General features: G+C 59.8%; 46 protein-coding genes and 1 tRNA gene (2 of these 47 running past the window's edge). 26 read left to right on the forward strand and 21 right to left on the reverse strand.

The genetic code is table 11. From position 1 onward, the window contains the following. Positions 1-609, forward strand: the 3' portion of a protein-coding gene (locus NCHU2750_RS10290) for an amino acid ABC transporter ATP-binding protein (RefSeq protein WP_119940349.1). The gene continues 165 nt to the left of window position 1, outside the view; only the last 609 of its 774 coding nucleotides appear in the window; its start codon lies off the left edge, out of view; its stop codon occupies positions 607-609. Between the two features lie 137 nt (positions 610-746). Here the strand turns inward: NCHU2750_RS10290 and NCHU2750_RS10295 are convergent, their stop codons facing one another. Next, entirely contained in the window at positions 747-1,403 is a 657-nt protein-coding gene (locus NCHU2750_RS10295) for a hypothetical protein (protein ID WP_119940350.1), read from the reverse strand. A gap of 331 nt (positions 1,404-1,734) precedes the next feature. Between NCHU2750_RS10295 and NCHU2750_RS10300 the strand changes: the two genes are divergently transcribed. Next, a complete protein-coding gene (locus NCHU2750_RS10300; protein WP_119940351.1) occupies positions 1,735-2,055 on the forward strand; it encodes a hypothetical protein in 321 nt (106 codons plus the stop codon). Positions 2,056-2,795: 740 nt separating this feature from the next. Here NCHU2750_RS10300 and NCHU2750_RS10305 read toward each other — a convergent pair. The 3 genes from NCHU2750_RS10305 to NCHU2750_RS10315 form a co-directional block, all read right to left on the reverse strand. Next, positions 2,796-2,872: transfer RNA gene (locus NCHU2750_RS10305), tRNA-Arg, on the reverse strand. A gap of 40 nt (positions 2,873-2,912) precedes the next feature. Beyond that, entirely contained in the window at positions 2,913-3,218 is a 306-nt protein-coding gene (locus tag NCHU2750_RS10310; RefSeq protein ID WP_119940352.1) for an ETC complex I subunit, read from the reverse strand. A 152-nt stretch (positions 3,219-3,370) separates the two neighbouring features. Next, on the reverse strand, positions 3,371-4,495 hold the full coding sequence (locus NCHU2750_RS10315; protein WP_119940353.1) for an ATP-dependent DNA helicase: 1,125 nt from the start codon (positions 4,493-4,495) through the stop codon (positions 3,371-3,373). Positions 4,496-4,697: 202 nt separating this feature from the next. Between NCHU2750_RS10315 and NCHU2750_RS10320 the strand changes: the two genes are divergently transcribed. The 4 genes from NCHU2750_RS10320 (at position 4,698) to NCHU2750_RS10335 (ending at position 7,329) form a co-directional block, all read left to right on the forward strand. Beyond that, complete coding sequence (locus NCHU2750_RS10320; protein ID WP_119940354.1) at positions 4,698-5,072, forward strand: COG4315 family predicted lipoprotein; 375 nt, start codon at positions 4,698-4,700, stop codon at positions 5,070-5,072. Further along, positions 5,056-5,625 carry an RNA polymerase sigma factor gene (locus NCHU2750_RS10325; RefSeq protein ID WP_119940355.1) on the forward strand — a complete coding sequence of 190 codons (570 nt, stop codon included), beginning with the start codon at positions 5,056-5,058 and terminating at the stop codon, positions 5,623-5,625. Before NCHU2750_RS10320 ends, NCHU2750_RS10325 begins: the two co-directional genes overlap by 17 nt. Continuing rightward, a complete protein-coding gene (locus NCHU2750_RS10330) occupies positions 5,622-6,419 on the forward strand; it encodes an anti-sigma factor family protein (protein WP_119940356.1) in 798 nt (265 codons plus the stop codon). Before NCHU2750_RS10325 ends, NCHU2750_RS10330 begins: the two co-directional genes overlap by 4 nt. A 67-nt stretch (positions 6,420-6,486) precedes the next feature. After that, complete coding sequence (locus tag NCHU2750_RS10335) at positions 6,487-7,329, forward strand: aldo/keto reductase (protein WP_119940357.1); 843 nt, start codon at positions 6,487-6,489, stop codon at positions 7,327-7,329. Here the strand turns inward: NCHU2750_RS10335 and NCHU2750_RS10340 are convergent. From NCHU2750_RS10340 to NCHU2750_RS10350, 3 genes are all read right to left on the reverse strand, one after another. Further along, complete coding sequence (locus NCHU2750_RS10340) at positions 7,324-8,349, reverse strand: capsular polysaccharide export protein, LipB/KpsS family (protein WP_245480379.1); 1,026 nt, start codon at positions 8,347-8,349, stop codon at positions 7,324-7,326. The two genes, NCHU2750_RS10335 and NCHU2750_RS10340, sit on opposite strands and share 6 nt — an antisense overlap. A gap of 84 nt (positions 8,350-8,433) precedes the next feature. After that, entirely contained in the window at positions 8,434-9,006 is a 573-nt protein-coding gene (gene ilvN, locus NCHU2750_RS10345; RefSeq protein ID WP_119940359.1) for an acetolactate synthase small subunit, read from the reverse strand. 50 nt (positions 9,007-9,056) lie between these two features. After that, positions 9,057-10,850 (reverse strand): acetolactate synthase 3 large subunit, encoded by a 1,794-nt coding sequence (locus NCHU2750_RS10350; RefSeq protein ID WP_119940360.1) that lies wholly within the window; start codon positions 10,848-10,850, stop codon positions 9,057-9,059. A gap of 379 nt (positions 10,851-11,229) precedes the next feature. On the opposite strand from NCHU2750_RS10350, the gene NCHU2750_RS10355 reads away from it, so the two are divergent. Then, complete coding sequence (locus tag NCHU2750_RS10355) at positions 11,230-13,293, forward strand: ATP-binding protein (RefSeq protein WP_119940361.1); 2,064 nt, start codon at positions 11,230-11,232, stop codon at positions 13,291-13,293. On the opposite strand, the gene miaA is transcribed toward NCHU2750_RS10355, so the two are convergent. Next, positions 13,278-14,198 (reverse strand): tRNA (adenosine(37)-N6)-dimethylallyltransferase MiaA, encoded by a 921-nt coding sequence (gene miaA, locus NCHU2750_RS10360; protein ID WP_119940362.1) that lies wholly within the window; start codon positions 14,196-14,198, stop codon positions 13,278-13,280. The two genes, NCHU2750_RS10355 and miaA, sit on opposite strands and share 16 nt — an antisense overlap. Here miaA and serB point away from each other — a divergent pair, their 5' ends adjacent. After that, positions 14,199-15,092, forward strand: coding sequence for a phosphoserine phosphatase SerB (gene serB / locus NCHU2750_RS10365; protein ID WP_119940363.1), 894 nt, complete (start codon positions 14,199-14,201; stop codon positions 15,090-15,092). Between the two features lie 6 nt (positions 15,093-15,098). Continuing rightward, positions 15,099-15,728: a GNAT family N-acetyltransferase gene (locus tag NCHU2750_RS10370; protein WP_502703836.1), complete on the forward strand. Its 630-nt coding sequence runs from the start codon at positions 15,099-15,101 to the stop codon at positions 15,726-15,728. A gap of 58 nt (positions 15,729-15,786) precedes the next feature. Here the strand turns inward: NCHU2750_RS10370 and NCHU2750_RS10375 are convergent, their stop codons facing one another. The 6 genes from NCHU2750_RS10375 to NCHU2750_RS10400 all read right to left on the reverse strand — a co-directional run bounded on the left by NCHU2750_RS10375 (position 15,787) and on the right by NCHU2750_RS10400 (position 22,231). Then, positions 15,787-17,439: a Do family serine endopeptidase gene (locus NCHU2750_RS10375; RefSeq protein ID WP_119940364.1), complete on the reverse strand. Its 1,653-nt coding sequence runs from the start codon at positions 17,437-17,439 to the stop codon at positions 15,787-15,789. Between the two features lie 217 nt (positions 17,440-17,656). Then, positions 17,657-18,604, reverse strand: coding sequence for a protease modulator HflC (gene hflC / locus NCHU2750_RS10380; protein WP_119940365.1), 948 nt, complete (start codon positions 18,602-18,604; stop codon positions 17,657-17,659). Further along, complete coding sequence (hflK, locus tag NCHU2750_RS10385) at positions 18,601-19,713, reverse strand: FtsH protease activity modulator HflK (RefSeq protein WP_119940366.1); 1,113 nt, start codon at positions 19,711-19,713, stop codon at positions 18,601-18,603. The genes hflC and hflK overlap by 4 nt, the downstream gene beginning before the upstream one ends. Positions 19,714-19,853: 140 nt before the next feature. Then, on the reverse strand, positions 19,854-20,399 hold the full coding sequence (locus NCHU2750_RS10390; RefSeq protein ID WP_119940367.1) for a dihydrofolate reductase: 546 nt from the start codon (positions 20,397-20,399) through the stop codon (positions 19,854-19,856). Further along, positions 20,399-21,193, reverse strand: coding sequence for a thymidylate synthase (locus NCHU2750_RS10395; protein ID WP_119940368.1), 795 nt, complete (start codon positions 21,191-21,193; stop codon positions 20,399-20,401). The genes NCHU2750_RS10390 and NCHU2750_RS10395 overlap by 1 nt, the downstream gene beginning before the upstream one ends. Before the next feature lie 132 nt (positions 21,194-21,325). Continuing rightward, positions 21,326-22,231 carry a LysR family transcriptional regulator gene (locus NCHU2750_RS10400; RefSeq protein WP_119940369.1) on the reverse strand — a complete coding sequence of 302 codons (906 nt, stop codon included), beginning with the start codon at positions 22,229-22,231 and terminating at the stop codon, positions 21,326-21,328. An 80-nt stretch (positions 22,232-22,311) separates the two neighbouring features. On the opposite strand from NCHU2750_RS10400, the gene NCHU2750_RS10405 reads away from it, so the two are divergent. The 3 genes from NCHU2750_RS10405 to NCHU2750_RS10415 all read left to right on the forward strand — a co-directional run bounded on the left by NCHU2750_RS10405 (position 22,312) and on the right by NCHU2750_RS10415 (position 27,479). Continuing rightward, on the forward strand, positions 22,312-24,384 hold the full coding sequence (locus NCHU2750_RS10405; protein ID WP_119940370.1) for an FUSC family protein: 2,073 nt from the start codon (positions 22,312-22,314) through the stop codon (positions 24,382-24,384). Between the two features lie 931 nt (positions 24,385-25,315). Beyond that, complete coding sequence (locus tag NCHU2750_RS31215) at positions 25,316-25,615, forward strand: DUF6634 family protein (protein ID WP_349509027.1); 300 nt, start codon at positions 25,316-25,318, stop codon at positions 25,613-25,615. Between the two features lie 13 nt (positions 25,616-25,628). Beyond that, the gene (locus NCHU2750_RS10415; protein ID WP_162939572.1) at positions 25,629-27,479 is read left to right on the forward strand and encodes an AAA family ATPase; all 1,851 of its coding nucleotides are present in this window, start codon (positions 25,629-25,631) and stop codon (positions 27,477-27,479) included. Between the two features lie 360 nt (positions 27,480-27,839). Here NCHU2750_RS10415 and NCHU2750_RS10420 read toward each other — a convergent pair whose 3' ends face one another. From NCHU2750_RS10420 to NCHU2750_RS10435, 4 genes are read right to left on the reverse strand one after another with little or no spacing between them, the layout of a single operon-like run. Further along, positions 27,840-33,701, reverse strand: coding sequence for a DEAD/DEAH box helicase (locus tag NCHU2750_RS10420; protein WP_119940373.1), 5,862 nt, complete (start codon positions 33,699-33,701; stop codon positions 27,840-27,842). 2 nt (positions 33,702-33,703) lie between these two features. Beyond that, a complete protein-coding gene (locus tag NCHU2750_RS10425; protein WP_119940374.1) occupies positions 33,704-35,746 on the reverse strand; it encodes a hypothetical protein in 2,043 nt (680 codons plus the stop codon). Between the two features lie 3 nt (positions 35,747-35,749). Continuing rightward, positions 35,750-38,194 carry a hypothetical protein gene (locus NCHU2750_RS10430; RefSeq protein WP_119940375.1) on the reverse strand — a complete coding sequence of 815 codons (2,445 nt, stop codon included), beginning with the start codon at positions 38,192-38,194 and terminating at the stop codon, positions 35,750-35,752. Between the two features lie 42 nt (positions 38,195-38,236). Continuing rightward, a complete protein-coding gene (locus NCHU2750_RS10435; protein ID WP_119940376.1) occupies positions 38,237-40,054 on the reverse strand; it encodes a DNA cytosine methyltransferase in 1,818 nt (605 codons plus the stop codon). A gap of 613 nt (positions 40,055-40,667) precedes the next feature. Here NCHU2750_RS10435 and NCHU2750_RS10445 point away from each other — a divergent pair. From NCHU2750_RS10445 to NCHU2750_RS10455, 3 genes are all read left to right on the forward strand, one after another. Then, positions 40,668-41,846, forward strand: a complete 1,179-nt coding sequence (locus NCHU2750_RS10445) for an efflux RND transporter periplasmic adaptor subunit (RefSeq protein WP_245480395.1) — start codon at positions 40,668-40,670, stop codon at positions 41,844-41,846. Between the two features lie 10 nt (positions 41,847-41,856). After that, the gene (locus tag NCHU2750_RS10450; protein WP_119940379.1) at positions 41,857-45,003 is read left to right on the forward strand and encodes a multidrug efflux RND transporter permease subunit; all 3,147 of its coding nucleotides are present in this window, start codon (positions 41,857-41,859) and stop codon (positions 45,001-45,003) included. Between the two features lie 189 nt (positions 45,004-45,192). Beyond that, on the forward strand, positions 45,193-46,650 hold the full coding sequence (locus NCHU2750_RS10455; protein WP_162939574.1) for a caspase family protein: 1,458 nt from the start codon (positions 45,193-45,195) through the stop codon (positions 46,648-46,650). Between the two features lie 111 nt (positions 46,651-46,761). Here NCHU2750_RS10455 and soxR read toward each other — a convergent pair whose 3' ends face one another. Beyond that, complete coding sequence (gene soxR, locus NCHU2750_RS10460; RefSeq protein WP_119943200.1) at positions 46,762-47,214, reverse strand: redox-sensitive transcriptional activator SoxR; 453 nt, start codon at positions 47,212-47,214, stop codon at positions 46,762-46,764. 106 nt (positions 47,215-47,320) lie between these two features. Between soxR and NCHU2750_RS10465 the strand changes: the two genes are divergently transcribed. From NCHU2750_RS10465 to NCHU2750_RS10490, 6 genes are all read left to right on the forward strand, one after another. After that, positions 47,321-47,923 (forward strand): superoxide dismutase, encoded by a 603-nt coding sequence (locus NCHU2750_RS10465; RefSeq protein ID WP_119940381.1) that lies wholly within the window; start codon positions 47,321-47,323, stop codon positions 47,921-47,923. A gap of 108 nt (positions 47,924-48,031) precedes the next feature. After that, positions 48,032-48,367, forward strand: a complete 336-nt coding sequence (gene fdxA / locus NCHU2750_RS10470) for a ferredoxin FdxA (RefSeq protein ID WP_119940382.1) — start codon at positions 48,032-48,034, stop codon at positions 48,365-48,367. Between the two features lie 117 nt (positions 48,368-48,484). Then, the gene (locus tag NCHU2750_RS10475) at positions 48,485-48,967 is read left to right on the forward strand and encodes a flavin reductase family protein (RefSeq protein ID WP_245480380.1); all 483 of its coding nucleotides are present in this window, start codon (positions 48,485-48,487) and stop codon (positions 48,965-48,967) included. Further along, positions 48,964-49,326, forward strand: a complete 363-nt coding sequence (locus NCHU2750_RS10480) for a DoxX family protein (protein WP_119940384.1) — start codon at positions 48,964-48,966, stop codon at positions 49,324-49,326. The genes NCHU2750_RS10475 and NCHU2750_RS10480 overlap by 4 nt, the downstream gene beginning before the upstream one ends. After that, on the forward strand, positions 49,326-49,709 hold the full coding sequence (locus tag NCHU2750_RS10485; protein ID WP_119940385.1) for a hypothetical protein: 384 nt from the start codon (positions 49,326-49,328) through the stop codon (positions 49,707-49,709). Before NCHU2750_RS10480 ends, NCHU2750_RS10485 begins: the two co-directional genes overlap by 1 nt. After that, positions 49,706-50,032, forward strand: a complete 327-nt coding sequence (locus tag NCHU2750_RS10490) for a tetratricopeptide repeat protein (RefSeq protein WP_119940386.1) — start codon at positions 49,706-49,708, stop codon at positions 50,030-50,032. The genes NCHU2750_RS10485 and NCHU2750_RS10490 overlap by 4 nt, the downstream gene beginning before the upstream one ends. Before the next feature lie 323 nt (positions 50,033-50,355). Here NCHU2750_RS10490 and NCHU2750_RS30450 read toward each other — a convergent pair whose 3' ends face one another. Together NCHU2750_RS30450 and NCHU2750_RS10495 are read right to left on the reverse strand one after the other, a co-directional pair. After that, a complete protein-coding gene (locus tag NCHU2750_RS30450; protein ID WP_162939575.1) occupies positions 50,356-50,520 on the reverse strand; it encodes a hypothetical protein in 165 nt (54 codons plus the stop codon). 72 nt (positions 50,521-50,592) lie between these two features. Further along, entirely contained in the window at positions 50,593-51,162 is a 570-nt protein-coding gene (locus tag NCHU2750_RS10495) for a hypothetical protein (RefSeq protein WP_119940387.1), read from the reverse strand. A gap of 486 nt (positions 51,163-51,648) precedes the next feature. Between NCHU2750_RS10495 and NCHU2750_RS10500 the strand changes: the two genes are divergently transcribed. From NCHU2750_RS10500 to NCHU2750_RS30455, 5 genes are all read left to right on the forward strand, one after another. Further along, positions 51,649-52,713, forward strand: coding sequence for a ComEC/Rec2 family competence protein (locus tag NCHU2750_RS10500; protein WP_119940388.1), 1,065 nt, complete (start codon positions 51,649-51,651; stop codon positions 52,711-52,713). Continuing rightward, positions 52,714-53,436, forward strand: a complete 723-nt coding sequence (locus tag NCHU2750_RS10505) for a hypothetical protein (RefSeq protein ID WP_119940389.1) — start codon at positions 52,714-52,716, stop codon at positions 53,434-53,436. A 704-nt stretch (positions 53,437-54,140) separates the two neighbouring features. Continuing rightward, the gene (locus NCHU2750_RS10510; RefSeq protein WP_119940390.1) at positions 54,141-54,848 is read left to right on the forward strand and encodes an SDR family NAD(P)-dependent oxidoreductase; all 708 of its coding nucleotides are present in this window, start codon (positions 54,141-54,143) and stop codon (positions 54,846-54,848) included. A 447-nt stretch (positions 54,849-55,295) separates the two neighbouring features. After that, positions 55,296-56,717, forward strand: coding sequence for a site-specific integrase (locus tag NCHU2750_RS10515; protein ID WP_119940391.1), 1,422 nt, complete (start codon positions 55,296-55,298; stop codon positions 56,715-56,717). Between the two features lie 697 nt (positions 56,718-57,414). Next, on the forward strand, positions 57,415-57,671 hold the 5' portion of the coding sequence (locus tag NCHU2750_RS30455) for a hypothetical protein (RefSeq protein WP_162939576.1). Its footprint extends 958 nt past the window's final position; the window shows 257 of its 1,215 coding nt (coding positions 1-257); the start codon lies at positions 57,415-57,417; its stop codon lies off the right edge, out of view.

Here is a 57,671-nt window from a genome sequence, read left to right on the forward strand (position 1 = left end):
AAGTCGACGATGATCCGTTGCATCAACCGGCTGGAAGAACACCAGTCGGGCAACATCATCGTCGATAATATCGAGCTCACCAACGACCTGAAGAAGATCGACGAAGTGCGCCGCGAAGTCGGCATGGTGTTCCAGCACTTCAACCTCTTCCCGCACCTGACCATTCTGGAAAACTGCACGCTTGCCCCGATCTGGGTGCGCAAGATGCCGAAGAAGGAAGCCGAAGAGATCGCGATGCACTATCTGAAGCGCGTCAAGATCCCCGAACAGGCGAACAAGTATCCGGGCCAGCTTTCCGGCGGCCAGCAGCAGCGTGTGGCCATCGCCCGCTCGCTCTGCATGAAGCCGAAGATCATGCTGTTCGACGAGCCGACCTCGGCTCTCGACCCGGAAATGGTCAAGGAAGTCCTCGACACCATGGTCTCGCTTGCCGAAGAAGGCATGACGATGATGTGCGTCACCCATGAAATGGGCTTTGCCCGTCAGGTCGCCAACCGCGTCATCTTCATGGACCAGGGCCAGATCGTCGAGCAGAATTCGCCGGCCGAATTCTTCGACAATCCGCAGCACGAGCGCACCAGGCTCTTCCTCAGCCAGATCCTGCACTGATATCGCGCCCGGAAGTTCCTCTCGGACTTTCTCCGGCACTAAAAGACAAAGGGCGTCCCGCTGATTTCGGCACGCCCTTTTTGATTTGGATATCTGAAGGACGGCCCGGTCACCTTGCCATCCACCACCCGGCAGTCTCACCACCTGTAGGAATAATTGGCATTCACGCTGGCAATCGTATCGGCATCGGAAAAGCTGCGATTGAGATTGCCCGTCAGCGTGATGTTCTTGCCGAGCTGTTGCTCGATACCGACCGACGCACCGAAACTGTCGAAGCTGTTGACACTGTTGGCCGACGCGATGAAGGCCGTGCCCGTATCCGCGCGGCCGAGCCTGATGGACTGGCTCGCGTCGATGCCGGCCCAGTCGCCCTGCACGCCATCATAGCGGAGCGTATAGCTGCTCTGCCGCTCGACATTGTAAGTCGGGGTGGCGATCTGCTTCTCGTAATAGTTCATAGAGATCGACGCCGTGTCGGCGAGGCTGTCGAGATCGAGGCCGATGTCGCGTGACATCTGATAGGCCGGCCGATTGGTATCCGCCGTCTTGATCTTGCTCCAGAATTTGAGCGGCGTATCGACGACCTCGCCGGTCTTGGAAGCATCGACGCCGAGATCGAAACCGGCCTCCGGCTCCAGCCGCATGGGCAGCCGCATGCCGAGTTTCACCGCATAGCTCGTGTCGGAATTCTTGATGGGTTGCCAGATCAGCGGCAGGTCGTCGGCATGGGCAGCCCCCGAACCGGCGGCGATCAGCACCACCATGCCGGCCGCGGCAAGAATATGCCTGTTCATACGTATCCCCACTCGAAGGCTCAAAGACAATGCAAAGGCCCGGGCCGCACCATGCGGCCCGCCAACAAACCGTTTTCAATGTATTGAAGGCGCCAAAGCGGGAGCCCCTGCTCCCGACGCCGATCTACCTTCCCCTGCGCGACGCAACGGAACCGATGCCTGCGATTATACTGCAATTTGCAGTGCACAGAAATCACAAAAGGTTTTTCGCATATGCGAACAAGCACAGGTAAAATGTCTTAGCCCGGCTCCCGCGGGCACCAGTCGGAGACCGACACGGGAACAAATGTCAACTCTGGCCGTTGCAGGTCTCAATTCCAGGGAGACGGCGATGAAATCCATCCTAGCATCCGCCATTTTGGCTGCAGCGCTGGCCAGCAGCCTCACATCCGCCGCATCCGCGGCCACCATAACCTATGGCAGCGTGGGCATTACCCGCGGGTCTGATGTCGATGCCCGCTATATGGCCGCCCGCGATTTCTGCAGCCGTGAGGCTGAAACGCCACCGCGCGGCACCTATCACATCGGCGATTTCTATTATCGCACGGCGCTGCGGGCCTGCCTCTATCGCCAGGGATTTTCGGCTGAAGGCGAATACGCCTACCCGGTGCCGCTCTTCGGCAGCCCGTCCCGCCATCATCGCCATAAGTGATCCACAAGTCGGACTGCCGCCCGCATGACAGCGGTCCGGACAGAATGCTACAGCCTCGGAAAACGGTCTGAACCGACCGCCTCAGCGATGTGGCTTGCCGCCATGCTCTCTATTCGTTCGCGCGCAGAAAATTCTCGCGCTCAGGATGGCTGGCTATATTTCCACGACCTTCGGATAAAATGCCCGAACCACGAAACTGGACGGGCGTACATGTCGTTATGACCTTGAACTCAAAGGGTTGAGCGGTATTTGTCATCGCGGGCCGTGAATTACATTTCACGGCCGAATAATTTACTCAGCATAATCCATTTGAGGAACCTCATGAAAAAGACCGGCATTATCGCAACCGCCGTTTCGGTTATCCTGTTCTCCACCTCCGCAGCATTCGCGCAGAACTCCCCCTCCACGCATGATCGCATGTCGGGCCCGGCACATGGGCATCACCATGTATATAAGCCCCGCCATCATCAGCGGTGCCACTACGTGACCAAGCGCGTTCGCCATCACGGCCATTGGGTCAATCAGAAGGTTCGCGTTTGCCGCTAACCACACGGCGAAGCCTGGTCCATGCCGACCGGGCTTCGCCAGCCAGCGCTGAACACTTGCCCGGCTTGCTGATACGCGAAGGAGTGGCGGCGAAAGACTTCGCAAGACCGCCGGCAACCCGATCGCACGGGGTTGTCACTCATGTCTTAGGTACAGAATGCTACCTATGTCTTCGGTATGGACAAGGAAAGTGGTGGCGACCCCTGCAGGACTCGAACCTGCGACCTGCTGCTTAGAAGGCAGCTGCTCTATCCAGTTGAGCTAAGGGGCCTTGACTGGCACGCGTTACGAAAAACGGCGCGCCATGAAATTCAGTGTGTCCAGGGCGTCTGCCGGTTGAACCGGAAATTGTCCGTATAGGAAATCGCCTGGCGAGTGGGTTCCTTCGGCTGGATGACCCTGTATTCGATGCCTTCGCGCTTGGCATAGGCTTCGGCCAGTTCCTGCGTTTCGAAAGTCAGCCGCAGTTGCTGTTTCATGTCCGAAGACGAGGTATAGCCGAACACGGGATCGATGCTGCGCGGCACTTCCGGATCGAATTCCAGAACCCAAAGATGCGTCTTTGCCTTGCCCGACTGCATGGCAGTCTTTGCCGGACGATAGATCTTTGCAGCCATGAGCCTCAATACCCCGTAAATCGATCGGCCAGTCTTGCCACTTCGCCCTTTCAAAAGCGTGAAGGCGGCTGACTCGCGCATGCTGCACATTCGCAGCCATAACGCTTTTGCCGCGTCGATGATCCATTGTCAACGACGACGGCGTAGGCAAATCATCGAACGATTGTCAGTGTCTCGGCCGCGCGGGTGATCGCCGTATAGAGCCAGCGTTCGCGCGTGTCGCGGAACGCGAAACTCTCGTCGAACAGCACGACATTGTTCCACTGCGAGCCCTGCGCCTTGTGGCAGGTCAGTGCATAGCCGTAATCGAACTCGTCATAGCGCTTGCGCGTAGACCACGGGATTTCCTCCTCGCTCTCGAACGCAGCCTTGAGCAGCTTGATCTTGGCCGCACCGCGATCCATGTCGTCGTCTTCCGGCCGGATCATCAGGTTGATGCCGGGCTTCACCGTCTCGCGCGATGCACTCATCACCTGCCAGAGAGAACCGTTGAGCAGGCCCTTGACCTGATCGTTCCTCAGGCAGACCAGCTTGTCGCCCGATTGCGGGTAGTCGGCGGTAAAGCCTTTCAGCTCGCGCAGGCGCTGATTGTAGCGCTTGCGGGTGCGGTTGGTGCCGACCAGAACCTGGTCGCAATCGAGTACCAGATCCTGGGTCACCTCATCGCGCGAAATCACCTGCGCCTTGCCATAGTCGCCATACATGATCTCCTTGCCCTCACGCACCTGCATGGCGAGCTGGATGATCGGATTGTCCTGCGCCTGCCGATGGATCTCGGTCAGGAGGTAGTCGGGCTCCTGTTCGGTGAAGAACCCGCCGCCCGAAACCGGCGGCAGCTGACCGGGATCGCCGAGAACCAGGATCGGCGTGCCGAAGCTCATCAGATCGCGGCCGAGTGCCTCATCGACCATCGAGCATTCGTCGATGACGATCAGCGCCGCCTTGGCGACCGGGCTCTGCCGGTTGATCGCAAACATCGGTGCAATCGAGGTCTTGCCGGTTTCCTCATCTTCGACCGCCTCCTCGCCGCGCGGGCGATAGATCAGCGAATGGATCGTCTTGGCATTGCGCGCACCGCGCGAACGCAGCACCTGCGCCGCCTTGCCGGTAAAGGCAGCAAACAGCACCTCGCCATCGACATGCTCGGCAAAATGCTTGGCGAGCGTCGTCTTGCCGGTCCCGGCATAGCCGAACAGCCGGAAAACCTGGCTGCGGCCATCCTTCAGCCAGCGCGAAACGGCCTTAAGGGCCTCGTCCTGTTGCGGTGCAAATTGCATGGCGCGACTTGGCAGGATTCTTCAAGAAAGCGCAACAGAAAAGAACGAAAGATGAATCAAAGCCGGGGATCGCATAAGCGCCGGACATCAAATTCGCCATCGCGCGAAAATTTCGTATCTCGACGGGAATAAACCGCCTCCCGCCGGTGTCATGACATCAGCGGCCGGGAAAGAGCCGCCTTTCGAAATCAGGAGACGATCCATGAAGACGATCATTCTGACAGCCGTTGCCATCGCCGCGCTGACGACCTCGGCCCTTGCCGCAGAACCATTCAAGACGGCCAAGACCGCCAAGGGCGACGTGCTGACCGGCGAAAAGGGCATGACGCTCTACACCTTCAAGAACGACAAGGCCGGCACCTCCAACTGCAACGACAAATGCGCCCAGAACTGGCCGCCGGCCATGGCTGCTTCCGATGCGAAGGCAGAGGGTGCATACTCCATCATCACCCGCAAGGACGGGTCGAAACAATGGGCCAAGGACGGCATGCCGCTCTATTACTGGACCAAGGACATGAAGGAAGGCGACATGACCGGCGACGGCATGAATGGCGTCTGGCATGTCGCCAAGCCCTGATCTTCCCGACAGCAGGAACTCGGCGGCGGCGCGGGAGGATGACGATCCCGCGCCGGTCGCCTTCGAAACGCGCATTCTCGCCCTCCTGCCGCAATTGCGCCGCTACGCGCGCAGCCTGACGCGATCCGACACGGAGAGTGAGGACCTGCTGCAGGATTGCGTCGAGAAGGCGCTTTCCAGCCGCAGCCAGTGGCGCGGCACCAATTTCAGGGCCTGGGCCTACCGCATCATGACCAACCTCCATCTCAACGCGCGCCGCAATCGCGCCCGTCACCCCTCGGTGACGCTCGATGAAACGGAGATCGACCACCTTTCCGGTTCGACCGGCGACCCGCTGGAGCAGGGCCGCCTCGCCCGCTCCCTGGCAAGCCTCGCGCCGGATGCCCGCGTCGTGCTGATGCTGGTCGTCGTCGAGGGACACAGCTATCAGGACGTCGCGGATATGCTCGACATTCCCATCGGCACGGTCATGTCGAGGCTGTCGCGCGCCCGCGCGGCACTGAGAGAAAACATGCGGGAGGAAAACGTCATTCCATTGCGGAGACCGAAATGAACCAGCGCCCCCCCATGTCACCACCGCCCGTGTCCGAGGAAGAGCTGCACGCCTATGTCGACGGCCTCCTCGACGATGACGGGCGGCGGCGCGTCGAAGCATTTCTGGCCGAAAATCCGGCGGCAAACGAGATGGTCCTCGACTGGCTCACTCAGAATGACGGTTTGCGCGCCGCCTTTGCCGGCTACGCGAGATCGACCTCATCCGATGTGAGACTGGTTTCGACGCCCTTGCACGACCAGCGGCGACCGCGCCGGCGCCTCGCGCTTGCCGCTGCAGCAGTAGGCATCTTCGTGCTGGGAGGCATCACCGGCAGCCTCGGCCCTGCCCTGCTCAAGAAGCCGGATATCACGCTGGCCTATACCGATATCCTGCCACGCGAGGCCAAGAGCGCCTTTCTCGTCTATGCAAGCGAGGTACGCCACCCGGTCGAAGTCTATGCCGACGAGGAGGCGCATCTGGCCACGTGGCTCGGCAAGCGTCTCGCGGTCGCAGACCTCAAGGTGCCGAACCTGCAATCTCTCGGCTACCGGCTTGTCGGCGGCAGATTGCTGCCCGTGGCAGGCAAGCCGGGCGCGATGTTCATGTATGAGGATGCCGGCGGCAAGCGCCTGACGGTCATCGTCGGGCGCGACCCCGAAAATGACACGACGAGTTTCCGGTTTGCCTCTTCCGGTGGCCTTGAGACCTTCTACTGGATCGATGGAGGCCTGGGCTATGCCGTCACCGGCGAGGTCTCACGCACCGTGTTACAGAAGGTCGCGGAGGAATGTTACCGGCAGTTTCCCTCCTGATTGTCGCTTGGCATTAACAAAGCGCGGCTTAGACTGGACATAGCGAATATCGGCCGAGGAAATTGCCATGCCCGACATGCCCGTCACCCGCCTTCCATCGGGAATATCCGTACCGTCTCTTGGGCTCGGAACCTGGAAGATGGGCGAGGATGCCCGCAGCGCTGACCGGGAAGTCGAGAGCCTCAAACGCGGCCTCGACCTCGGCATGACACTGATCGACACGGCAGAAATGTATGGCGAAGGCGGCGCCGAGATCATTACCGGACGGGCGATTGCCGACCGACGCGACGAGGTTTTTCTGGTCTCCAAGGTCTATCCCTGGAATGCCAGCCGCCGCGGCGTGATCGACGCGTGTCACCGCAGCCTGTCGCGCATGAAGACCGACCGTATCGACCTCTATCTTCTCCACTGGCGCGGCGAACACGAACTGGAGGCCACGGTCGCAGGCTTCGAAGACCTGCGTGAAACCGGCAAGATCGGCGCCTGGGGCGTTTCCAATTTCGACGCAGACGACATGGAGGGATTGCTCGACGTGCCGGCCGGCGAAAACTGCGCCGCCAATCAGGTTCTCTACAATCTGTCGCGGCGCGGCATCGAATACGATCTCCTGCCTTGGTGCCAGCAGCGCGGCATCCCGGTCATGGCCTATTCGCCGATCGAACAGGGCCGCATCCTGCGAAATGCCGAGCTTGTGCGCATCGCCAAGGCCTATCAGGCAACCCCGGCGCAGGTCGCGCTTGCCTTCCTCATCAGACAACAGGGCGTCATCGCCATTCCGAAATCATCGAGCCCCGAGCGGGTCGAGGAAAATGCCTGTGCCATGGCCCTCGACATCAGCGACAGGGATTGGCAGGCCCTTGACCTTGCCTTCCCGCCGCCGCGCAGAAAGCTGCCGCTCGAAATGCTATAACGCCTTGCGACCCGCAACGATCGCCTCGATCGTCCGGAACACGTCCGTCGCCTCCCATGTCTCGGGATTGCGATAGACGGGGTAGTGAATGAAGGCAGCGGCAGCGAGATGATCGACGCTGCGTGTCACCACTCGGCGACGCGCAATGGTGCGCCGCGCCTTGCTGCTCATCCGATCCTCAGTCAGTCCCCAGCCGGAATAGAACGGTGCCGCATAGCAGCGGACCGGCACGCCGCGCAAAAGCGCATCGAAACCGAACTGGCTTGCCACCGTCCACACCTCATCGACGGCCTTCAGGATTGCGGCCGCGGATACCGGCTCGGAGGAAAGTTCGACGCCCGAGCGGCCGGCAGCGATTTCCGTGAGATACCCGCGACGATAGCCGGCAATCACATCCGGATGCGTGCGCACGATGCAATGCGCACCCGTCGCCAGCGCTTCGTCGAGCATCAGTTCAAACGACTTTTCCGACCCGAGCGAGCGCGGCACGGAGACATCGCCACGCACTTGGTCGACAAGGAGGATTCGCCGCCGGCCACTCTGTTCGAAGCGTGGCTCGTTGTCGGGAAGATGATTGTATTTGGAAAGTCCGTGCCGGACGATCGCATCCTTCACGTCGGCTCCGAGCCCTGCATCAGCATCATCGGCCTCAGCGATCAATCGCTCCAGCCTTGAAGCAGCCGATGCATCGGTCGAAAGTCCGAGATCGTCGACGACGATCGACAGCGGCAGCGAGCCGGATTTGCCGAGACCGACCGAGCGCAAAAAACCGTCCTCCAGCCGCCAGTGCGGGAGGAAACGGGCGATTGCGATGGCCTTGGTGATCTTGGAACCGATCCGCCCGCCCCAGGCGATCGTGCCGGCAATGCCTGGCGTGAAGCAGCTGAGGATCTCGTCGAGCCCCAGATAGTCCTTCACCCATGGCAGATCGTCCCGCAGCCAGTGCATGGAGCCGATCGGCGTACCGATCGGGAGAAGCCAGGGCTTTCCCCCGATCCTGTCGGGATCATCATGTTTCAACGCGGACACCATCTTCGCTGACGTTATCGTGGATATCCGCCTAGCGCGGACGGTGCCCTTTGTCGATGGCGGATAAAACCGCCGTTACATGCCTTGCGGGCCACGGTTCATCGCCGCGATGCCGGTGCGGCAGATCTCGATCAGCCCGAGCGGCTTCATCACGGCGACGAACTGGTCGATCTTCGACGACTTGCCGGTGATCTCGAAGATGAAATGCTCGACCGTCGCGTCGACCACCTTGGCCTGGAAGGCATCGGCAAGCCTCAGCGTCTCCGCCCGCCGCTCACCCTGCCCGACCACCTTGACCAGCGCCACTTCGCGCTCGATCGGCCGTTCCTGACCGAAATCACGGGCGCGGACCGTCAGGTCGAGCACCCGATGGACGGGCACGATCCGCTCGAGCTGGGCCTTGATCTGCTCCAGCACGGTCGGCGTACCGTTGGTGACGATGGTAATTCGCGATAGGTGAGACTCATGTTCGGTCTCCGAGACCGTAAGGCTCTCGATATTGTAGCCTCGCCCCGAAAACAGGCCGATGACGCGCGCAAGCACGCCCGGCTCGTTGTTGACGAGAACCGATAGCGTGTGGTTCTCGACCTTGGCGGTCTCGGGGCTGATGAAATAGGCGGAGCCGGTCGGCTGTTGATGTGCGTTCATGATCTTGGGTCCGTTTCCTCAAGCGTTGCTTTCACATGCGGCAGCCCGTCTCAGACGAGCTGACGGCCCTTTGCATCAATCGCGGTGGCAACCGCTTCGTCCGTCGCATCGTCCGGCAGCAGCATCTCGTTATGTGCCTTGCCCGACGGGATCATCGGGAAGCAGTTGGCGAGATTGGCAACGCGGCAATCGAAGATGACCGGCTTCTTGACCGCGATCATCTCGGCGATCTTGTCGTCCAGTTCCTTCGGATCGTCGCAATACATGCCGACGGCACCATAGGCTTCCGCCAGCTTGACGAAGTCCGGCATAGCCTCGGTATAGGAATTCGACAGCCGGTTGCCATGCAGCAACTGCTGCCACTGGCGCACCATGCCCATATACTGGTTGTTGAGGATGAAGATCTTGACCGGCAGGTTATGCTGGATGGCACAGGACATTTCCTGGATGCACATCTGGATCGAGGCATCGCCGGCGATGTCGATGACGAGAGCATCGGGATGCGCCACCTGCACGCCGAGTGCCGCCGGCAGGCCGTAGCCCATAGTGCCGAGACCTCCCGATGTCATCCAGTGGTTCGGCTCCTCGAAGCCGAAGAACTGTGCCGCCCACATCTGGTGCTGGCCGACCTCCGTGGTGATGTAGGTGTCATGCCCCTTGGTCGCGGCATAGAGGCGCTCCAGCGCATATTGCGGCATGATCACGTCGTTCGAATGCTTGTAGGAGAATGACTTCTTCGCACGCCAGCGCTCGATATCCGCCCACCAGTCGGCCGTCTGCGCCTTTTCAGGCCTCTTCGGCAGGGCCCGCCACAGACGAACCATGTCCTCCAGAACATGGCCGACATCGCCGATGATCGGAATGTCGACGCGGACATTCTTGTTGATCGACGACGGGTCGATGTCGATATGGATCTTCTTCGAATTCGGCGAAAACGCGTTGACGCGGCCGGTAATGCGGTCGTCGAAGCGCGCACCGACGCAGACCATGACGTCGCAGTCATGCATCGCGAGGTTCGCCTCGTAGGAACCGTGCATGCCCAGCATGCCGAGCCAGTTCTTGCCCGATGCCGGATAGGCGCCGAGTCCCATCAGCGTCGAGGTGATCGGAAAGCCGGTCAGTTCGACCAGTTCGCGCAGCAGCTTGGAGGCTTCAGGCCCGGCATTGATGACACCGCCGCCGGTATAGAGGACGGGACGGCGTGCCGTCGCCATCAGCTCGATCGCCGCCTGGATGGCATTGAGATCGCCGTTGACCTTCGGCTTGTAGCTCTTCAACGCGGTCGCTTCCGACGGCGGCATGTAGGTGCCGGTCGCAAACTGGATATCCTTCGGGATATCGACGACGACCGGGCCGGGACGGCCGGTCTGGGCGATGCGGAAAGCCTCGTGGATGACGCCGGCGAGCTCGTTGACGTCCTTGACCAGCCAGTTGTGCTTGGTGCACGGCCGGGTGATGCCGACCGTATCGGCTTCCTGGAAGGCATCCGAACCGATCAGCGTTGTCGGCACCTGCCCGGTCAGGCAGACGAGCGGAATGCTGTCCATCAGCGCATCCTGCAGCGGCGTGACGGCATTGGTCGCACCCGGACCGGAGGTGACGAGCATGACGCCGACCTTGCCGGTCGAACGGGCATAACCTTCGGCCGCATGGCCGGCGCCCTGTTCATGGCGCACGAGAATATGCTGGATATCGTCCTGCTGGAAAATCTCGTCATAGATCGGCAGCACCGCCCCACCCGGGTAGCCGAATATGTGTTCGACGCCGTTATCCTTCAGCGCCTTCAGAACGATCTCCGCGCCAGTCATTCTGTTGTCTGGCATCTGGTTGTTGGTGTCCGTCATGTCCTCGTCCGTTCATTCCTGGATTGTTACCGGCGGCTCCTCCGAGCCGGATTTTGGGCATAAAAAAAGGCCCCTTGAGGAGCCTGTCTTTCCGCGCATGGGTGGCTGTCGCCGGACGGTTACACCGTCCTGCCCATGCGCGTTCCCACAAGAATAATTACCATCGAATTTTTCATGGTCGCGAGTGTTAACCGCATAAAGCGCATTCGTCAACGCGGCAGGCGCGCAAAATATGCGTGATGACCGTTCTGGCACAACTGCCACCATCACTGCCCCCAAACCCTACACCAGTTATTAAGGCGCGGGCCATAATGTGCCGGATCAGTGCGCCGGCCTCACGCGGGCCCGAATTTTCATTCCTAAGTGGCAGGGGCGCCTCTTGCTGAATGACGACCTCCATCACTCCCCGGAGAAGGGAGAACACGACCGTCGCGATCCGCTGAAGCCGGGAAACCGCTTCCTCGGCCGTGTTGTCGCGTGCAATGGCGCCCATGCGACGATCGCAGCCGTTGCCGAGCGTGGCGATACCGAACTTACCGAACTCTGGTCCGTCGGCCGGCTGATCTCGATCACCGTCGGCAGGAACCGCGTCGTGGCCTTGGCCTATTCGATGCAGACCGGCGCGGGCGACTGGGCCGAAGGCGACGACACCAAATTCCAGATCGAGGTCGAACTGCTCGGCGAAGTCCGTGTCAGCGACGATGGCCAGGAACAATTCTCGCGCGGCATCTCGCGCTATCCCTATCTCGGCGCGATCGCCCACCGCATCCGCGCTGCCGACCTCGTCAAGATCTACGATCCCGGCAAGGACGAGACCTGCGTCATCGGCAAGCTGACCCAGGACGAGAGCATCGATGCGTCGATCCACGTGCCGACCATGCTGTCCAAGCACTTCGCCATCGTCGGCTCGACCGGCGTCGGCAAATCGACCGCCGTCTCGCTTCTCCTGCACAAGGCGATCAAGGCCGACCCGAAGCTGCGCGTCCTCATTCTCGACCCGCATAATGAATTTGCCGCAGCTTTCCCCGAAAAGGCTGTCGTCATCGACACCGATACGCTCGACCTGCCCTTCTGGCTGATGCGACTGGAAGAATTCGCCGAAGTCGTCTTCCGCGGCCGGCCGGCGATCGCGGACGAACTGGATATTCTCCGCGACCTCATCCCTGAGGCCAAGCGCGCTTTTCGCGGCAGCGATTCGAGCCTCACGCGCCGCACCTCGGAAAAAAGCGCGGTCACCGCCGATACGCCGGTGCCCTATCGCATGGCCGATCTTCTGGCCCTGATCGACGACCGCATCGGCCGGCTTGAAGGCCGCGCCGAAAAGCCCGCGCTCCGGTCGCTGAAGATGCGGATCATCTCGGCGATCAACGATCCGCGCTACCACTTCATGTTCTCCAACAACACGATCAACGACACGATCATGGAGACCATCGCCCACATCTTCCGCGTTCCGGGCGACGACCGGCCGATCTCGACCTTCCAGCTCGCCGGCATCCCCTCGGAAGTGGTCAATTCCGTCGCCTCGATCCTCTGCCGCATGGCCTTTGAAATCGCGCTCTGGAGCAATGGCGCGATCCATATGCTGGTCGTCTGCGAGGAGGCCCACCGTTATGTACCGGCCAATCCGGACCTCGGCTTCCTGCCGACCCGCCAGGCCATCGCCCGGATCGCCAAGGAAGGCCGCAAATACGGCGTATCGCTGGGCGTCATCACCCAGCGTCCGGGAGAACTCGACCAGACCATCCTGTCGCAGTGCTCGACACTGTTTGCCATGCGCCTGTCGAACGATCACGACCAGGAAATCATCAAGTCGGCCATTCCGAACTCGTCGGTCTCGACCACCAGCTTCCTGTCGTCGATCGGCAATGGCGAGGCGATCGCCTTCGGCGAGGCCATTGCGGTGCCGATGCGCATGAAGTTTTCCCATGTGGACAACAACCACCTGCCCCAGGCCCATGGCGTGGCGGAAAAGGGCCTGGACGATACGCCGGATACGGTCGATCTTCGCTCGATCATCTCGCGCATGCGATCCGTCAGCGGACCGGATATCAGTGCCTTCCAGCAGAGTTATCTGGCGGCGGAATCAGCCAGTTCGATAGACCCCTTCCCTCCGGTCAATTCGGCAGATCTGCAGCCGGCAAACGATATCGAACTGCAGCGCTGGAAGCGGGAGCTCGGGCCATCGGGCACCAGCCAGCCCGTCGAAAGCGCACCCTCCGTGCCTTACCATCCCGATATGCTGCCCCGCCCGACGCGCACGGTAGAACCGCCACGGCTCGACGGGCGTCCGTCGCTGCCGCTGCGCGAGCGCCCGCCGGCAGCACCTGCAACACCACCCGCACCGGATGCCGCAGCCAGACCGAACCCCTTCCTGCGAAGAGAGGGCTCCTTCCGCGAAAGCCTGTTGAAAAAGCCGCTGAGCAGCCTCTACGAAAAGGACTGAAGCGGCGCTCCGCTGCCGTCGACACGCTGCCAGCTGTCGTCCATCTGGTTACGAAACCAAGTCATCTGCCGCTTGGCATATTGGCGGGTCAGCGCCGAGCTTCTCTCGATCACCTCGGCCGATGTCATCCGCCCCTCCAGCATCTCGACAATCTCCCGAACACCGATTGCCTTCATCGCCGGCACGTCCGGCGATGGCTGCAGGCGAAGCAAGGCCTCGACCTCCTCGACCGCCCCGCCCGCAAACATCGCCTCGAAGCGCCGGTTGATTCGCGCCTGCAGTACCGCCCGATCCGGCAGCACCACGAATTTCTGCGCCTTGGCCGGATCGACGATCACCGGCCCCTGCTTGCCCTGGAATTCCGATATCGAGCGCCCGGTGGCCGCCAGCACTTCCAGCGCCCTGACAATCCTCTGCCCGTCGCGTGGCTCCAATGATCCGGCGACCTGCATGTCTGTCTTCGCCAGTTGCGCATGCAGCGCTTCCGGCCCCTCTTCCTTCAGCCTCAGCCTGACCTCGCAGCGGATCTCCTGAGGGATCTCCGGCATGTCGGAAAGCCCACCCGTCAGCGCCTTGAAATAGAGCCCTGTTCCGCCGATCAGGATGGGCATCTGGCCGCGTTCGCGAACCACTGGCAGCAACGCCTCGACATCCCGAAGCCATTCGCCCGTCGAATAGGCGGTGGCGGCGGACACATGACCGTAGAGATGATGATCAACGCCGCCCATCTCCTCCGTCGAAGGACGTGCGGTCAGCACCCTCAGCGTGTCATAGACCTGCATGCTGTCCGCATTGATGACGACGCCATTCCGCTCCCTGGCCAGCCGCAGGGCCAAAGCCGACTTGCCGCTGGCGGTCGGCCCGGTTATCAGGATCGCGTCAGTTTCTTGCACAAGGTTCTCCATATGGCTTTCGTTGCCACGCTCATCGCCCATCCGTCAAATCCGGTCCTCACGCCGGCCATCGCAGAGAAGGCGGCAGAGGCCGTGAAAGCCTCGGGTCTCTACTGGCTTGCGGACGGCATCGCCTGCGATATTGCCCTGCGCGACGGCGAGGATGTCGCAGCCGCGGAGGCAGCCTTGCGTGAACTGACCACGGGGCAGCCGATCGACACCGTCGTGCAGCAGGCCGAAACCCGTCGCAAGCAATTTCTCATCGCCGACATGGATTCCACCATGATCGGCCAGGAATGCATCGACGAGCTCGCCGACGTCGTTGGCCTGAAGGACAAGGTGGCCGGCATCACCGCCCGTGCCATGAACGGCGAGATCGCCTTCGAACCGGCCCTGCGCGAGCGCGTCGCACTCCTGAAAGGCCTGCCGATTTCCGTCGTCGACGAAGTCATCGCCAAACGGATCACGCTGACCTCGGGCGGCAGCGAACTGATCGCCACGATGAGGGCCAAGGGCTATCACTCGGCGCTCGTATCAGGTGGCTTCACCGTCTTCACCAGCCGCATCGCCGCCATGCTCGGCTTCGACGAGAACCGCGCCAACATCCTGATCGAGAAGGATGGTTTCCTGACCGGCGAAGTGGCCGAGCCAATCCTCGGCAAGCAGGCGAAGGTCGATGCGCTCGAAGAGATTTCGGCAAGGCTCGGCATAACGCCCGAGGATGTCATTGCGGTGGGTGACGGCGCCAACGATCTCGGCATGCTCGGCATTGCCGGTTCCGGCGTAGCTCTTCATGCCAAGCCGAGCGTTGCCGCCGAAGCGAAAATCCGTATCGACCATGGCGATCTGACCGCCCTCCTCTATATCCAGGGCTACAGGAAGAGCGATTTCGTAACCGCCGGGTAAAAGCAGATGAGTGAGAGGGTCGCGGTCGCCCACACGGAGCGCCTGTCGCTTGCGACATGGCTGCCGCGCGATCGTGATCTCTTTCGCGAAATCAACAGCGATCCCAAGGTGATGGAATTCTTCGCCTTCCGCCGCAGCGACGCCGAGGCCGATGCACTGTTCGGCAAGCTCAACGGCATGATCACCGATGACGGCATGGGTTTCTATGCCATTGTCCTCAAAGAAACCGGCCAGGCGCTGGGCTTCTGCGGCATGTCCTGGCCGGCTTTTTCCGGCCGGCACAGCAGAAATCGGCTGGCGGCTCGCCCCAAAATTCTGGGGCAAGGGCTATGCCACGGAAGCGGCGAAAGGCTTGCTCGACTGGGCCTTCTCCTCCAGCAAGCTGGAGACCATCGTATCCTTCGCCGTCGAAACCAACCGGCGCTCGACCGCCGTCATGAAGCGCCTTGGAATGTACCGCATCCCGAGGCTGGACTTCGATCACCCTCGGGTACCGGACACGCATCCGCAGCTGCAACGGCACATCGTCTATGCCGTCACGCGCCGTCAATGGCTGGTGCGGAACACCGAACAGGCTTCCGCACCAATCTAGAGCGTCGTGCGTCCGAATGGACGCACGACGCTCTATTTCCTTGAATCTACGCATCAGGCTTTCCGAAAATCGATTCCGATTTTCGGGCCGATGCTATGCCCATCAGTCGAGCGGGATCGCGACGAAGCGCAGGTTGCCGTTCTTGTCGGCGATCATCACATGCGCATTGCGCCGTCCTTCCGACTTCAATGCCTGCATCCGGTCCGTCACGTCGCCGGGTGCCTCGATGAAATCCTGCGCGATCTCGACGATGACTTCGCCCGGTTTCACGCCCTTCTCGGCAGCAACCGAGCCGGGCGCGACCTCCGTCACCACCACGCCGTCGACGCTTTCGGCGATGCCGAAGCTCTTGCGCTGGGCGTCATCGAGCGGCGCGATCGTCATGCCATAGGCCTTGACCGGCTCGTTGCTCTGCTCCGTGCTCTGGTCGCCGCCATTGTCGGTGTCGGGAGCATCGCCGTCGTCAGGCTCGTCGCTGTCGGCATCGGCCGATTGCGCACTGTCCTCCAGGCGTCCGAGCGTCACCTTCACGGTCTGCTGCTTGCCGTCGCGCATCAGCACGACATCGACTTCCTTGCCGACCGGGCTTTCGGCCACGATCCGCGGCAGGTCGCGCATCTCGTTGACCGGGGAACCGTCGAAGCTGACGATCACGTCACCGGGCTTGATCTCGCCCTTCTTGATCGGCCCGTCATTGACGATGCCCGACACCAGCGCCCCGCGGGCACGGTCGAGCCCAAGGCTTTCGGCCACATCGTCGGTCACCGGCTGGATACGCACACCGAGCCAGCCGCGCCGCGTCTCGCCGAACTCGATCAACTGGTGGACGACATTCTCGGCGATTTCCGTCGGCACGGCAAAGCCGATGCCGATCGAGCCGCCCGAGGGAGAAATGATCGCCGTGTTGATGCCGATCACTTCGCCGCGCATGTTGAACAGCGGACCACCGGAATTGCCCTTGTTGATCGCCGCATCCGTCTGGATGAAATTGTCATAGGGCCCGGCATTGATGTTGCGGCCGCGCGCCGAGATGATGCCGAGCGTCACCGATCCGCCAAGCCCGAACGGATTGCCGATCGCCATTACCCAGTCGCCGATCCGCATGCGGCGGGAATCACCGAAGGGTACCGCCTTCAACGGTGCCTTCGGCTCGACCTTCAGCACCGAAAGATCGGTCTTGGTATCCGTGCCGATCAGCGTCGCCTTCAGCTTCGTGCCATTGGCAAATACGACCTCGATATCGTCGGCGCCTTCGATCACATGGTTGTTCGTCACCACATAACCCGATGGATCGATGACGAAGCCGGAACCGAGCGAGGAAACCTTCTGGTTATCGTCCTTCCCGTCCTTGCCGTCGAAGAAGTCGTCGAAGAATTCCTGGAAGGGCGATCCCTGCTGGATCTTCGGCTCCTGAGGTCCGTTGCCGGCATCCTTGACGTTTTGCGATGTCGAGATGTTGACCACTGCATCGAGCAGCCCTGCCGACAGATCGGCAAGCGATGCCGGCCCTGCCGGGGTCGCGTTCGCAGCAGGCGATGGCGGCGGATTGAAGGAGCGTGTTGCCGGCGGCGGCGCCGGCAGCATCGAGCCGGCGGATGAACCGCCCTGAGACGGCATCGGCGCGGCGGGCACCTGCGCCTGGGACGGCTTGGGTGCCTGAGACTGTGCCCAGCCGGACATCGGAGCGACTGTAACGGCAAGCGCAACGCCTCCCAAGGCAACGCGCTTCCAGGACGATCGAACCTGCTGAGCCATCTGGCCTCCTCGCATTTTGGACTATCTGCGCAGCCCGATGGACGGGCGTCGTCGAACTGCTCATTGGAGCGGCTGAATCAGGCAGAGTTTCGGCAGAGAATAGGGTGGAATGATCCGGCAGGAAATTACCTTTTTCGTGAGAGGGCCAATCCCTGCACATAAAACTCCCGGCCGATAAGCAGAAAGGGCGGCCAGGCCGCCCTTTCGCTTCGGTTGTTTACTTCCCCGGCGCCGGTTGAGCCGGCGCCTGCGGCGGAACCACAGGCCCACCAGCCGGCGGGTTTGCGCCATCGGCGGATTCGAAGAACTTGAAGAACTCCGATTTGGGCGAAAGCACCATCGTCGTCTGATGATCGGCAAGCGAAGCTGTATAGGCCCGCATCGACCGGTAGAACTCGAAGAAGCCCGGATCCCGCTTGAACGCATCGGCAAAGATGCGGTTGCGCTCTGCATCGCCTTCGCCGCGCAGGATTTCCGAATCCCTCTGCGCTTCCGAGACGAGCTCGACGACCTGGCGGTCGGCGATGGCCCGGCGCCGCTGGCCCTGCTCGTTACCACGGGCACGGATCAGCTCGGCTTCTGCGAGACGTTCCGCCCGCATGCGCTGGAAGGTCTGCTGCGAGACTTCCTGCGTCAGGTCGGTCCGGCGGATGCGCACGTCGCGGATCGTCAGGCCCAGCGATTCCGCCGCGCCGTTGAGGTCGGAACGGACATCCTGCATCATCGAGACGCGCTCGTTGGACAGTGCCGCACTGAAGTCGCGCAGACCATAGACCCGGCGAAGTGCGGCATCGAGGCGGGTGCTGAGCCGCGATTCGGCGGATTCGCGATCACCCGAAACCGTCTCGCGGAATTTCCGCGGATCCGTGATCGAATAGACGACGAAAGCATCTACTTCGTAAAACGCACCGCCCTTCACCTGCACGCGGATATTATCGAGGTCGAAGCGCAGGGCCCGGTCTTCGACATACTGGACGCGATCGGCGTCCATGAAGGCGAATGGCAGCTTGAAATAGATGCCCGGCTCGCGCTTCACGTCCTGGATCTCGCCGAAGCGGATGACGATCGCCTGCTCCCGCTGATTGACGATGAAGACAGACGAATAGCCGAGGAACAGCACGATGGCGAGGCCGACAAGGATGGCCGGCAAACGGTTCGAGATCATTTGCTGCCTCCCTGCTGCTGTACGGTCTGGTTACGGAGCATGTCGGTGAGCGGAAGATAGGGAACCGCCCCCTGCTGGCCATCGAGAATGATCTTGTTCGACGACTTCAGCACGGACTCCATTGTCTCCAGGTAGATGCGGCGGCGCGTGACTTCCGGCGCGTTGACATATTCGTTGTAGATCGAGACGAAACGCTGGGCTTCACCCTGTGCTTCGTTGACCACGCGATCCTTGTAGGCGGATGCCTCTTCACGGATCTGCGCTGCCTGACCGCGTGCCTGACCAAGCTTCTGGTTGGCATACTGGTTGGCTTCCTCGACGAAACGGTCCTCGTCCTGCTCGGCGCGCTGCACTTCTTCGAATGCGTCGGCGACTTCGCGCGGCGGAGCCGCATCCTCGATCGGCACGGCATTGATGGAAATGCCGGAACCATAGGTATCCATCGTACCCTGGATGATGTTGCGAACCTCGGTGGAGATTTCCTCGCGGTTGTCGCGGAAAATATCCTGCGCCGGGCGACGTCCGACGACCTCGCGCATGGCGCTTTCAGCCACCTGCTGCAGCGTTGCGGTCGGCGTTTCCAGATTGAACAGATAGGCCTTCGGATCGGTCACCGTGAACAGGACCGAGAATTGCACATTGACGATGTTCTGGTCGCCGGTCAGCATCCAGCCCGCATTCGAGCTGGAACCGCGAGCGGCACCGATATTCTGCTGCTGCTCGGTGACCTTGACGATCTCGACGGATTCCAGCGGCCACATGTGGAAATGCAGGCCCGGCATGGAAATCTCTTCCTTGGGCTTGCCAAACCTCAGTTCGACGCCACGCTCGTCCGGCTGCACAGTATAGATGGACTGGAAGACGAAGAATGCTGCGATGACGAGCAGCACGATGACGACGGCGCCACCGTTGAAGCCGCCCGGAACGAACCCCTTCAGCCGGTCTTGGCTGCGACGGATGATGTCCTCGATATCGGGCGGGCCGCCATTGCCTCCTCCACCGCCGCGTGGGCGGTTCGGTCCCTGTCCCCAGGGTCCTTTATTATCGCCGCCGCCATTGCCGCCGCCGCCCCAAGGGCCGCCGCCGCCATTCTGATTGCTCCAGGGCATCAAAACCTCTTTTTACGTGTCTCCCTCCCCCGTCACGCAACTCATCGAAGAACAACAAGGGGTCCCGCCCGTTATAGGTATCGGACGCACCGCTTTCAACGCGCGTTCAATAACTTCCCGTTCAACGGTAACGAAATGTTTCAGTTTGCCGCAATTTTTCGGCGATAGACGGTAAAACGCGTCGCGTAACTGTCCTTTTCGCCGGCCGGAACCGGTTCTTCGGAAAGCCTCTCGAACTGGCCGGGATCGATCGCCGGAAACACCGTATCGCCATCGGCGATCTCGGCCTCGACATGGGTCACGTAAAGCCGGTCGGCCAGATCGATCGCCTGCCGGTAGATCTCGCCGCCGCCCAGAATGCCGATTTCCTCTGCCCCGCTCTCGGCTGCAATCGCCCGTGCCTTGTCGATAGCCTCCTGCAGCGAGCCTGCCAGTTGCACGCCGTCGATCTGGCGCGAGGCATCACGCGTCACCACCACATGCGGCCTACCCGGCAAGGGCTTGCCGCCGAAACTGTCGAGCGTCTTGCGCCCGACGATCATCGGCTTGCCCAGAGTCATCGACTTGAAGCGCTTCAGGTCGGTGGAAAGCTTCCATGGCATGTCGCCATCCCGGCCGATCACGCCATTGCGCGCAACCGCCACGAATATAGCGAGCGGGACAACGCCCTTGTGAGGATCGGCCATCAGACAGCCACCGGCGCCTTGATATGCGCGTCGGCCACATAGTTCTGCAGCTCGAAATCCTCGAACTTGAAGCCGAATATGTCCTTCACCTCTGGATTGATCTTCATCACCGGCAAAGGCTTCGGCGTGCGCGTGATCTGCAGCTTCGCCTGTTCCACATGGTTGGAATAGATATGCGCATCGCCGAACGTGTGGACGAAATCGCCGGGACGCAGGCCGACGACCTGGGCCACCATCATCGTCAGCAGCGCATAGGAAGCGATGTTGAACGGCACGCCGATAAAGATGTCGGCCGAGCGCTGGTAGAGCTGGCAGGAAAGCCGTCCGTCCGCGACATAAAACTGGAACAGGCAGTGGCAGGGCGGCAGCGCCATGTCGTCGACCTGGGCCGGGTTCCAGGCCGAGACGATATGCCGGCGGGAATTGGGATTGGTCTTCAACCCCTCGATCAACTGCACGATCTGGTCGACATGCCCGCCTTCGGGCTTGGGCCAGGAGCGCCACTGATAGCCGTAGACCGGGCCGAGATCGCCGTTCTCGTCGGCCCACTCGTCCCAGATGGAAACGCCGTTATCCTTCAGATAGGCGATATTCGTATCGCCGCGCAGGAACCACAGGAGTTCGATGATGATCGATCTTAAATGCAGTTTCTTGGTCGTCAGAACCGGAAAGCCGTCTTCCAGATCAAAGCGCATCTGATAGCCGAAAACCGAGCGCGTGCCCGTTCCGGTCCGGTCGCCACGGTCGGTGCCGGTCTCCATCACATGCTTCAACAGGTCGAGATACTGCTTCATGGCAGGCCAGCCTTCCGGTTTGCTTGAGAGCCTTCACATAATAGCACGAGTCGCATCGACCAATCCCGCACGTGCGGTTTTGCACGTTTTCCACCGGCGCGGCAGCGTCTGTCGAACCGCCACTGCCAATTATCAGACGGCAGCATGCCAATCGGCGAACACCTCGACGAGAAAATCGACGAAGGCGCGCACCTTGAGATCGAGCGTCGCATGCTGGGGAAACACCGCCGTCAGCTCCATATCCCGCGCCCGCCGCCACTGCGGCAGGACCGGCCGCAATTGGCCGGAATGAAACAGCGCGGCGGAGAACTGCGCCGAAAACAACCCGATCCCCTCGCCGGCGATCGCCTGGCGGATCAGCGTCCCGGATTCGTTGGACATCAGGGCAGGCTTGACCGTGACCTCCGCCACGTCGCCGCGATCATCCACCAGCCGCAGCGTCGAAAGCGGCGCAAGGCTTCCCATCAGCAGCAGTTCGTGATTGACCAGATCGGCCGGGCTCGCCGGCTCGCCATGGCGGTCGAGATAGGCGGGGCTTGCAGCAAGCTTCGCCCGCGACCACCCCAGATGCCTGACGGCATAGACGGAATCGGCAAGCGGCCCGTAGCGCAGCGCGACGTCGAGGCCGCGTTCGATCAGGTCCAGCGGATTGTTGTCATAGGTGAGCACGATCTGCACCTGCGGATGGCGCCGGCGAAACTCTGCCAGCCGCGGCTCGACCGCGATCAACCCGAGCGTATAGGGCATCAGCACTCTCAATGTCCCGGACGGCTCCAGGCGCAATGCCCGGACGCTTCTGTCGGCCTCTTCGAGGATTTCCTGCGCCCGCGCGCAGCTTTCGTAATAGGCCCGCCCGGCCTCCGTGACGGAGACCCGCCGCGTGGTGCGATAGACCAGCTGGATGCCGAGATTGTCCTCAAGCGCCTTCACCTTGCGGCTGACCGTCGTCAGCGGCAGGCCGAGCTGCTGCGCCGCGGCGGTAAAACTGCCCCGCTCCGCCACCCGCAGAAAAATCCGGATACCGTCGAAATCGACCAAGGCATATTTCCATTTAAAGCAATAATATCTTCCAATAATGGCATATTATCCCGACACGACAAAAGGCCTAATTCCCCGTCATGTCGCAGCGCCTTCCCGCCCCGGTCCGCGTCCTGCTCCCGGACCGTCTTCCCGATCTGCCCTTCGGCCTCACCTGGCCTGGCATCGAATTTTCCCTTCGCACCACCGTCGCGTCGCTTCTGGCGCTCTACATCGCTTTTCTCATCAACATGGACGACCCGAAATGGGCGGCGATGACGGTCTGGATCGTGGCGCAGAGCAGCCGTGGCATGAGCCTGTCCAAAAGCAGATACCGGCTGTTCGGCACCGTGGTCGGCGCAGCGGTCGGCGTGGCACTGGTCGGCACGTTGGCGCAGGCGCCCGTGCCGTTCATCCTTCTTCTCGGCCTGTGGCTCGCCGTCTGCACCTATTTCGCCACGAGCCTGCGGAATTTCCGCTCTTATGGCGCGATTCTGGCCGGCTATACCGCCGTCATCATCTCGCTAGATTCGATCTCGACGCCGGAAGATGTCTTCACCATCGCCGTCTCGCGCATGCTCTATATCTGCCTCGGCATCATCGTCGAGGCCACCGTCAGCGCCGCCTTCTCACGCGGCGACCCCGTTGCCGGGGTGAGGGCAAACCTTGCCGCCTATGTCAGGAAGGCGATGGATGCGTCGGCACTTGCCCTCCGGCTGCAGGTCAATGGTCCCGCCCTGCGCAAACTCGGCGCCGAGGCCCTGACGCTCGATGTCAGCGCCGAATACGCTGCAGCCACCTCAGCCGATATGCGCCGCCGTCTCGGCCTCGTGCGGGCCGCCTCCGGCTCGATCATGCAACTCATCGCAACCGCCCAGGGCCTTCGCGAACATCTGGAACTCCATCCCGAGGGCGCGGATCCTCTGGCGGAAAGCGTAGCATCCCTTCTCGATACCGCCGGCAAGGACATGCCGCTTGCCTTGGGAAAATTGCCGACGCTGGAGGAAGATGTCCGCGATGCGATGAGCCGGAACGTTCAGGATAACGGCTTCACGGCGAGGCTGGTGACGCTGGCAAGGCTCGAAATCATGCTCGAAGGCGTCCGCCAGACCGCCGCCTACGCAACGGCATTCTCCGCGCGGGCCGGCCGTGGCCCGAACACGCGGTTCGCGTTCCATGTCGACCACACCCATGCATGGCAGAACGCCGTTCGCGCCTTTGTCACCGTCGTGGTCGGAGCACTGATCTGGATCATGACGGCGTGGTCGTCCGGCCCGCCCTTCGTCATCATCGCCGCCGTCATCGCCGCGCTCTACGCCACAAGGCCCAACCCGATCGCCGGCGGCAAAGGTTTCCTCAACGGCGGCATCGCAGCCGTACCCGCCGCCATGGTGTGCAATTTCGCCATCCTGCCGCTCATCAACGCTTTCGTGCCCCTGGCACTCGTGCTGGGCACGTTCCTGTTCGTCGCCGGCCTTGCCATGCGCCTGCCCCGCTATGCCGCGCCGGCCACCGTCTTTGCCTTCCTGTTTCTCGACATGGCGACGCCGCCGGGCATTGCCGATAGGGTGCAGGCCGTCGATTTCTTCAACGGCGCCATCGCACTCATCACGGGCGTCGGCTTCGGCATCGTCGTCTTCTCGCTCATCTACCCGGCCAATCCGAGGGCGGTGAGGACGAGGCTTCTTGCCGCCACCCACCGGGATCTCCGCCGCGTGGCGACCCGTCCGGATCGCTGGACGGTGGAGACCTGGCTCAGCCTCGGCGCAGACAGGCTCGGCAGGCTTGCCGCAACCGACGGCATCGTCACGCCCGAGCAGGCGGAAGCCGACCTCAAGGGATTGCTGTCCTCCGTCGCGATCGGCCGCGCCCTCATCCTCATCGACGGGATCGGCCGCCACATGAAGCCACGCACGGGATCGCGCCTGGCGCGCAGCACCAAGCTAGTGCGGACGAGACTTGGTCGCGGCCACATCGACAAAGCCGCGACCGCTGCACGACGTGCCTCCGGCGCCCTCGCAGCATTGGCGCGCACCGATGGCGGCGGCGAAGCACCCGCGCTTGTGCGCGCCGCCGTGCTGATGACGGAAATCGCCGAAGCCGCTGGCGACCAGAGTGATGTCCTCGACAAAGGCCCGGTCGGCGCAGGGACCGAGACGCAGCAAGCGGCCTGAGCCACGGGCCGCCGCCTCGAAGGGCAAGCCAAGTCCGAATACCCCCCTTTTCAACGCCCTCGCAAACACCTATATGAGCCATGCCGGATTTCGGTCCGGCTATGGCGATAAACGGTCGGTGTAATAAACCTATTGGACCCGGGGGCGTTATACAGACATCGGCTTTGATTTAGTCGACGTTGTGAACCTCGACATCAGTCCTGTCTTATCACTCGCTTAGATTCAGCACATTTCTCCTACTCAAAAAAAAGCATCGGCCGAAAGGCCGATTCCGTTTTTGTAGACAAGCCTGATCGACGTTGAACCAATACTAAAGTCGATTCAGGCTTGACTACTTCTTATGAGATAAAGTCGGGCGAAGCCCGTCCTTTTCGGCGCAGCCGAGCAAAGGCCCCGCAGGGCTTGTAGACTGTGATGGCCACCGGACAGAGCCCTATCGTCTTACATGAAAATCTGCTGGCAGTGGATGCAGATTCATCATCGACCCGGTTCAACCATGCCGTTCTTGCTCGTACGGCAGCGTCAGGAATGTTGCCGTAACCCCCCAGCCTTCACCAGCAACCGGCTCAATGAAACGGATACCGGATCGCTCATAGTAGGCCATGAGCGTCTCCACAGCCCCAGGTCCGGCAGTCCCAATCTCCACGCGATGAATCGTCTTGGTTCCAAGCCCACACGCCCGCGCAATCTCACCCTGTGTCTGGCCGACAAGGATTCGCGCTGAAATAAGGATGCGCTTCGGGGCTCTCATAAGGTTTGAGTGTCACCAAAAATCACACCATGCAAACAAAATGCAAAAATGACCATTGCGACGTCATTAATGACGTCGTATTAGTCATTCGTGACTGATTAGACGTCAACAATGACGTTCTCAGCGCCGCAAGGATTGAGACGAGCCCGAATCGCTAGGGCGTTTTCCAAGAGGTTGCAAATGAAACTACGATACGCACCAGTCGAGGCCCTCTCGCGTTTGGTCGATGATCTCCGCCTTGCAGAGGCCGCTTCCCTGTCGATTTCGGACATTTCAGATTCACCGATACTTCACAGCCATCGGATTCTACCTATGTCGGTCGGAATACTTGAAGGGATCGTTGAAGGTCATCCGAAGTTGGGAACGGGGCGCCCGATAACGACAAGCCAAGTCTTCTACCTCGACACTGAACTCGGCATCGCCAGAACGTTGAGCAGATGGTATCGGCTCGGTGTGTCTGCAGAAACTGGCAGACACTGAGATGAGGCGAGGATTGACGCGCAGCAAGTTCAGTGAACTTGCAGAGGACCCGATCAGGTTTCTTGCATACTGCAGTCTGCGACGAGCGCTCAAGGCACAGCCGTACACCCTCAGCTCTCCTTCAGACGGGCCCATAATAATCGTCGTACCGCCCGGACACCAAGCACATGTGTACAAGTCCGCTTTACATCTTCTGCTCAAAATCGAGCGTGAAGAGTGGGGTGAACAATTCGGAGAGATACGTCTAGCCAGCCCCCCAAAAAAGAAGGGATCCACCGATAAGCAGATTTCAGTCTTTGACCTGAAAGGGCTTCGCGTACTGATCGCAAACCGCATTAGCGAGGTGCCAAGGGATATCCGTTTCGTGGCACAGAGAACGTTCCATATCGAGCCGCCATGTGCACGACATATCAATGCCGCGCGTCACTTGGTGGGAAGGCTACCCATCGCCAACGAGCACGCGGAGCTGCTCATCGGAAGGCCACATAATGTCATTGCAGCAGCGACATTTAAGAAGACGGTCGGGGGAGACGAGATTGCCGAGTTAAGTGCACTTGATCGCGCGGAGGTCGCGGGGCCGTGTCTTTTCGATCTTCCCGGATACGACGAGGTGAAACCTTGGGTCCGTGGTCTTTACCGCGATGTCGAGCAGTGGCGCCGGGGAAACCTATCGTGGAAGGAGCTTTCCCGCGGAGCACTTCTTTCCGGGCCGCCAGGAACCGGAAAAACACTATTCGCTAGTGCTTTCGCTTCGTCACTGGGATTGAGGCTCATCGCAACGACTGTCGGGGCTTGGCAGTCCGCAGGACATCTTGACGACACGTTGAACGCGATGAGGTCTAGCTTCCAGGATGCAAACGATGGTCGTGGCGCAGTCCTTTTCATAGACGAGTTCGACAGCATTGGTACAAGGCCAACCAGGCCCTCCAGCAACCATAATGATCAATACTGGCAAATCGTGATCAACGAGTTTCTCAGCCTGATGAACAATCTGGGCGATGGGGTCGTCGTTTTGGGCGCTACAAATAACCCAGAGTGGATCGATCCGGCGATTTTAAGGGCAGGGAGAATTGAGAACCACTTTTCGCTGCATCTTCCCGACACCAGGACGCGAGCCGAGATTATACGATACCACGCAGGCACAAAGTTTTCGCTCGAATCCTTGGTGGAAATTGCCGATGAGCTGGAGGGAAAGTCAGCCGCGGCGCTAGAAGAATTGGTGCGTGACGCTCGAAAAGACGCGCGGGACGAAGGTTGCGAACTGGAGATACGACATCTCCGAGCTCGACTTCCGGAGAAGCGATACTATTCCCTGGAACAGCAGTTCCGGCTCGGGGTCCACGAGGCCGGTCATGCTCTCGTATCCTTGGCGCTAGGATACGCGTCGAGCGCGACGATCGAAATCAAGGATTCATTCGACCCCAATGCGACATCTTTTCGGGGCGGGCAGACGTCCTACGACCTTATCGAAAACTATCTTCCGACGGAAACAGCGCTGCTCGATCGTATTGCGGTCGCCTTAGCTGGGATGGCTGCGGAAGCTGTTGTATTTGGGGACCGCTCTCTTGGATCTGGAGGTGTGATTGGCAGTGATATCGAAAGAGCAACGACCCTGGCGAAGCGGATAGTGGCCACATATGGCTTGGGCACGACGCCCGCATTTCTCGGAACGGTCGAAGAGGTAGATGACAAGCCCATGCCTCAGCCATTCGAGGACGAATTGTTCGAAATCTTACGTGTCCAATACGCACGCGTACTTGCTATGCTCACTGATGAGCGGGAAAGAGTGATTGGCCTTGCGCGAGACGCTGTGACCCACCACCGAGTTAAGATCGAACGAGATGGAAACCTGGATGCAGCGTAAGACATCGAAAAGAACCATTTATAGGATCAATTAGTCCAAAAAATGGTCCATTCTTTCAACCGCCTGTAACTGCCTGAGGCACTCAACCAAATTGCTCCTAGAAAATGCTCCGCCCCCCCCCCCCACGACAAATAAACCTGGAAATGATCGAGCTGCTGGTCCTGGATAATGCAAAACCCCGCTGCAATGTACTGACCGACGAAAAGAGTTTCCGACGCTTCATCCTTCCGTCTGGTGGAGGACGGGTTTTCGCTCGCAATGGGTGAGCAAGGGCAGGATTCGCTTGTATGAATGATAAACAGCGATAGCGACGGGCGCATCATTCGAAGCGCCCGTTGCTTTTTAAGTGACCCGCTGCCGCTAGGCCATACCGCGTGCCCGCTGAAGCACGTGCAACGGGCGTCGGGATAGTTCGAAACTATCAACGGCTACGTGGCTCCGAGGATCAAGCCCTACCGTCTGGAACAGACGCTCGCGGCTCCAAAGGGGATGAACAACCACACCCCAGCGGCTATTCCGGTCGTCTAGCGAGAAAATCGGTATATCCGGGCGACCCTTCAAACTCGAGACGGTGTTTCCAGGTATGAACGTCTTGGTCTGCAAAGCCAAATCCTTCGCCGACTGCGACCAGTCGTTGAGCTCGAAGTGGCCGTAGTGGCCGTCAATCCCGCATTCGTAGCACGGGTCCACTATCGCTCGCAGGTAGGACAACCCAAGCCGCCAGTCGAGAAGGCCATGGAAGTTCCTGTTGTTGTACCTCTGCAGGCACCTGTAGCAGGACGCTCCGCACCTTTTCATGTGCTCGGGATCCGAAACGTCGGTTCGCGGCCATGCACCGTCCTCATCGAGGATACTGCGGATCAGGGCGGATACCGGGATGGTGCTGTCGCCCAGAAGATGTCGGCAGAAACCGGATCCGTTAGGAAGAGCGTCCGATATCTGCAGGTATGGTAGCCGATCACCGCTCGGGGAAACCATGATGTTCGGGGAGAGGGCGTCGAACTCCTCCGGTGCTATGTCGAGGTCGAGTGCAGCCCGCTGGACGAGTATCTCCGTTGCCGAGATCGCGGCCGCGCGCACGCTCGTTCGGGCCGGATCCCGCCGTCCCATGGACAGGCCGATATCCATGTCTAGCAGGCGCAGGTTGGGATTGAGGCGCCGGGGGCCGATCTGCAGCGAGTTGGTGACCTTGGTCGATGCCAGCCACGCGCTGATGGGATCATCAACGGCCCGATAGCGGCTCCTGGGGTCGTCTGCGAGCGCCTCCGTCGAGAGAGCCTGCCCAGCGAGCTTAAGGGTCGGCTTGTCCTTCCACCACCAAATCTTCTGAACGTCGTTGTCGATAGTTTCAGCGACTTCGAACCCCGTGAAGTCCGTGTCGTCCCTGAAACCGGGATTGACGAGGAAGATCTCCGATTGCTCGGCGAAGTTGACACTGAGGTTCTCGTCGGTCTTCTGCTTGTCCGGCTTTCCAAGGCTCGCGAGGGTCAGTCGCTGGCCGACCTTCGATGCAAGGTTCTCGCCAGACGGCCTGAGTTCAGTTCGATACGCCGCTGGCGTGATGCACCGGATGCCCGTGTCTGCAAGAGGCGCATCGCAGACATTGCAGGCGACCGTGTGTTCAGTGCCTCGGCTCCAGGCTCCGCACTGGCCGCAGAAGCGCAGATGGAAATCGTCCTTGAACCAGGGTGAGAAGGGCTGCATCGGAACCCCGAAGTCAGTCGCAAACTCGTCAGGTTCGGGAAGAACGCCGCTGAAGCCGATGCAACGATGCCTGAGCTTTTCACGTGTGCGGACGCTGCCCGGTGCGAAGTCGAAGATCGCCATGTCCTGATCGCGGTCGATCGTGTCCCATTCGGCTTCGAAACCGCTTTTTGGCCTCTTCAGCTCCACATACAGGTTCCTTGAGCGGGTCGGCATGCCGTAGAGTGGAACGAGACCACGTTCGGCCAGAGCCGCCGCGATGCCGACCCCCTGCAGGCCGAACTCCTCCTCGAGGTTATCGATGGCAGACAAGATCGTGTCAGCCGAAACGGAAGCGAGGATCTTCTCAACTTCGCAGTCGGACACCGCAGCGAGGATTGTTGCTAAACGGATGCGGCGATGTTCACTGCGCGATAGCGCGTCGGCCAGCCGTTCCCGCCAGTTCATGTCCTGCCGGAAGTATTCCCTGCAGTACAGGAACTCGCCGTGGATGTCGCCCGGAACGAGGTCATCGCCAGCCCAAGTTTCGCCTGCTTCCTCGCGAATGAGACGAAATGCCTCCACCAGCCAGAACTTACGCAGAAGGCGTGAGGGAATGTCCGTCAGCCCGGTCGTGATGAACGGCGGCGGCGGGGCCGATCCGGTGATCTCTATCGGATTATGGAAGTAGTGTATATCGTGGCTCTTGCTCCGGCATACGGTCAGAACGGTCGAGAAAGCCTGGCCCCGTCGGCCGGCGCGGCCGACACGCTGCTGGTAGTTGAAGCGCTGTGGCGGCATGTTGCCTTGGTAGACCGCCTGCAGGGAGCCGATGTCAACCCCGACCTCCATGGTCGTCGTGACCGATAGGAGATCGGATGTATCGAAGAGCTTGCGCCATTCGAAGTCCTCGTCGCTCTCGCCGTCATTCTTGACGAAGACACCTTTGAACTGCTGGAGCCTGGTTGCAGGATCGCTCGTCTGCCCCGTCAGTTCCTCGCACTTGAGCCTGAAATGTGCTTCGCCGTTCGTGACGGAACGCATGACCCTCCGTCCGAGAAAGTTCTCGGACGAGATCTTTGAGGCAATGAGATCATCGGGGCGCGTCAGTGTCTCGCCGCAGCGGGTGCATCTTCCGAACCCCTCGTGCAGATGTACCCGTCCGCAACGTTCGCATCGCCATGCCGGACCTGCAGGATCCGCGGCGCGGAAATACAGCATGCTGATGTCGATGGAGCCGTCGCCGCGCTTTTGACCCAACTTGTTCTTGAGCTTGTCAAGGAAGTCGTCGCACTCCTTTTCAGGGTTCTGCAGGATCTTTGTCATCAGACGCTTGAGCCTGTTGTCTCCCCTCCCCAGCATGTCGAAGGCGTTCTTCCATGCGGTGCGTGTCTCTTCCTGGAACTGGTTGGGCGTGATCCGATATGCATCGGCGAAGATGCGAAGCATCGCGTCGTCCCGCGACTCGGCCGTCGAGTATTCCCGCGGCTCGTAGAAGCTTGGCCAACCCAGACCCGTCTCTTCGAGCGCGAAGTATGTCTTGCTGAATAGCAGGTCGGTCGCATCCGGCGGCTGCTCGTCCTGCACCTTTTCGCGTGCCTTTCGGATGCGCTTGAGTTCTTCCTCGGGCACGTCGTGCTTCCAGGATATCTGGCCGTCCGCGTTGATCTCGAAGAATTCGTACCAGTCGCGGCCTTGGATACGCGTGTGAACGGTGTCAGCTCCCTCGACCGGCGTGGAGCCGAGCTTCATGAGTTCGCTCAGTATCGGACGTGTGAGGTGGCCAACCTTGTCGCGCTCGAACTCGAAAAGCTCCTTGAGCGGGACGCTTGGGGCCTGTCCGACGGACTTCATCCTGGCCTGCAGCGCCTTGAGCCTCGGCATGAGATGGTCGGTGTCCTTGTCATCCATGGTGAGCTCGGCAACCTCGGCCTTGAGACGCCTGTATTCCGCCTCCTCCTCAGGCCCGAAGACATGGTCGACCGCGATGCGTGTCGCTGCGGAAATAAGGATCTCTCGGCGCAGGTCACGCTGGTGCTGCACTTCGACTTCGAGGGCGAGGTTGGCCGCGTCCTCGCGGCTGTCCGAGAAGGCCACGAGCTTGCCGTCGCCGCCCTGCGACTTGAGCGATGCAACGAGTTCAGTCGCCAATAGCTGGGAGGTCTTTCCGAAACCCGTCCTGAAGCTTCGGATCGGAGACAGGCGGCCCTCGCGTTTCTTGGAATTGGCTTGACGGTAGCGGCCGGAATAGTCGGTTCCGCACTTGGCGCAGCAGAAGGGCACCGCCGTCCCGTCGTCTTCGATGGTCCGTTGCTGGAATCCGTCGGTGCCTGACCATCTCAGCAGGTGGCCAGGCACGTCGCCATGCTCCTCGGTGTCGCTGACAACACCCGTCCGCGGATTGAGATAGCCGGGGGTCCAGCGGTAGGGGCTTCTCTCGACACGGATCTCCGTCTCCGCCTGCCCCCGGCTTGGCCAGAAGAGGGCAAACTCGCGGAAGCTGGCGTCCTCGAAGCGGATCGATGATGCGCTTTCCGGCAGCTTCTCAAGTTCCTGAGGTGCAGGGAGCAGAGACACTCTGCGGGACGACCCGGGATCCGCCTCTCCTCGCTTGCCGCCGAGGTACAGGTCTCCGCAGGCTTCGCAGTAGAGCATCTCGAACAGCCGTTTGCGGCCTACCTGGTCACTGTCACCATCGTAGTTCTGGCCGCGCTCGATGCTCGGCGTTCCCCATACGACGGAACCATCCTCATTCCGGTCGATGGATGCGAACAGGCCTTCGATGTTGCGGACGAAGCAGTGCATCCTGAAGCCGGGCAGTGATGCCACGGCACCGCGTCCGGGAGCCATGGCCGACGGGAGGACGCTCGGAGGCAGATCGGGGATGGCCCTGAGCGCGAGGAGTCCTCGGACGGCATCCCGTTCCACGTATCCGAAGAGTGCCTTCGAGATGTCCTCGACAGTGCATGGGCGCTTCGATCCCTGCTGTTCCGGATTCTGTAGAGCAAAATCAAGCATCGCCGCCGCAGCCGCGGTGGCCGCTTCCATCATCGCCGCCGGGGTCTTGCCGCCGGCACCCGGAATACTTGTCGCCGCAGCAAGGAAGAGATCGAGCAGATCCTGCGGGTTGCGTCGGTGGTCCAGATCGTTGAGTCCCCTTGCAAGATCAACGAGACGTTCCCGCGAAGGGATGTTCTCCGGACGATCCACGACGATTGGTTCGCCTGTGACGATGCTCTGTCTCCAGGCCTCGTTGAGATCCGAGGCTCCGGCCGTTCCGGCGTCGCCGAACATGTTCCTGAGGTAGTCTATGCTTGCTGCGGCATTCTTATCGTCCATGGGCAGGGAGGCCGACGAGGAGAGGATGCGGAGCTTGTGGGCGTGCTCTGGTTCCGTCAGTCCCAGCCGCTCGAGAAGGACCTTGAGAAGGCCAGCCATCTCAGCCCCGGCCGATCCGCGGATCAGGTGGAGTTCATCGAGAACGAGGAAGAAGCGCGCGTCCTCGTTGTTCGTGATCCATTCGCGGGTCTGGACGAGAATGTCGTCATCGACCTCGCGGACAAGCATCGCGTTGAGGATCGACTGGTTGGTGACGAGGATGTCCGGAGGGGTTGCCTGCATGTCCCACCGCGATATCAGTTCGGCGCCATCAGTGGTCGGGAATATGTATCTGAGTTCGGGATCGCCATTTCCCGCCAGCCTTTGCTGGATGGACTGGTAGCGCTTCATTTCCTGCTTGAGTTCGCGGCGCGCGCGCGTGTTGCGGGCCTTCCACGTCTTGTCCTTGCTCTTCCGGGGGTGGCTCAGGAAGCCTGTGACCGGAGACTTGCCCGTATATCGGCCGAAGAAGATCCTGTTGCCGTTGAAATGGCGCTCCATCACGTCCTGGGCATCGTCGGAATCGAGGGCCTTGCGCAAACGGACCATCTGGTCCTCAACGAGGGCGTTGAGAGGATAGAGCACGAGCGCTCTCACCGCTTTCGGCCTGGAGGGATGCTCGTTCCTGCGGTGGTGCTCGAACTTTTTCTTGTCTGCGAGCCAGTCGTCATCGAGTGGCTGCAGCGGGGGCGGCCACGATGTCGCCTCCTTGGCGAGCTGGGCCAGGATCGGAAGCATGAATGACTCCGTCTTCCCCGAACCCGTCCCCGATGTGACGATCCCCGGCGTTCCGTCGCGTGCGCCCTTCTCCAGCATCTGCACCTGGTGAAGGTATGGGGCATACGCCCCCTTCACCTCGGGAGCCGATCGGTCACGATCGAAGAGACCAGACAGCGCGAGTTCCACGAAGGCCTGCCGTTCGGGGCGGGAGAAATGCGGAAGTCTGCCTTCCGGGTCCTCGATCAGGCCTTCCAGTCCATAACCTACGGGCTTGTAGCGCGCGACAGCCTCGAAGATCGGGTCAAGCGCAAGCTGGCCGGGCGTGGTCAGAAGCTGCCTTCTCATGGACGCCACGCGCGGATCATCGATCCGGTACGCGGTGTCGAGATATGCGAGGAATTGGTCGATCATGCGGTTGAAGCCGCCAATCGGATCAAACATGTTCAGCCCTCTATATTTCTGAAGTACTCGTTGTATTGGTGATCTTTGCCCGCAGTGACCGCCGCGAGCCATTCCGAATGGGTGATGAAGATCTCAACGAGATCAGGGATATTCACCCATGACGGAGTACGTGCCATTGCTCGCGCCGCGTTCTGCATGGACGATCCTTCTAGGCCCCGATCAACGAGCATCCCTACCGCCTCCCCCATGCGCTCCTGGTCGGGTTCGGTTGTGACAGGCCAGGTGCCGGCGAATGCCGCGGTTCCGGGGCGCGATGTGTTCGAAGGCAGAAGCGGGAACAGGTGCCGGAGCGCGGCATTGGGAACGGAGATGCGGCTGCCATCCGCTGCGGCGCTTGCGATGACTGCAAGGTTGCGTGGCAGGCGGCCCACCCGCCTCATCTCAACGATCTGAGGAAGCCAGTACTCGCAAGGGCCGCTCGTCAGGTTGCACAACGCCACCGCCCCAAGCGTATCGGGATGGTTCCGGCAATCGTTGATCGCCGCCTGCAGGCCTGATTGCTCATCGATCAGCAGGTCGGCAAGCGATACCTTGGTGGGGTCGCAGAAGACGACCGCTGCCGCCTCTCCGGCTATGGCTGTCGCGATATCGATCGCTGCCGATGAGGCCTCGTTTCCGACGAGCACGGGGACTGCCTGGGTGGACGTGGCCAGAACGGTCGAAATCTGTGCTGCAGTGAGGCCTGTGGCTACGGCGAGTTCCTTCAGGGTGGTCTGCCTCTGCGTCTCAGACGCAGTGAGCCTGACGGGTGTGACCTCTGGCTTTGTCTGCTCTCTGGCTACGGCAGGCTCGATAATTGGTGGAGCGACGGCAGGAGCCGCCATCTGCGCCATTTCATCTCGCAACCGTGCCACTTCCTCGCGAATGATCGAGGTTTCCCGAACGGAAGCCTCGATCATGCCGCCAGCGGCGCTTTCGATCCGCTGGCGGAGCGTCTCATCAAGCTTCTCCGTCTCGGCTTTGAGGAGCCCTTCCCGATGAGCCGCCGCCGCAAGCCTCATCTCGCATTCAGACAACTCGCTTCGCATCGTGGCGAGACGGGTACTTTCCGCCTCCATCTCGCGACGGAGCTGTCCTTCGATCTCGGTGCGCAGTCGCGTTTTCTCGGAGGCCTCGAAAGCAGCCAGCTTCTCCCTGAATTCATGGGCACTCCCCAGGATGCTGGGCAGGATCTCGGAGAGTTCGCTTCTTCCAGCAAGGTGTCCGGACAGGACGGCCAGTTCCGACTTCTCCTCGTCGCTGACCGTCCGGTCGGCGATGAGCCTGAGAAGGGTGGAGGCATCCATGGAACCTGCGCCGTCCGGCAGGGCGACGAGGGACTTCAATCTCGATATCCAGCCTTCGACCGAGTGGAGAACCTCCTCCTCGGGCCGCAGGTCGGCGGCTCGGGGTTCGGACCATTTCGGCTGGGCCACGAAAACGACGAGGCCGTGCGGCAGGCTGATCGTTTCGGGACGGTTCTCAAGCCTGGATACGGGAACCGACCGCAGGGACGGAAGCCTGAGGCGGTGCCTGCCTGATGACGAACTCTCGAAGTCCGAGGTCAGCCAATCATCCGCGCCGACCTTGATGGCCGAAACCGCGGTCTCGAGAGGTATCTCAAGCGTTCCCTTCGATAGCTCGGAAAGCACGTCGCGTCCGTCTCCAGCGGTGGCTGCGTAGCCGACACAAAGCCTCGTCGCCGCGGAGAAGGAGACCGCATCGAGCTTGCCCGGCTCGGAACTGCCGTTGGCTGTCTTCTGGAGGTCGAACATGGAACTGGCACGGATGCTGGTCGCCGTCCTCGATATGCTGGCCACGAAAGCCGGGAGAGAAACCTCTTCGCGATTGATTGCGAGTTTTGACTCCTTCTTCTCTCCGCTGACGAGCCAGAATGAATCCACGCCTCCGAGAATGATCCTGGGGTCCCTGGTCTCGCGCATCCTGCCGCCGAAGATCTCGCCGTCCTTCACCTCGGCGATGACTGCGACGTCGTGCGCGACAATCTGTCTGACCCTGTAAACCGACTTGCCTGAAGCTGCCATGAATTATCTCTTTCCGGCGATCCTACGCGTAAGCCGCGTGGACCGTGATCTGCTGTCATGGATTGCTCGGCCCCGGTTGGAAGCCGATGATATGAACCTGTCTATCCAACGTGTGGTCGCGGCACCGGTCTGCTCGGCGACCGGAACGAGACGGGCGATCGATGATAGGGACGAGCCGCCCACCGCATACTGATAACGCCACACACCTTCCGACAGGATGGGAGCCGGGTTGCACAGGATCCTGTCCGACGCCCATCTTGCCCATGCCGACGGAAGCAGGACGCGCGAGCGGTTGGGAATCAGGAACCCCCGTTCGTGCAGGAACAGAGCGCCGCAGGCGCGCAGGTGATGGGCGAGGATCGCCACCGAAGGCGAAACGTAGTTCTGGGCGGGCTTGCCTGCGATGACCGAACGATAGAGGAACGGGTTTCGAGACTCTTTTCTTTCGAGCCTGTAGAGACCGTCCGATTCCACTCCATCGAACCGAACCGAGAAGAATCCACGTTCCTCTTCGAGCTTTCCGATCGCGGTATAACCATGGACGCCATCGGTGTCCGGCACGTCTGACCGCGCGCCCTGCGGTGTCGGCAGCGGAGTGATCGACATCCTGAGAATGAATTCACCCCTGATGCGTTCGTCAGCGCATCTGACGGCGTAACGGGGAAGCGCCCATTCCGACATGCCGTTCCAGACCTCAACGACGGCCCCGGAAGCGCCCGCGGCTGCCTTGATACGTTCGGCCACCGCGAATGGAACCGGGCCGTTTATCCGGACCAGATCCTTGCCGGCGAGTTCGTATGCCAGAGGGTTCTGCAGGATGCGGCGAACGGGGTAGTGCCGAAGGAGCGTCATCTCCAGCCATCCCGCATCGGCGAATGAGCGCAGGATATCCCATTCCGAAGGCCGGTCACCCTGAGGGAGCCCTCTGAGGATGATCTCTATGGCCTCGGAAAAGGAAAGCCCGCGGGCCGTGCGTTCATAGAGAGCTTCCGCGATCGTCAGCAGTTCGTCGCATGGCGGTGTTCTCGTGCCATGCCAGTCCTCGATCGTGGAGACGACTTCGGGAACGGTGCCATGGTGGAATTCGTCCTCGGATATCTCTCGCGTGTGGTCGAAGGCGAGACGGCGCATCTCGCCGACCTCGTTGGCACGAGGCACAAGGAGGATCTCGCGCGTCTCCCTGAGGCTTCGCGCGACGAACAATCCCGTGTGAACACCCGCCGGGAATGCCAGGCCAGACTCGTGTTGATCCATTGCGATCGGCTTGCCGTTTCGCTCAACGCGCATGGATGCCGGAAGCGGCCCGGAGATGACGGGAGCCAGTGGCGTGCGTCCAAGATATGCGCCGCCGACCCTGATGCCGTCACGCCAACCGAACTCGCGGGAAGATCCCACGGGTTGAGTTTGCCCCTCGATCCTGTTGCGGAACCTCGCGACGACCCACTCCCCGTTCAGTCCGGCAACGGATCGGACAGCCTCGAGACTGTCCCCGGTAAGTTTGGAGCGCTTCATCAGCAGGATGTTCGATGGCGACGCCATGGCCCGGTACTTGCCGAACCCCAGACTGTCCAGAAACACGATGCCGTTCCGCACGAGCTTTCCGATGGGCTTGGGGATGTATCGGAGAGCGTCCTCCGGAGTGAAGATGGCAACGCGCTCGCCCAGTGGTGAGACCCGGAACATCTCGTGCTCACCGAACGCGCTTTCGGCAATCTCGATCTCCTCGAGCGCCGCCTGCTCTGCAACGATCGAATACCAAGCCTTCCAGAACGGCGTTTCCATGTACTCGCGCACGCCGCGTCTTCGCGCCACTTCGAATTTCGCGAAGTTGTACACGAAGGACTGCATCGTATCGCTACGCATCTTAGACGTCTGGATCTTGTTCGTGACGGTCAGCGGCTCCAAGAGTTGCTCGGCCGGAATGAGATCCCGCGCCCTGCGGAGCTCCACCTTGTGCCGCCATGTCGGAAAGGCCATCTGCAGCGTGCGGCCGATCCTGTTGATGTGGGCAGGAACGGTTTCTGGAAGCACAAGTTCGATGCTGTGGTCAGTCCTGAGGAAATCTCTCAGATGTTTCCACATGAGGTCGAGGCCGTTCATGGATGCCCCAGTGAAGTACTCGTTGAGTTGCTTGCCGAGGAGGTCATCCCGAAAATCGCGGTCGCCAGGCACCCTGGTATCCGTCGTCTGCATCCAGCAGAGGAAGACAAGTATCCTCACGTAGTCGGGGGCGTTCCCCTTACGCGGAGCGATGTCTCCCGATAGGCGCGCCTTCAATATATCGATATGCGGAAGGCTCCTGATGAGCATCCTCCGAGCTTCATCGAGATCGGACACACCAAAGATGTCGAGAAGATCCTGGTCAGCCACATAGACGCTGCCGATCGGCCCAGCACTGCCGGGACCAAGGAAATACCTCTCAATACACTCTGTCTCGAAATCCTTCATCCACCGCCCCCCTCAAAGCGTCCCAGATGCTGTTATTTCCCGCTAGCGCAGATGGAGATTCCGGGGGAAAGCAGCCGCCCTAGCCTCCATGCCCTGACCGCCATAATGCAGAACCACATGCGGCACCTTGAGCGATGCGTCCGAGAGATGCGTATCCTCGAACGTTAGACTTGCGAACACTTGCGGCGCTGTGCCTTCACCCAGAAGGACGGCAGCGCCGTCTTCGGGGATCGAGAGAGGCGGGAGTTCGGAGACGCGCCGCTCGAATAGCTGGTCATGGAGCAGCTTGAGACGTGAACGAAGGTATCGGACCGGGATATCCACCTCCAACCGCCCACCATGAGACCCGATGATGGCAAGCAGTTGGACGATAGCCCGGTCGATCGCGTCCACATCTCCCTCCTTGGTCAGAGGAAGCGCGATCGTGGAAGCTGCCTCGACAGCTTTGGCCTGCTGCTGTTCGTAGACCGCAACCAGATCCTGATGGGCGAACTTGTCGCGAGAGGCGCGCCATTCGTCCCGGCGACGACGGGGAGTCGCATTGCTGAGACGATAGCCGTTAGCCGTAACGGTATCTGCCGGGATCGGCTCACCCCAGCCTGCTGGCCAGTATGTGCCGCTGCCATATCCCTCGCCGGATCTCTCCGAGTCGTTCTTCTTGTTCATGTAGCGCTTCACCATGGGGGGAAGCTTGCGTCCGCTGGCGATGACTTCCGATGTCATCCTCGCAGGAATACCTTCAACTGCACCTGCCAGAAGATGGCGCACGAGCTTGTCCATGAAGAATGGCGGTACGGCGTTTCCGACCTGACGATACTGGGCTTCGCGTGAACCGAAGAATTCGAAAGAGTCCTTGAAGCCTTGGAGACGCGCGCCTTCCCGGACGGTGAGCGCGCGGTCGTGCCTCGGATGTGTGAAGCAACCCGACGTCACATTGCTGAAGCCGGCGGAGATGGTATAGGCAGGCGTTTCCTCATGGAGCCGTCCATAGAGCGTGGCGTAATCGGTCAGCCTGACCTTTCGGAACCTGTCAGGCAGGAGGTCCGGGGGAATGTCTTTCCAGCTTCCTCCTTGGGGGACATTCGAAACCCTCTTCCTGTTCGTTTCCGACAGGGTGTTGGCATGGTGGTTCGGCACCAGTCCCGCAGTGTCGCGAACGAAACGCTGGAAGTCAGTCTGCGGGCCTGCTGGGCCGAGCTTCGCGAGCGCCGATGCATCCGTATCGCATTCGAAAAGGTCGCTGATGGCCTCATGGACACTCACATATGCGGGGAGATCGCCGGAAGAGACGGAAGCATTGGAGTGGTGGGGGAAATTCGCGGGGATGGGATCAACTGTGGCGACGAGTATGAATCGGTTGCGAAGCTGCGGAAGTCCGTAGTCTGCCATGTTCACCACGTCGGCAAACACATTGTACCCTCTGTCCTCAAAAAGCTTGAATAGCTCTCGTACAATGACAAGGTTTTTTCCGTAGACTACACCCGGCACATTCTCCATGACTACCCGGCGCGGCTTGCGGCCGACGGCGGTAAAGCCATCCAGAAGGCGGATGAAATGGACGAAGAGGGCATTGCGAGGGTCATCAAGGTGGAAGACCCCCATGGTGCTGACCGCTTGGCATGTTGGACCAGCAAAGAACCAATCGATCTTCTCTATCCCCGCCCGCTCAACCACGTCCGCCGCGGATACCAGGGATACGTCGCAGCAGTCTACTACGGCCTCAGGGTGGCTTTTGCGAAAGGTCCGCGTCGCATCAGCATTGATATCAAGTGCCCATTTGACTTCTAGGTCAGGTATTGCCGCACTCGCGCCCGCTGACATACCGCCGCAGCCTGAGTAGAGATCTATTGCAGTCTGCATAGCGTTACTGGACCTGTATACACTGACCTCTGAAGGTCAAATTAAACTCGCTTAACCTATGGTAGTAGCCAACCATTCAGCCGATCAAGGATCTGGTACGCAGGAAAAGACTCTCTCCATAGAAATTCGATATCACTCAATCAAGATTGCACGAGGCTGAACGACAGCGCGACATATTCTCTCAATCCCGCGTGCAAAGAGCAGTCAATCTACTTTTCGTCGCCCCACTGGAAGCAATATCTCGATCGTCGCTTCAGGATCTCTTCGCCGGATCCTGGATGGCGGGGTGGTGCTGTCACCCCGATCTACGCGGTGACGGAAACTCGTCGGCTGCCTGCCAAGGCGCAGAAGTTCATCGAGTTCCTCAAAACGCGTCTCCGGCAGGATGCTCCTTTGAGAACGAACCTCGGCAAGGCGGTCAATGAAATAGAAAGGCCCGAGGGCGCAGCCGATACAGGCAATCATCGAATACGGCAAAAATCGCTTGACCTAAAGTATAGTTGAGGTCTTATCAAGATGTCTGGGCCTGCCGTTGCAGGCTCCGCGGGCGTGCCGTTTGGCCACCGCAGCCAACGACAACCCGGACACGTCAATGACCTTTAAAATCTCCAGAATGCCTCTCTACCTGCTTTTGCCAGCAGTGCTTGCCTCATGTGACGCTTCAGACGGAGGGTCGCAAGCGGCCTACCCTCCCCCAGCAGTCAAGACAATATCTCTCAGGGCCGAGGACGTACCTCTCCGCAAGGAGTATCCTGGACGCCTGCTGCCAATCAGGCTCGCGGAAGTTCGCGCCCGTGTGACTGGTGTCGTCCTTGCACGGACGTTTGCTGAGGGTACGGATGTCAGCGCCGGAGCGATCCTCTTCCAGATCGATCCCGCCAAGTTCGAGGCGGCGGTCTCGGCGGCCGAGGCTCAACTGGAGCGATCCAGCGCAGCGCTCTCGCTTGCCGTCCAGCAGGAGTCGCGTGCCGATGCCCTGATCCAGAAAAACGTTGCCACGAAGGATCAGTTCGACATCGCTGTCGCCACGCGCAAGCAGGCCGAGGCGGAAGTATCGGTGGCCAGGGCCAACCTGCGGACCGCCGAACTCGAACTCGGATACGCGTCCGTCCGCTCTCCGATCGACGGTCGCATCGGTGCGGCGCTCGTTACGGAAGGTGCATTCGTCCGACAGGAAGACGGAACCCAGATGGCTACCGTGCGCGACCTGAACTCCGTCTACGTGGACTTCACAGCGCCCCTGTCCGATCTGAACAAGGTTCAGAATGACATCGCTTCCGGCGCGCTGGGAAGCGCTGATGCAGATGGTGCGATCGAGTTGGTGACCAATGACGGAAGCACGTTTGGGGAACCCGGCAAGCTTCTGTTCTCGTCGGCCGTCGTCAACGAGACGACCGGACAGGTCTCGCTCAGGGCGGAGTTCCGCAATCCGAACCGCACTCTGCTTCCCGGAACCTACGTGCGTGTCCGCATGACACAGGGCGTTGCCGAGCAGGCCGTCCTGGTGCCACAGCGCGCCGTCCAATGGGATACTCTTGGTCAGGCTAAAGTGATGACCGTGCAAGACGGCAAGGCTGTTCCTCAGCCGATCGTCACGTCGCAGTCGGTAGGCAACCGCTGGCTCGTCACGACGGGTCTGAAAGCGGGCGACCAGGTCATCATCGATGGCGCTGAGAAGGCGATGCCAGGCAGTCCCGTTACCGCACAGGCGATCGCTGATCCGTCCGGGAAGGACGCCGCCGCCTCCACCACTGACTGCGCGTCCACCTGCGATCAGCAGGCGAATCTCTAAGGACCACGACATGCCTCAATATTTCATCGAGCGGCCCGTCTTCGCATGGGTCATCGCTTTGGCCATCGCGCTTGCGGGGGCAATTGCAATCCCTTTTCTCCCGATCTCGCAGTATCCGAATGTGGCGCCGCCGACCATCTCGGTGACGACCAGCTATCCCGGCGCGACCCCGCAAAACCTCTACGACAGCGTCACCAAGCTGATCGAGCAGGAGATGAACGGCGCGGTCGGAATGCTCTACTACGACTCGGTCAGTGACAACCAAGGAAGCGTGACGATCAACATCACCTTCCAGTCAGGGACCGACCCACAGACTGCGACGGTCGACGTTCAGAACCGCATCAGCCGTGTCGAGGCGAGACTTCCTCCGTCGGTCCGCCAACAGGGCATCCGCGTCGAGGAGACGAGCAGTGCCTTTCTTCTCTTCGTCGGACTTATCTCGACGGACGGAAGGCTGAATGCCATCGATCTCGGTGAATTCGCCACCCGCAACGTAATCGACGAACTTCGTCGTCTTCCGGGCGTGGGCAAGGCGCAGCTCTACGCGACCGAGCGGGCGATGCGGGTCTGGATCGACACCAAGAAGCTGGTCGGTCTCAACCTCACTGCGAAGGATGTCACTGACGCAATCGCCGCGCAGAACGCCCAGGTGTCCTCCGGCAGCATAGGTGCGCAGCCGAACACAAACGGCCAGGAGATCTCGGCAACGGTTTCCGCGACTGGCCAGCTTTCGTCGGCTGAAGAGTTTGCCGAAATCGTGCTTCGAGCGAACCCGGATGGTTCCGTGGTCAGGCTCGCCGACGTCGCACGGGTTGAATTCGGCGGTCAGAGCTACTCGATCTCATCGAGCATCAATGGCCAGGAAGCTGCAATGATCGGCATCCAGCTCAATTCCACAGGCAACGCTCTTATCACGGCAGAGGCCGTCAAGACGCGCATGGCCGAACTCGCCCAAACCTTCCCGGAAGGGATCAAGTTCGAGATCCCTTACGACACCACTCCGTTCGTTTCGATCTCGATCGAGAAGGTCATCCACACGCTTCTCGAGGCTGTCGGCCTTGTCTTCGTGATCATGTTCCTCTTCCTCCAGAACTTCCGGTACACGCTGATCCCGACGCTCGTCGTGCCCGTGGCGCTGCTTGGCACCTGCGCAGCGCTCTATCTCTTCGGGTTCTCCATCAACGTCCTGACCATGTTCGCGATGGTCCTTGCGATCGGCATTCTTGTCGACGACGCGATCGTCGTGGTCGAGAACGTCGAACGGATCATGCACGAGGAGGGATTGCCACCCAAGCAAGCGACCGTGAAGGCGATGAAACAGATCACCGGGGCTGTCATCGGCATCACGGTGGTTCTGATCGCCGTCTTCGTCCCCATGGCATTCTTCCCGGGGGCCATCGGCATCATCTACAAGCAATTCTCGCTGACCATCGTGATGTCGATGGTGTTCTCCGCCCTCATGGCTCTGACGCTTACGCCAGCGCTTTGTGCGACGATCCTCAAGCCGATCTCGCATGATCACAAGAAGAACTGGTTCTTCAGAGGTTTCGACCGCGTCATAAACAAGACGACGGACGGCTATGGATGGGTGATCGGCGGAAGCGTGAAGCGGAGCGTCCGCATGATGATCATCTATCTCGCGATCTTCGCCGGGCTTGGATACACCTACATGCGGCTCCCAACGGGATTCCTTCCACTCGAAGACCAGGGCTACGCGATCGCGACAACCCAGCTACCAGCCGGCGCGACAGGCGAGCGCACGAAGGAGGTTCTCGATCAGGTCGACAGTTTCTTCCTCAACCGCTCCGGCGTTGAGAAGATCGTGACCATTCTGGGCTTCGGCTTCAACGGAAACGGCCAGAACGCAGGGATCTCTTTTGCCACCTACAAGGACTGGGCCGAGCGTGGACCTGCCGACTCTTCTGACGCTATCGTCGGATCCGCGCTGGGAGCACTTGCGGGCCTGCCTGAAGGATCCGTGTTCACGCTGACGCCTCCGCCGATCGCGGCTCTCGGAAATGCAAGTGGTTTCAGCTTCCGGCTCCAGGACAGGGGCAACCTCGGCAACGCTGCCCTCGTGGAGGCTGCCAATGGACTTCTGATGAAGGCCTGGCAGAGCCCGGTTCTGCAATACCCCTACATCGAGGGTCTTCCGCCTGCAGCGCAGATCATGCTCGACATCGACCGTAGGAAGGCCAACGCCTACGGTGTGACCTTCGATGAGATCAACGCCGTCCTCTCGACATCGATCGGGTCGAACTACGTGGCAGACTTCCCGAACTCCGGGCGGATGCAACGCGTCATCGTGCAGGCGGAAGCCGCTGAGCGCATGGACGTCTCCAGTCTGCTTGAGCTCAATGCGCGAAACGGTAAGGGTGAGATGGTACCATTGTCCGCGTTCACGACGGCCCGCTGGGCACTCGGTCCGACCCAGGTCGTCGGTTACAATGGTCTCCAAGCTGTCAAGATCAGTGGTGGCGCAGCACCCGGCTTCACCAGCGGTGATGCCATGGCGGAGATGGAACGTCTGGCTTCGGAGCTTCCTGCGGGGTTCGGCTTCGAGTGGACTGGGCAGTCCTACCAGGAGAAGGCGTCGGGCAATGCCGCGCCCTTGCTCCTCGGGCTCTCTCTCGTCTTTGTATTCCTGTGCCTTGCCGCCCTGTACGAAAGCTGGTCGATCCCGATCGCGGTGATGCTCGTGGTGCCTCTTGGTGCGGTTGGGGCAGTCGTCGCGGTGATGCTCCGCGGTATCCCGAACGACATCTACTTCACTGTCGGCCTCATCACCATAATTGGCCTGTCGGCGAAGAACGCCATCCTGATCATCGAGTTTGCCAGAGAGCTGCGATCTGAAGGCCGTCCTCTTCTCGAGGCGACAGTGGAAGCAGCCAAGCTCCGCTTCCGCCCAATCGTGATGACCTCGTTCGCATTCATCCTGGGTGTCGTTCCTCTCGCTTTCGCGTCTGGTGCCAGCTCGGCAAGCCAGCGTGCGATCGGCACGGGCGTTCTTGGCGGAATGATTTCGGCGACGGTTCTCGCTGTTTTGCTTGTTCCGACCTTCTTCGTGGTCGTTTCAAAGCTCTTCAGCCGCAACGCCCTTGCAGATCGGTCCGAGACCCCTCACCAGTCCACCAAGGAGAGCACCCAGGCCGCGTAACCCCAGCGGCTCGCTCTCCTTGCCAGCAGAAGGGCCGCGGCCGCCGCGGTCCTTCTGCATTTCTGCGCTCTCACCGACAGCTTTGCGCGACCTCGTGAAATCGTTCGAGGGGCCATTGCCCGAGACGGAACACCGCGATAATGGCGATTCAATCCCAATCGTTGACTACGCCTCATTTGGAGAAATGCATTGAACAAGCGATCGGCACTCATAATCGGCAACAGCAACTATTTCGGTCCGAACACCACCAAGCTTACAAATCCCGTCAACGATGCGACGGCGATGTCCGCCAAACTACAAAAATACGGCTTTCAGACCACACTTGTTGCAGATGGCGACCATGCTGTCATGCGGTCCGCCCTGACCTCATTCAATGGGACGCTGGAGCCGGGATGCTGCGCGCTCGTATTCTTCGCGGGGCACGGGGTGCAGATCGACGGGGAGAACTTCCTTTTCGCTTGCGACACTGACGCCACTGGTGAGAACGAAGCGAAGTATTCCTCGATCTCCCTCAACCAGATCATAGACCTGCTGGAAAGATCTCAGGCAGACACGAAGATCGTGATCCTCGATGCATGCCGCGAGAACCCGTTCGAGAAATCATGGCACCGATCTGTAGCAACGACCGGGCTGGCTCCCGTCTTCGCGCCTCGAGGTACGATAATCGCGTTTGCGACTTCGCCTGGTCAGAAGGCCAGCGACGGACGCTCGGGGAACGGCGTATATACCGGTGCCCTCCTCCAGCACATCGATGCCCGTGATTGCCCGGTCGAGACCGTCTTCAAGCGCGTCAGGAACGCGGTCTCGGCGGCAACCGGAGGCAACCAAGTCACATGGGAGCATACATCACTAGCTGGTGACTTCTACTTCAACGTCAGTGCCACCAGCGTCGTCTCATTATACAGGCCATCCGCCGTCGCAGATCATCTCTTCGTTCTCGATCCCGCGAAGAACTCGCACAAGGTGATCCGGGCGTTGAAGTCGCTGGACTGGTATGTGCAGAATCCGGCGGTTGACAGCATCTTGCCTGGATTTCTGGACAAGGCCGGAACCAACAGCTTGTTCGTCCTCGGGAGGAACATCTATCAAGCTGCCAACGGTGGCGCGCGCAGCGCGGAATCCTTTGTGAAGAATTTCGCGGACCGGACGAGCGGAGCTCGCTCGGACAAGGTCCGTGCACTACTCGACGGGATTCTATTCGAGATATTCTTCGACAGCCAGGGCGAGCTCCGGGAGACTATCAAGGGCAACATGTTCGATGCGGTGTTCGACATCCAGGCCTATGGCCAGTTCAAAGCGAGCTTCGACTTCATTGCGGATGTGCTTGTAGCGACCAACGGCAGGTACCACGCAATCCCGGGCAAGGGGCATTCCGTTTCGGCCTCCATCACGACCGTAGCGCACAAGCGTGGGCGTCTGATAACAGGGGTTTTCATCGGCACGGTCAATGTTCTCACCCTCGCCGATCCGGACTACGAGACGGACGACGACAGCACGACGCTCGGCCGCCGGCTAACTAGAATGGCGTTCGAGGAGGAACTAGCGAAAGATCTCGTCGTGCCCGAAAGATTGCTTACAGTTGATTTCGACGTGCAGCCTAAATCGGGCGAATATCTGGTGATGCCCTTCGGGAAGAAGGTCGCCTAGCTCGGGCCGTATTCGTCGCGATCAAAACCAAGGCGCAGGACGGAACGAGTTTCGCGCTTTCCAGCATCGAGATGCCCGGCATTACGGGCATCCCCCGTGTATGTGATGGTATCACTCACCGTGCTGCAGTAGAACGGCACCAGTCGCGCCCTTGCCCAGCTCGTCCCGCGGGTTCCGCAACGGACATTCCTTGAGCGAAAGACAGCCGCAGCCAATGCATCCCGCCATCTCGTCGCGTAGCTGGGTGAGCGCTACGATCCGCTCCTCCAAACTGTCTTTCCACTTGGAAGACAGTTTTCTCCAATCCTCGGCATTGGGCGTCCGCCCGGCGGGGAGTGTCGACAAGGTATCATTGATCTCGGACAGTGCGATACCTGCACGCTGCGCGATCCTGATGATCGCCACCCGGCGTAGCAGGCTGCGGGGATATCTCCGCTGATTGCCCTCTGTCCGACGCGACGCGATCAAGCCCTTCGTTTCATAGAAATGCAGTGTCGAAACGGCGACACCTGCGCGTCTGGCAAGCTCGCCCACCGACAGCTCATTTTCCAGTCGTTCCACCATAAAAAACCTATTGACCTTAACTATACTTGAGGTTTTATAAGTGATGTCACCTTGTTCCCGCAAGGCCTTTTTCGACTTCCGATGAACAGTGACAAAGGAATACTCGATGGCATTCGAGCTACCCGAACTACCCTACGCCTACGATGCGCTTGCTCCCCTCGGCATGTCAGAGGAGACGCTCAAGCTCCATCACGATCTCCACCACAAGGCCTATGTCGACAACGGCAACAAGGCTGTTGCTGGCACCCAGTGGGAGAACATGAGCTTGGAGCAGGCCGTGGTCGCGACCTATCATGCCGGGGTTGTCAACCAGTCGCCGCTTTTCAACAATCTTTCTCAGCATTGGAACCACAACCTCTTCTGGGAGATCATGAGCCCGGAACAGGTGTCGATGCCTGACAATCTCGGCAGCGCCATCGTGCAGTCGTTCGGTTCGATCGAGAATTTTCGAAACGAGTTCGTTACCACCGGCGTTTCGCAGTTCGGTTCGGGATGGGTCTGGCTCATCCGTGATGATGCAGCAGGGATTTTGCGCGTCGTGAAGACCGAAAATGGCGTGAACCCGTTGTGCCACGGACACAAGACGCTCCTAGGATGCGATGTCTGGGAGCACAGCTACTACGTCGACTTTCGCAACAAGCGTCCTGCCTACATCGAGAACTTCATCGACAAGCTCGTCGACTGGAACGCCGTAGCGGCGCGTCTCTAATCCTTCACGAGTTCCAACCGCATCTTGTCAGTGTCCCCAGCAAGAGCGGTCGACCGCGTGCAGCAGCGCCCTTCCCTGCGCGGCTGCACGCGTTAATGGAGAGGCAAGATGGCATACGTCGTCACCGAAAACTGCATAGCATGCAAGTACATGGACTGCGTCGAAGTCTGTCCGGTCGAGTGTTTCTATGAAGGCGAGAACATGCTCGTCATTCATCCGGAAGAATGCATCGACTGCGGCATCTGCGAGCCGGAGTGTCCGGCAGCGGCAATCCTTCCCGACAACAAGCCGGGCATACAGTCCTGGCTCGACCTCAACCGCCACTATTCCGAGATATGGCCCCGAATCCATGAAAAGAAAGCTCCGCCCGCGAACGCGGACATCATGAACGGCGCGGCCGCGAAACTAGCAATCTTCTCCAAGGAACCAGGAGCGGACTCCTAAGTCCGGCATGTTATGTTGCCTACAGTTATTCCGTTGAAGCGTCCTATCGCACACTTGCACCTGCCTTTGGGTGCAACGAATTCCCCCGTTGTTAGTGAGAGCGAATTCAAGAATTCGATGTCGGCGTTGGCATTCTCCATTGCCGTCGTGACGGCGCGCGGCGGTAACGAGGAGATTGGCAGAACGATCACGTCGTTCATGCCACTGAGTGCCGTACCGCCACGTATCATGATCTCGATCGACGTGCGCAGCCGTCTGATCGATCTCATCGGTGCCTCGAAGTCGTTCTCCGTGTCATTTCTTTCGGACAAGCATCAGGATGTCGGAGATGCGTTCGCGGGCAGATGGCTGCAGTCCGATCGCTTCAAGTCGGCCGACTGGAATTTCTGGCCATCAGGCAACAGGAGGCTCGTCGGTGCTGTCCTTTCTTTCGATTGCGAGCTCACGTCGTCAATCGATGCGACTGATCACATGCTGTTCGTCGGCACGATCGTCCACGCCGAAGCGGAAGGTGCTGTCGGCCATCTTCTTTGGAACGAGCGGTCCTATGCGACACTGAGGTGCGATGCCGACACGTGCGGAGAAGGCTCGCCGGAATGAAGAAAGCCTCAGTACTCGCATCTTTGCTTAACGGCACCCTCGCCGCGATGTTCGCGCTCGGCGGAGTGCTTCTGATCATCGGGCATCCTGCGACAGTCAATCTCTTTGATCGCGCAGGGTCACCCAGAGAATTCGCAGGCCTGATCGGATTCTTGTCGGTCCAAGCTGCCGTTCTCCTAGCTATACCCTCGGCCCGGTTGGCCGGACTGGCTACAGCGGGGACGCTTTCTTCCGCCGCGGTCGCTACCGCCGTGATCGACTGCGACTATGTAGCATCCCTTCCGCCGTTGGCTCTCCTCGCCGCGGTCGCGGTCGATTTCTGGGTGACGCCCTCCACGATCGCGAGCAAGGCTACCTGATGTCCACGCCATCACCTATTAGCATTCTGAGGCTCAAGAAAGCCGGCCGATATGTCGTCGTCACCAAGGGTTCCGATGGTCATGTCTCGGCACCATTCTGGACGGAGGCGCAGGCTCTGATGTCCTGGAGCATTCCGGCAAGGGAATGGTCGTCTGTGCCGACGGAAGTCTACGCCGAAATCCACGCCGCCGACATGCCTGCCGATGTCACGATGTTTGCCAGATCGACCCGCCGCGGTCTCATCCACGGCGTGGTTCTCTGGACAGAGCAAGGCGTTTTCCCTCGGGTTCTCGACACGGTTGATGAGGCGTTGTCCATGGCAGCACGGATTAACCGATTGGTCAGCCGGGATGCTGCCGCGCCGGAATGCCAGGCATCATGACAGAGCTTAGTTCACGACTGGAAGCAGAGCTTGAGCGAGGGCGGGACAGTTCTCTGCTGAGATTTACGCTCGCACGATCGTTGATGGCGTCCGGTGCCGCTGAAAAGGCGCTCGTCCATCTGGATGCTGCCGTCGAAATGTCGCCAACCTACTCAGCCGCATGGGGACAACTCGGTAAGTGCAAGGAACTGCTGGGAGACACCGAGGGGGCCGTCGCCGCTTGGCTTACGGGAAGCAGAACGTCTCTCGATAACGGAGACATACAGGCGCATCGGCAGATGGAAGTCTGGCTGCGCAGAATGAAGGCTCGGACTGGCGAGTAGCCTGGCTCACTCACAAAATCACGGAACCCGGCGAACAAACAAAAACGGCCCCTCTCGGGGCCGCTTGACCAATTTGGTCTCGGTGCGAAGCTCTTAGGACCCACCCTTCCCCGCCTCCGCAGGGACCGAGCCTACAGCCCGGTGGCGCTGGCTATCTCACGCACAATGACCAGCGATCTAAGTTTAGAAATGCGCGTTTGGGCACTAATGTCAATTGCTGGCGTGCACGGTAATCAACGCACGATCGCTCCAGCGTCGCCGATGTGGTCGAGACGGGCGTCACGCTTCTGATTCCGTCGCTGCTCGGATTCTATAGAAATCATCTATGCTTCCTTCCGCCCGCCCTCATCGCCAAGGTCGCGGCAGGCCGCATAGGAAGCAGCGACCTTGGCGAGCCGCCAGCCGCTACCATCGTCCGCGCGATCAATGCCACACCCACTCGGCTCGCGTTCGGTCCAGACGGCGTTGATCTTAAGGATGACCGTCATTTTGCGAACTCAAGTGGATGCGCGTCCATGCCACGTAGATTGCATCGTCCTGCCAGTCTCACGTCGCCAACGTCAGTCATCGACTTCCCACCCCTCAACAACCGGGAATGTCGCAGAGATGAAAGGCCAGATATGCCGGAGCCGACGCTGGTACCATCTCACCTGCAGTCGAGGCCTCTTTGCCCCCCGCAAGGCCGCAGTTGCCTGATTATCCATTATAGCATCTAGTGCCCGCAGCGCTGGAGGCGCATCGGCAGCGGCGAGCGTGATCTTAGAACGCCATTCAGCACACAGCGATCTCGTCGGCTGCGTGGTCAAGTCGATTTCCGCCATGAGATCGTAGAAACGGCGTTGCAGAAACTCATGCGTCCTGGCCCGCCCCCCGAAATCCCAAACAAGCTGGGACGCACCTACTGCAGCGATTACAAGTCCCAGCGAGATGTCTGCAGAGGATCCGCTTGCGACAATCTTTGTCGCGCTCGCGGAACCACCGAGTATGACAACAAAGTTGTAGAAACGGTTCCAGCCATCCAGCCATCCGCGTCGCGCCGAGTGATATAGGGCGTTCCGCAGCGCCATATGCCTGAGATGGAAGACTTCAACGTAACAATCGTCGTCCTCAATCTCGCCAGTGGCACTCATCTATCACTTCTTCCGTGGCGGCGGCGGCGGCGGCTGGTTTCCGTGACTGCGGGTCACCTCAGCTTTGCCTCCGTTGAATGAGCCGGTGACAGAACCCTTACCAGGGGCGGGTGCAGGCTTTGCGCCTCCGCTGGCCGATGGAGTCTTTTTGGTCATTTCGAGGTGGCTCCCAGACTTGGCTGTTCCAACGTTTTACCAGCGCTTTCCGATCGTTAGGCACATTGCGCTGCGTCGTGCAGGATTCACATCGAATCCTGCCGCCGTCAAGAAAGTGTATTCACCAGTCTTCACGTAACACACGGTTTAATACCGTCGGAACGAGAAAGGGGTCATGACGGGAAGGTAACGCATCGGCTGCGAGACGGCCAATTTATGTACTGAAGCGTCTTTACCCAATAAGATTGAAGTACCTGTGGAGGACCACGTCAGCGTGTTGCACAAGTTGACCGGCGGGATCAGATTGCACCTGGGCTGGGCGGGCGGAACATGGGTTTCGAAGTAGATTTTCTTTCTGTCGGAAACAGTAACGGCGACGCGATTTGTGTCAGATACGGCACGTCCGAACTCGGATATACGATTCACATAACCGATGGTGGCTATGTCGAAACGGGCCAGCGCATCATCAATCATGTCAATCAGCATTATGGATTCAATCCGTTCATAGCGAACGTGGTGTTGTCCCATCAGGACGGAGATCACATCGCCGGATTGATCCCTGTCGTTCGTTATTTTGACGTCGGGGCACTCTGGATGAACAGGCCGTGGCTTTACGCAGCAGAGCTTCTAGGCGCGTTCCATGGGAACTATACGGCGGAGGGGCTTCGCCAGGCGATCCGCGATGCATACCCGCAGCTCGTAGAGCTTGAGGCGTTGGCCATAGAGAAGGGAATACCGATCTACGAGACGTTCGCAGGATCCTGGATCGGAAACTTCCTCGTGCTCGCGCCCAGCCGAGTAAGATATCTGTCGTTAATTCCAGAGTTCGACAGGACACCTGAAAGCTACGCGAAGCCTGTCAAGGGCATCTTCGGCAAGCTGTTAGAGGTCGCTAAAAAGGTGGCGGCATTCTTTGAGACATGGGCAAACGAAGCGCTTCAGGAGAACCCGTCTCCAACCTCGGCATCCAACGAATCCTGCGTCGTTCAGCTCGGTGTTTTCGATGGAAAAACGGTCTTGCTGACTGCCGACGCCGGCCCTATGGCGCTTTCTGAAGCTGCGGACACCGCTGCACGTTACGGATTTCTATCCGCTCCCGCCGTTATCCAGGTCCCTCATCACGGGAGTCGGCGCAACGTCACGCCATCAGTGCTCGACAAGTGGCTCGGCGCTCCCCTGCCCGAAGGGGCGCAAACGCGCGGACTGGCGTTTTGCTCGGTCGGGGACAACAAGCCGGAATATCCGAGGAAGCGCGTGTCCAACGCATTTCTGAGGCGTGGCTATCCTGTCTATAGCACGCGCGGGGTCGCGTGGCTCCGGCACCATGAGAATATGCCGACGAGAGCGGGATCTGCGGCCGAACACGTGCCCTTCACCAGTTCCTACGAGGAATAGATGGACTTTCTCGACGGCTACATCATCCGCGCTCGTCTGTTTCCCGCAATGCTTGGAATCGCGCCGGCTCTCGTTTTCCTATTGGTCACAGTCGGTGCTGACTACAAGGATATCGGACTGCCTGACGTGCTCATGACAGCTACCACCGGCGTACTGTTCTTCGCGTTCGCTGACATTGCGCGCAGGTTAGGCCGGCGAGCAGAAAGAAAGTTGTTCTGTTCTTCCAACGGCAGGCCCTTCCCGACCGTTCTCAGGTATCGCGACGATACTTTGAATTCTTTATCGAAGGCGCGAATTCTTGCCTTTGTCGCCGGGGAAATCGGAGGGCAGGCTCCAACCCCACAGGAGGAACAAGCAGACCCCGTGAAGGCCGATGAGTTTTATGTCGCGTCCGGGGACTTTCTTCGGGAACGAATGCGGAATCAGTCGAGGTTTAGCCTGCTCTTTGCGGAGAACGTTTCATACGGGTTTCGAAGGAACCTCTATGGACTACGTTTTCCCGGCCTCGTGCTCAATCTGCTTACGGTCGCCGGCAGCGTGTTTCTTATATACAGCGCCAGCGGAGAGAACCTTGCCCAGTACGGCATCGTATTGATCGTGGCAGCTCTCCACGCGCTCTATTTCATTTTCGGTGTGACGCGAGGCTCGGTCCTCGAGGCCGCCGATACCTATGGTCGGCAACTCGTGCTCTCAGGCGAGGATCTGATCCGGGCATCCGGATGATCCTATGCTGCAGATAGCGGTGACACGGAATTTTGATGTCCTACCATCCGTTCGGCCATTATCGAACACCCGTTCGCATGATCAAACGGCGTTTTTTTTCGACCCTCATTTGTCCGTGGGGCGGCCGGAAAACGACTCATCGCGCTCGTCGCTGCAGGGGATCGACTAGAAGCTGTTGTTGAAACCGAAGCGATGCGACTGATTTCGGCTCGATGAACCGACGTCGATCCGAAGCGTTCATGGGAATGGAATCTAGCAACACAACGATCCTTAGTTCTCTTCCAGCTTCGCAGAATGGTCGCGTTGGGTTGCGACCAACTCGTCAGCGCGGAAGGCGACAGGTATCAGGCATTTCCTTGTCTCGAATCCCAAGCCGCCTCGCGCCCTGGCATGCGCGACTATTGATGGGCGATCCGGTGGCGGGGGGACTTGAGTCATTTCACGCTCAGGCTATCTTCTTGATGTTGTTCGACCTGGACGATCACCTGCGTTATCGCTTTAGGGATACTAGGAGGCTAAGCAGTGGTAGGCTTGAAAGATGTCATCGCTTTCGTGCGCTCAGCACTAAGACCGACGCTGGCCAAAGAGCTCAAGCGGTCTGGGTTCGAGTCGCATCGCACCGAACCGAGGCCTGTCGGGGAGCGGCGTAACCGAGAACGCCTGAAGCGTCGCGGCACTGACGCGCATGGAACTTACTCGGACAGATGACGAACCACGATGGAGAACTGCTGCCTTCTCTTTCCGCAGATTTCAGAGCAGTCATCATCGGGACTAGCGGCGGCATCGGCTCCGCGATCACTGCTCTCGTCAGGCAGCAGAGAAACGTCGGAGATGTCATCGAGCTCTCCCGAAGCCGCGATGGGCTGGATCTGCTCGATGAGCCAGGTATCGCCGCCGCAGCAACCGCGATTGCCGGACCGATCCATCTGCTGGTGTGTGCTACCGGAGTTCTCACCGTTGACGGCACGAAGCCGGAGAAATCCTTCAGGCATCTCGACCCCGAAGTCATGCTTGCCCAGTTCAAAACGAACGCGGTAGGTCCTGCTCTGATCGCGAAGCACTTCGTGCCTCTACTCGATCGCGGCTCCCGTTCGATTGCGCTGTTCCTGTCCGCACGCGTAGGGTCTATTGGAGACAACATGCTCGGTGGATGGGTGTCGTACCGCTCATCGAAGGCGGCACTCAATCAGATCGTCAGAACTGCCTCGATCGAGACGTCACGCACGCATGCCGAAGCGGTCATAGCCGCGATCCATCCTGGCACCGTCCGGACAGCCTTGTCGGAACCGTATTCCAGCGGACATCCGACGGTGTCGCCGGATGAGGCGGCAAGGAGTATTCTCCGCTCCGCAGACGGCCTGCGGGAGACTGGTGTGTTCGTTGCATATGACGGCAGCGCGATCGATTGGTAGTTTTATCGTCCCTCGGAAGCGTGCTCGCCCTCGGTCCGCAAAGATTGCCAAGGCTGCGTCCCTGCATCAGCACAGTCATTTGCGCCCTCCGGAACGCAGACGAAGTACTGTGATCACTCAGAACCATCTCCCATCACCCGCGTTCGTTCGGGACAACGGGGATATGGATTTCATGAAACGATACCCTATCGCCGCCGCCGCTATCGCCGAACTTTGTGCGACGGCAAGGACTCGCGAAGCAAACTCAAGGATTGAATCCTAGAAATCCTCAACGGCACGATCTGAACATGGATTCGCGAGCGAATCCTTCCTTAATTGTTGACACTAACCATTTGTTTTATCGACATATTTTCGATTTACAACATCCTCACCACTTGATAGAAATCCACGCACTTCAAATGGCACTATCCGACGCCATTAAGTGCAGTTTCCGTTGAGGAGGTTCTGGTGGCATTTTTGCATTGGCCGACGTCGGCGCACATCCCTCTGATGAACAACATGAGAGAAGGGTATCCGTTCATCTCGGATGTCACGGGGAACCTTACCAGCCCCGTCAACTGGTACATCTACGATCGATGCAGAGGGAAGATTGACCCAGAGAACCTCGCAAAGCCACGGACGAAATTGAAAGAGCTTTCGCATAATACCGTAAAAAAGGTCGGCTACTCGATATGCAACGCGCTTACCTGGGGTGAGACGGAAGAAGCGCATCCCAACCTCGGCGTGCTTCTATGGCATCAAATCAAAGAGTGGCATGTCACAGAAATCTACCAGGATGCACTAACCCGGGGTTATTGGACCCAGCAATTCTGGCAGGATGGTCATGAAGCGCCATTGCACCCACAAGAGACCATCTACTTTCGGATCAACGAGGTGCTATTGTGCTACCGATGGATGGCACTGGAAGGTCTAGTAGATCGTTTCGAACAGCACCCAACATCGCGAGACATTATACTCGCCACTCACGACGCAAATCTGTCGTATTCCTCACGTGCGGAGGAGCCCGATACAGATCGACCAAAGAAACAGAATTTTCGAAGAACACGAACCATTCCAGGGAACGGCGTCCTACCGCCAATGGATGGCCTCATTGACTGGCTGGAAAGGGTGTCCGCGGAATCTCATCGACCTGCACTTCTCCATACCCTGGAGATAGGTCTCAGGATAAGCGAGACCGAGGAGAACACGCTTCTTCCCGGAGTGATGCATGCGCGCAAACTCAGCCACATACGCCGAAGTGTTAGCCACCGCAAATGGACCAGCCAAACCCGTCTTCTGAAATATAACCTTTCAGACGACGCAATGATCGGCGTCCTTCCCGACAGACGGGTATCCTTTTCCGATGCTGATGTGATCAGCATGAGGGTTATTGGCAAGGGCGCCAAGGTCCGGCTCGTTCACATGGCTAGAAAGACAGCGCAGGCAGCTTGGCATTATGCCGATAGCACGCGCATACATATCCTGAACCGGAACAACATTAGTCCGCTGGATGCGCCAGCTCAACTTTTTCTCAATCGCGACGGTCACCCCTTGACCGCCGCCGCTATGATCCGCGGGATCAGCCGAGCAAATGAAAACAGTACAGACGCCGTCAAAATAACTGCCCATGTTTTGAGGCACCTCTTCGCATGCTTCTATTTGAAGAACGCAATTGAAGGTCAAGCGGCCCGCGAAGGCCTCACCATGGATCAGCTCTCTTACGAACAAATCGAAAAGATCGCAGAGGCACCAGCCAGGACGCTTCAGCTCCATCTCGGCCATACCTATTTCGAAGATACCGCCGGCTACATCAAGCTCGTGATCGAATGGTGGTTGACGCCCAAATACTTCACGATGTGGAACAATTACTTGGACGGGCAAAATGCGTAGAGGCCCAAAAATAGGTAAATCTACGCCTCCCGTTGTGAAGCGGGACTTTTCGCCCCCTATCGCGCAACGACCTCTAAAGACGCATTCCTCTATCGAGAGAGACCAAGATTTCCTGGAGATTTCTAACTGTGCCTTTTTGCACAATCATGCCCTTATAATCAGAAAAGAATTCCTAAAGGAAAAGCAAAACACCGACGCACAGCGAACACAACTTCGATTCATCAAGCAATTCTTGGACCACCATGAAAAACTTGAGGATAGTTCGATAAAAAGCGCCAATGATATTACCTCATTCCTTTGCGCGCATTTTATTTTCTATTGCAAAGACTACGCTTCCCGGGCGGCACGCGTTCGGTTTTTCTGGCGACTGCTCAGGGCCATTGGAGTCCCAAGCGACATAATCCCACCGAATCCCTATATCGATGGGCGCCCACCAGCAAGGGACGCGATAGATGAGCGTGACGCTCGCCACGCTGTCAAGCTTGCGAAGGAAGATGCCCGAGCAATACTTCATAGGCACCGGATCGCTGAAGCAATGCGTTCTGTGGGCAGAGACCCTCGCCGAGCCCATGGCGGAGCGCCGGGCGACTGGGACAAGCTTGAAAATCGCCTTTGGGTTTGTCGAGAGGTGTTAGGGCTTCGGGTTCAAACTGAGGCCGACCTGGTGGCAGCGGGGAATCGCGGGGTCATTAGATTAATGGAGGGTAAGCCTGGGGCGATAACAATTGATCCAGCCGAGGGAGCGAAGCTCGGATACCACCTCCTGTCACATATGCGGTTCTATCATCCCACATTCGAAGACCTTGTTCCATTCGTCGTGCTCTTGATGATCCGATCAATGGTTAACTTCCAGTGCGTCGCGGATCTTCAGGCTTCGAGCCAGTGGTCGAAGCCATATCCCTACTCGATCAACGACAGCGAAGCCGGGAAGGCGTGGGTCACAGTCGTCCTGCC

Source organism: Neorhizobium sp. NCHU2750 (assembly GCF_003597675.1).
Taxonomy (GTDB): Bacteria; Pseudomonadota; Alphaproteobacteria; order Rhizobiales; family Rhizobiaceae; genus Neorhizobium.

Bases quoted from the DNA above. Each gene is read 5' to 3' on its own strand.
- NCHU2750_RS10300 (WP_119940351.1), top strand. From the start codon at position 1,735: ATGAAATCCATCCTAGCATCCGCCATTTTGGCTGCAGCGCTGGCCAGC.
- NCHU2750_RS10420 (WP_119940373.1), bottom strand. From the start codon at position 33,701: ATGTTTGATCCGATTGGCGGCTTCAACCGCATGATCGACCAATTCCTC.
- NCHU2750_RS10490 (WP_119940386.1), top strand. From the start codon at position 49,706: ATGACAGAGCTTAGTTCACGACTGGAAGCAGAGCTTGAGCGAGGGCGG.
- soxR (WP_119943200.1), bottom strand. From the start codon at position 47,214: ATGGTGGAACGACTGGAAAATGAGCTGTCGGTGGGCGAGCTTGCCAGA.
- NCHU2750_RS10500 (WP_119940388.1), top strand. From the start codon at position 51,649: ATGGGTTTCGAAGTAGATTTTCTTTCTGTCGGAAACAGTAACGGCGAC.
- NCHU2750_RS10445 (WP_245480395.1), top strand. From the start codon at position 40,668: ATGCCTCTCTACCTGCTTTTGCCAGCAGTGCTTGCCTCATGTGACGCT.
- NCHU2750_RS10465 (WP_119940381.1), top strand. From the start codon at position 47,321: ATGGCATTCGAGCTACCCGAACTACCCTACGCCTACGATGCGCTTGCT.
- NCHU2750_RS10435 (WP_119940376.1), bottom strand. From the start codon at position 40,054: ATGCAGACTGCAATAGATCTCTACTCAGGCTGCGGCGGTATGTCAGCG.
- NCHU2750_RS10485 (WP_119940385.1), top strand. From the start codon at position 49,326: ATGTCCACGCCATCACCTATTAGCATTCTGAGGCTCAAGAAAGCCGGC.
- serB (WP_119940363.1), top strand. From the start codon at position 14,199: ATGGCTTTCGTTGCCACGCTCATCGCCCATCCGTCAAATCCGGTCCTC.
- hflC (WP_119940365.1), bottom strand. From the start codon at position 18,604: ATGATCTCGAACCGTTTGCCGGCCATCCTTGTCGGCCTCGCCATCGTG.
- NCHU2750_RS10310 (WP_119940352.1), bottom strand. From the start codon at position 3,218: ATGGCTGCAAAGATCTATCGTCCGGCAAAGACTGCCATGCAGTCGGGC.
- NCHU2750_RS10510 (WP_119940390.1), top strand. From the start codon at position 54,141: ATGACGAACCACGATGGAGAACTGCTGCCTTCTCTTTCCGCAGATTTC.
- NCHU2750_RS10480 (WP_119940384.1), top strand. From the start codon at position 48,964: ATGAAGAAAGCCTCAGTACTCGCATCTTTGCTTAACGGCACCCTCGCC.
- NCHU2750_RS10430 (WP_119940375.1), bottom strand. From the start codon at position 38,194: ATGAAGGATTTCGAGACAGAGTGTATTGAGAGGTATTTCCTTGGTCCC.
- NCHU2750_RS10495 (WP_119940387.1), bottom strand. From the start codon at position 51,162: ATGAGTGCCACTGGCGAGATTGAGGACGACGATTGTTACGTTGAAGTC.
- NCHU2750_RS10405 (WP_119940370.1), top strand. From the start codon at position 22,312: ATGTCGCAGCGCCTTCCCGCCCCGGTCCGCGTCCTGCTCCCGGACCGT.
- NCHU2750_RS10320 (WP_119940354.1), top strand. From the start codon at position 4,698: ATGAAGACGATCATTCTGACAGCCGTTGCCATCGCCGCGCTGACGACC.
- NCHU2750_RS10390 (WP_119940367.1), bottom strand. From the start codon at position 20,399: ATGGCCGATCCTCACAAGGGCGTTGTCCCGCTCGCTATATTCGTGGCG.
- NCHU2750_RS10330 (WP_119940356.1), top strand. From the start codon at position 5,622: ATGAACCAGCGCCCCCCCATGTCACCACCGCCCGTGTCCGAGGAAGAG.
- ilvN (WP_119940359.1), bottom strand. From the start codon at position 9,006: ATGAACGCACATCAACAGCCGACCGGCTCCGCCTATTTCATCAGCCCC.
- NCHU2750_RS10450 (WP_119940379.1), top strand. From the start codon at position 41,857: ATGCCTCAATATTTCATCGAGCGGCCCGTCTTCGCATGGGTCATCGCT.
- NCHU2750_RS10350 (WP_119940360.1), bottom strand. From the start codon at position 10,850: ATGACGGACACCAACAACCAGATGCCAGACAACAGAATGACTGGCGCG.
- NCHU2750_RS10335 (WP_119940357.1), top strand. From the start codon at position 6,487: ATGCCCGACATGCCCGTCACCCGCCTTCCATCGGGAATATCCGTACCG.
- NCHU2750_RS10315 (WP_119940353.1), bottom strand. From the start codon at position 4,495: ATGCAATTTGCACCGCAACAGGACGAGGCCCTTAAGGCCGTTTCGCGC.
- NCHU2750_RS10475 (WP_245480380.1), top strand. From the start codon at position 48,485: ATGTCGGCGTTGGCATTCTCCATTGCCGTCGTGACGGCGCGCGGCGGT.
- fdxA (WP_119940382.1), top strand. From the start codon at position 48,032: ATGGCATACGTCGTCACCGAAAACTGCATAGCATGCAAGTACATGGAC.
- NCHU2750_RS10325 (WP_119940355.1), top strand. From the start codon at position 5,056: ATGTCGCCAAGCCCTGATCTTCCCGACAGCAGGAACTCGGCGGCGGCG.
- NCHU2750_RS10395 (WP_119940368.1), bottom strand. From the start codon at position 21,193: ATGAAGCAGTATCTCGACCTGTTGAAGCATGTGATGGAGACCGGCACC.
- NCHU2750_RS10375 (WP_119940364.1), bottom strand. From the start codon at position 17,439: ATGGCTCAGCAGGTTCGATCGTCCTGGAAGCGCGTTGCCTTGGGAGGC.
- NCHU2750_RS30450 (WP_162939575.1), bottom strand. From the start codon at position 50,520: ATGACGGTCATCCTTAAGATCAACGCCGTCTGGACCGAACGCGAGCCG.
- miaA (WP_119940362.1), bottom strand. From the start codon at position 14,198: ATGGAGAACCTTGTGCAAGAAACTGACGCGATCCTGATAACCGGGCCG.
- NCHU2750_RS10370 (WP_502703836.1), top strand. From the start codon at position 15,099: ATGAGTGAGAGGGTCGCGGTCGCCCACACGGAGCGCCTGTCGCTTGCG.
- hflK (WP_119940366.1), bottom strand. From the start codon at position 19,713: ATGCCCTGGAGCAATCAGAATGGCGGCGGCGGCCCTTGGGGCGGCGGC.
- NCHU2750_RS10295 (WP_119940350.1), bottom strand. From the start codon at position 1,403: ATGAACAGGCATATTCTTGCCGCGGCCGGCATGGTGGTGCTGATCGCC.
- NCHU2750_RS10505 (WP_119940389.1), top strand. From the start codon at position 52,714: ATGGACTTTCTCGACGGCTACATCATCCGCGCTCGTCTGTTTCCCGCA.
- NCHU2750_RS31215 (WP_349509027.1), top strand. From the start codon at position 25,316: ATGAAACTACGATACGCACCAGTCGAGGCCCTCTCGCGTTTGGTCGAT.
- NCHU2750_RS10425 (WP_119940374.1), bottom strand. From the start codon at position 35,746: ATGGCAGCTTCAGGCAAGTCGGTTTACAGGGTCAGACAGATTGTCGCG.